The following is a 53,719-nucleotide window of genomic DNA, read 5'->3' on the forward strand; positions in this document are numbered from 1 at the left end:
TCTTCAGGGATTCCAGCCAGCGCTGGGACTCAGGGGTGGCGCCCTCGAGGCGATTGACGACCTCGAGGAGGAAGGTCTGGTGGCCGTGCTGCTCCATCTCGGTGAACACCTCGTCGCGGGTGCCGGTCTCGATGACGTGGAGCAGACGACGGTGCCGCTCGACGTTGCCCTCGAGGTCCTCGAGGGTGCGCCGGGCCTTGTTGTTCATCGCCATGCACAGCTGGAGCTGCATCGCCATCGCGCGGTAGGTGTCCTCCATCCGCCGGTGCCCGGCGAGGCCGACCACGGCGATGTGGAACTCAAAGCCCGCGAGCGCCATGGCCCCCTCGTCGTCCGTCGGGACGATGGCCTCCATGTCCAGGATCCGGGCGCGGCACCGGGCCAGCCGCTCCGGCTGCAGGTCGCGGCCGGCGAGGTCGATCGCCATCCGCTCCAGGTTGCCGCGGAGCGTGACGATCTCGTAGACGTCGTGCTGGGTCAGCGGCGTGACCCGGACGCCGCGCCGGGGCAGGCGCTCCACGAGGCCGGCCACCTCCAGGCTCTTGAGGGCCTCGCGAACGGGGGGACGGGAAACCCCCAGCTCGTCGCAGAGCCGCTCCTCGACCAGACGCTCCCCCGGGAGGTAGTCACCGGACAGGATGGCGCGCTCCAACTGCGCCCGGGCCAGGTCAGCCAGGGACGGCGGAGCCACGATGGCTGCTCCCACGCCCGTTCGTCGCACAGACTTCCTCGTCTCTGGTGGCCAATATCCTGTTTCGTATACAGTGTGCCGAGAAGAGTAACCCACGTCACACAGGGGCGCAACGGGCAACACCCCGCCGGCCCCGGAAACGTAGGAGCACACAGTGGACGACAACGCAGCCGCACCACTCGCCGGGATCACGGTGCTTGAGGTGGGTGTCTTCATGGCCGGGCCCTTCGCCACGATGCAGCTGGCCGACCTCGGCGCCCGGGTCCTGAAGATCGAGAACCCCGGGTCCGGCGACCAGACCCGCGCCACCGGGCCGCACATCGAGGGCGAGAGCTCCCCCTTCCTGCGCCTGAACCGCAACAAGGAGTCCATCGCGCTGGACCTGAAGTCCGCGGCGGGCAAGGCGGCCTTCCTCCGGCTCGCGGAGACGGCCGACGTGCTCGTGGAGAACCTCCGTCCGGGCGCCCTGAAGCGGCTCGGCCTGGGCTATGAGGATCTCGTGGCCAGCAACCCCCGGCTGATCTATGCCTCCGCCTCCGGATGGGGCCAGGACGGGCCGCTGAGCGAGCTGGCCGGGCTCGACATCATGGCGCAGGCCCGCAGCGGGCTGATGAGCATCACCGGCCACCCCGGGATGCCACCGGCCAAGGTCGGCGTGCCGATCTGCGACCTCACCGCCGGTCTCTACACGGCGCTGTCCATTACCTCGGCCCTGCACGAGCGCAGCCGCTCGGGGCGTGGCCAATACATCGACGTCTCGCTGCTGGAGAGCGGGGTGTCGTATGCCGTATGGGAGGCCGGGGCCTACTTCGTCGACGGCAGCGTGGGTGGGCCCAACGGGTCGGCCCACCAGAACCAGGCGCCCTACCAGGCGGTGCTGTCCCGGGACGGGTACGTCACCATCGGGGCCAACACCCCGCGGAACTGGCAGGCGTTCTGCGCCGCCCTGGGCCTGGAGCACCTGCTGGAGGACCCCCGCTACTCGGGGTCCTGGGAGCGCGTGCAGAACCGGGACACCCTCATCGCCACGATCGAGGAGAAGACCCAGCAGTTGAGCACCGAGGAGATCGTCGAGCTGCTCAACGGCGCAGGCGTCCCTTGCGCGCCGATCAGCGACTACGGGCAGGTCTTCACCGATGACCACCTGAACGCGCGGAACTTCTTCTGGGAGAGCGAGCACCCGACGGCGGGCACCATCGAGCAGATCGGCTCCCCCATGCGCTTCTCCCGCACGCAGACGGTCCGCGGGAGTGCCGGCCCGTCGCTGGGCGCCGACACCCGCCGGGTGCTGGCCGAGGCGGGCCTGACCGAGGACGAGCTGGACGAGGTGGCGCCCGCGACCGACGCCGGCGCCTGACCACCCCCACCCGACACAGAGGAGCATGAGATGGACGAACTACTGGTCGACCAGGCAGGCCCCGTCCTGCACGTGACCTTCAACCGGCCGGCCCAGCGCAACGCGATGACCTGGGGGATGTACGAGGGACTGGTGGAGGCCTGCGAGCGGGCCGACGCCGACGACTCGGTCCGGGTGATGGTGCTGCGCGGCGCCGGCGGCAGTGCCTTCGTGGCCGGGACGGACATCGCCCAGTTCAGCACCTTCGACGGTCCGCGCGGCGTCGAGTACGAGCAGCAGATCACCGCCGTGCTGACCCGGCTCGCGGCCGTCGACGTCCCGGTCGTCGCGGCGATCGAGGGCTTCTGCATCGGTGGCGGACTCGGGCTGGCGTGTGCCGCCGACATCCGCCTGTGCACCCCCGAAGCCACGTTCGGGGTGCCGATCGCCCGCACCCTGGGCAACTGCCTGTCGCTGGACACGATCGACGTGCTGTCACAGCTGCTGGGCCGCTCCCGCGTCGTGGACCTCCTGCTCACCGCTCGCTTCATGGAGGCGCAGGAGGCGCACGCCAGCGGCTTCGTGACCACCGTTGCCGACGACCTCGACGCGGCGCTGGAGAAGCTGACCACCAAGCTGGCCGGCCACGCCCCGCTGACCATGTGGGCCACCAAGGAGGTCGTCCGGCGACTGGCCTCCGGCACCAGGGACGACCACGACATCGTGGACCGGGTCTATGGCAGCGAGGACTTCGCGGGCGCCGTGCAGGCCTTCGCCGAGAAGCGCAAGCCGGAGTGGGCCGGGCGCTGACGACCACTAGTGCCCGGTCTGGCCGACTCGTGCCCGCCGTCAGAGCGGCTACCAGTCAGACACACCGGGTACGAGTGCGTCAGCAGCGCTGCTAGCGGCTGGCCGCCGGGCCGTAGACGTCGAGCAAGCCCTGGACGTAGTCGCGGTTGGTCGCGCACACCCCGAGGCTGTCGCCGCCGTACTGCTCCATGAGTAGCGGGCCCTGGTAGCCCGCACGCAGCGCCGTCCGCAGGACGGACCGGTAGTTGATGATGCCCAGCTCCAGGGTGGTGGGCGCCGTGGTGACCATGCCGTCGGGGCCCTCGTCACGGGTGTAGTTCTTCAGGTGCCAATAGGTGGTGTGCGGCAGCATCAGGGCGTACTCCTGCGCCCAGTCCACCATCGGCCGGTGCAGCCGCACCAGGTTGCCGACGTCCGGGTTGAGCCCGACGCTGGGCACGTCGATGTCGGCCAGCAGCCGCAGCGAGGACTCCGCGCTGCCCAGGTAGGTGTCCTCATACATCTCCAGGGCCGTGGTCAGACCGAGGGACCCGGCGTGCTCCCCCAGCTCCCGCAGCCGGCGCACGGCTGCCGCCCACACGTCCGGGTCATCCGGGTCGCTCCCACCCGGCTCGAGCCAGAACCAGAGCGCCTCCCGCTGCGCCGGGGTGAACGGCTGGTGCAGGCCGGTCGAGAAGATGCCGATCCCCATCTCGGCCGCAGCGTCGATGGACCGGTGCGCGTAGGCGAGGTTCTCCTCCTCGCGGCCGGGCTCGACCACGCTGCGCCGGGCGACGTGCAGCGCGACAATCGTCAGCCCCCGGGTTGCGGCGGCAGCGGCGATCTCGCGGCGCAGGCCGGGGTCGAGGTCACCGGGCCGCAGGTGGCTGTCGGCCAGCTCCAGGGCACCGAACCCGAGGGCCCGCACCTCGGCGAAGATGTCGTCCCACGCCTCGACCCCCGCCTCCTGGAGCGGCGTGCCGTCCTCCGTCGTGGTGGCGATCCCGTGCATGCAGACGGCGATCGGCCCCGGAGGGATCGTGTTCTCGGGCATCAGGACTCCTTGGTGGCTGAAGTGGTGGCGGCCGCGACCGAGCGGGCGGACACCTGCTGGATGTGCCGTCGCATGGCCTCGCTCGTCTCCTCACCGTCCCCCGTGCGGGCGGCGTCCCGGATGGCCTGGTGTTCACGGATCGCCTCGTGGACATCGGTGTCCGCGGTGAGGACTGCCTGTCGCAGGCGGTGCGTCAGGGCGCCGAGGGAGGTCGACATCATCTCCAGGTAGCGGTTCCCGGCGAACTCGAAGAAGACCGCGTGGAACTCATAGTCGCGGGTGAAGTACTCGTGCGCCGCGGTGACATCCGGGCCGCTCTCGGTGATCGTCTCCAGCAGGCGCTGCGCCGCCGCCTCGTGCGCGTCATGCGCGGAGTCGAGCCGGGCTACCAGGTCACTCAGGGTCCCGGACCGACGCATCGCCATGGTGGTGGCGGTCGTCTCGAGCATCACGCGGGCCTCGAATAGCTCCGCGAGCTGCTCCGCCTCCAGCGGTGGCGCGACGCGGTAGCCCCGCAGCGCCTCCCGCGTGACCAGGCCGGTGCGCTCCAGCTGGACGAGCGCCTCCCGCACCGGAGTCGGGGAGACGGCCAGGTCCCGTGCCAGGGTGTCGATGGACAGCCGTCCACCGGCCTCGACCTCGCCCCGGAGCAGGAGGTCCAGGATCCGGTCGTAGACCTCGTCCCGGAGGCCGCGCCGCGCGATGGGCACGCGACGTCCTCGGCTGCTCCCCGTGCCCTCACTCATCAGCATCCCCTCCGGTCGCGGCCAGCACCGCCTCGTCCAACACATCATGCACCGCAGCGGGGTCGTGGGCCCTCCGGCCGAGGAACAACCCGTCGACGTCCGGGGCAACCCGGGACAGCAGCCCCGGTCCGGCGCTGCCGCCGTAGACCACCCGGCCAATGGTGACCACGTCCGCCAGGTCCTGTCCCCCGGTGGACCCTGGCTGGCGCAGCACCTCCCGCAGGCCCCGGCAGACGGTGCGGATGTGCTCATCGGAGGCCGGGGACTCCGCGCCGATGGCCCACACCGGCTCGTAGGCCAGGACCACCTCCCCGGAGAGTCCTTCGGCGCCGGCGCGACCCAGTGCGGCGAGAGTCTGCATACGGCAGTATGCCGCGGCCTCCTCGGGCGATCCCGCATCCTGCTCCCCCACGCAGATCAGCGGCGTGAGTCCGTGCCGCAGCGCCTGGGCGACCTTGTCCGCCACCGTCTCGTCCGTCTCCCCGTGGTCCCGGCGTCGCTCCGCGTGCCCGACCGCGACCATCGTGCAGCCGACCTCGGCGAGCTCCGCCGCGGTCACCTCGCCCGTGTGGGCGCCCGGGTCGTGGGCCGAGACGTCCTGGGCCCCGACGACCAGCGGCCCCTCACCGGCGGCGGCGAGCACGGCGGGCACGGCGAGGTGGGTGGGCAGCACGAAGGGGCGGACCAGGCCCCTGGTCACCGCCGGGTGGGACCGACAGATCGCCGCCACGTCAGCGGCCCAGGTGACGGCCCGCTGTTGGGGGAAGTAGGTCTTGAGGCTGGCCCCGATGAGGAAGCGAGGACCGGTCATCTGGCCTCGTAGGCCACGATCTCTGCCACCTTGTCCTGCGAGGCGCTCGCAGGGTCGAACTGGTAACCCAACCACTCGCGCGCCAGCCGCCGCGCCAGCTCCAGGCCGACCACGCGCTGGCCCATGCACAGGACCTGGCAGTCGTTGGACAGGATGGATCGCTCCACGCTGTAGGAGTCGTGGGCGGTGACGGCGCGGATGCCGGAGACCTTGTTGGCCGCGATCGCCACGCCCAGGCCGGTGCCACAGATCAGGATGGCGCGATCGGCCTCGCCGGCGATGATCTTCTCGGCAGCGGCGATGGCCACGCTGGGGTAGTAGGCCCCGCCCGGGGCATCGACCCCGACGTCGATGACCTCACCGACGCGGTCGTCCGCGCCCAGGTCCTCCCGAAGTGCGTTCTTGTAGGTCAGTCCGGCGTCATCGGACCCGACGACCACTCGCAACAGGTCGGTGCTGGCGTTCTCCGTCATGACTGGTGCTCCTGTTCCGTTGACGGTGGGGACCCGGCCGGGCCGGTCAACCGGTCGAGCACCGCCCGGGCGACCATGCCCAGTGACACGGCACCCGGATCGGGCGTCCCCAGACTCTTGTCCCCGTGGCTGCGGGACCTCCCCTTGCGGGCCGTGAGGTCAGCGGTGCCGGCGGCCGCGTCCTCCGCCGCCCCGGTGGCCGCCGTGGCCGCCGCCACGAGGTCCTGGCCGTTGTCGACCTCGCGCTGCAGCGTGTCGGCGAGCGGCACGAGGGCATCGACCAGGGTCTTGTCGCCGGGCTCGGCCTTGCCGAAGGCGCGCACGCCCTCGCTGGCACGGGTGACGGCCTCACCCACGCGGGCGGCGTCGGGGGCGCTGTCGTCGCCGAGGGTCTCCCCGATGGTGCGGAGGATGACCCCCCAGATGGCGCCGGACGTGCCACCGCCGGCGTCGGCCCAGGCATCGCCGGCGCGCACCAGGACGGTGCCGGCTCCGGCTCCCTGCTCGGCCGCCTGTCCGCCCGCCTGCGCCGCTGCGCGACTGCCGCGCTGCATCCCCAGTCCGTGGTCGCCGTCGCCCGCGACCTGGTCGAGCTCGCCGAGCCGGGCGGCCGCCGCGTCGAGCGTGGCGGCCACCGCCGTCAGCGCGCCGGCGACTGCCGGCACGACGGCCAGCGACCCCTTGCCCGCGGGTGGGACCTCAGGCTCCTCCTGGGGGGCAGCGGTCGCGGCAGCACCGTCCCGCGGCGCCGGTGCGGCGCCCTGGGCGCTGACCTGACCACGCCGGTATGCCGGGGTGTCGGTCGGTGCCTGCCACAGCCGCTCCAGCTCGTCGTCCAGCCAGAGCAGGGTCAGGGAGCAGCCGGCCATGTCGAAGCTGGTGCAGAACTCCCCCACGTCCGGGTCCACCACGGTGAGGCCGGCCGCCTCCAACCTGGTGTGCACGGAGCGGTAGACGACGAAGAGCTCCTCGTACTTCACAGTCCCGAGGCCGTTGAGGATCGGGACGACCCTGCCCCCCTCGATCGACGCGCCGTCGGGCACCTCGCCGAGCAGCTGCTCGACGAACAGCTCGGCCAGCCCGTCGGCCGTCGGCATGTCCGTCTCCTCCAGGCCCGGCTCACCGTGGATCCCCAGGCCGACCGCCATCCGCCCCTCGGCGACCTCGAAGAGGGGCGCGTCGGCGCCCGGGAAGGTGCAGCCGGAGAAGGCGACCCCCATGCTGCGGGTGCGGTCGTTGGCGAGCGTGGCCAGCCGCTCCACCTCATCGAGCGAGGCACCCTCCTCGGCGGCAGCGCCCGCGACCTTGAACACGACGAGGTCGCCGGCGATGCCCCGCCGCTCGTGGCGGGACTCCGGCGGGGCGCTGAAGATGTCGTCGGTCACCGTCACGGTCCGCACGTCGACGCCGTCGGCCCGGAGCCGCTCCTGCGCCTGGTCGAAGTTGAGCACGTCGCCCGCGTAGTTGCCGTAGGAGAACAGGACGCCCCGGCCCTGGTCGGCGGCCTGCGCCACGGCATACGCCTGTTGGGCGGACGGGGAGGCGAACAGGTTGCCCATCACGGCACCGTGGGCCAACCCCGGGCCGACGAGCCCCGCGAACGCCGGGTAGTGGCCCGAGCCACCGCCGATCACCAGGGCCACGGTCGGCTCCTGTGACGCGGTCGACCGCACCACCCCGCCGGGCACCTGGCGCACCCACCGGCCCGCCGCCGCGGCGAAACCCTCCACCATCTCCGCCGCGAAGGCGTCTGGCTCGTTGAACAGTCGTGTCACTGGCTCACTCCGTCACTGCTCTGGGTCGAAGGACCATGCCCTTCGGATCCTATAGGAAATTTCGGGTCGAGTCGGTAGGTCCTGGTCGCCGTCCCGGCGAACGCCTGGAACTGCTCGGTGGCGCTCCACTCCTGCGAGATCTCCAGGAATCCGCCCATGATCTCCCCATACGTCCCGCACAGCGAGTCGACCGGGAAGTTGGAGGCGAACATGATCCGGTCGGCCCCGAAGGCATCGCCCAGGGTCTCGACGATGCGCCGGTTCCGGGCGACCGTCCAGTCGAGCCCCGGCTGCCCAATGCCGGAGACCTTCATCAGCACGTTTGGGTGTTGGGCCACCTGTCGCACGCTGTCCTCCCAGCCCCGCATCATCTCCTCGCTCCGGTCCGCCGGCAGACCGCCGTGATTCACGATGATCACGTGATCGGGGTAGGTCCGCGCAAGGTCACAGGCCTCGGACAGGTGCCACCAGGCGACCTGCAGGTCGAAGTGCAGCCCGAGGCGGGAGAGCAGCGCGTAGCCCCGCCGCCACTGGTCGTCCATCAGCAGCGTCGGCGAGCTGGCGGCCGCCGCGGGCGAGGCGGCCTGGCCGGGCTTGTTGCGGATCGACCGGACCAGGGGTCTGGCCGCCAGTTGCTCCAGGGTGCCCTCGACACCCGGATCACGGAGCACGGCGTGCGCGACGGCCGCGTTCGGCAGGCCATACCGCTCGACAAGGCCCTCGACATACGCCATCTCGCCGACCGGGTCGTCCATCTCCCACTCGGTCTCCATGTAGACCGTTCCCACCACGTTCAGGCCCGCGGCGTCGTGGAGCAGGTCGGGCGGCAGGTAGCGGCGTTTGATCTCCTCGTAGGACCCGTACCGGAAGTCGATGCGCGCCCCGGGGCGCAGCCACGGCTGTCGACCGAGCTCGGGCTCCCAGAAGTGCTGGTGCGCATCGATAATCGGGCCGGCGTACCTAGTCACGGGCGCTCCCGACCTGGTCCGACGGCGTGAGCTTGCGCTCCTTGGCCAGCTTCCGGGAGCGCAGCACCGACACCACGATCGAGAGCACGGACAACAGTCCCAGGGTGAGCGTCACGGGCTCGAGCAGCCAGGTGTAGCTTCCTTCGGCCAGGATCGTGGCCCGCCGGAATCCGGTCTCCGCGATCGGCCCGACCAGCAGCCCGATCACCAAGGGTGTCGTGGGGACCCCGTTGCGGTCGAAGGCATAGCCCAGCAGGCCAGCCCCGACCATGACGACCACGTCGAACAGGGAGTTGCGGATCGAGTAGGCCCCGATGACACAGATGGTGATGATCCCGGGCCAGAGCAGTCCGGCGGGAATGCGCAGCACCTGGCTCCAGACGCGGATGCCGAGCAGTCCGACGACGAGCAGGAGGACCGCCACCAGGATGAATCCCCACAGGATCCCGTAGACGAGCTCCACCTCGCCCTCGAACAGCGAGGGCCCGGGCCGCAGGCCGTGCACCGTGAGGGCGCCGATCATGATGGCGGCCACGGAGTTGCCCGGGATCCCCAGTGTCAGGGTGGGCGCCAGCGTCCCCGGCACCGCCGCGTTGTGCGCGGTCTCGGCGGCGCACAGCCCGACGGGGTTGCCCTTGCCGAAGGAGGCCCGGTCCTTGGCCCAGCGTCGCGACTCGTTGTAGGACACGAACGAGGCGACCTCGCCGCCGGTGCCGGGCAGCACGCCGATGGCGTAGCCGATGCCGGTGCCGCTGGCCCACGTGGGCAGCAACCGCCGCCAGGTCCCCTTGGGGAGCCGGAAGCTACCGGCACCCTGCTTGGTGCCTCCCGTGGTAGCGGAACCTGCGCTCCACGGTGAGTGTGCGACGGATAAGTAGTAGGTGAGCGAGTCCGCCTCGTCAGCCGGTCACTGGCGCAGGCCCTCGGCGAAGAGGTCGTATGCGGTCTGGTCGACTCCCGCGACGTCGTCGGGGGTGAGCAGGGTGCCAGCGGGCACGTCGCGGGCCAGGCGCGTCCGGTCCAGCAGGTAGAACGGGAGGATGCCCGGGGCGGTCGGCACGATGGCCGTGGTCACGCCCTCGATCTCGTGATAGTGCCCGGCCACCTGGAGCTCCGTGCCGGCCGGCAGGTCCTGGACCGCCCGGCCGGCCAACAACACGGTCGGCCGCGGGGCAGGGGTCCGGACACGGTCCATGGCAGCGTGCACGGTCAGCGGCGTCTCGACTCCCATGTAGTGGTACGGCCAGTAGATGCAGGCATACCGCCCGTCCTTGCTGATCACGTGCCCCTTCTGGCGCATCAACTCCCAGGTGACGGGGTCGCCGGTGCGGACGACGGCGAAGACGCCGCCGGCGAAGCTGGCCTCGCCGGGCAGCCGCAGCGAGGTGCAGACCTCGACGACGCCCTCGGCGCCGAGCAGTCCGCCGTGCTCGCGCAGGGCGTAGACGTCGGCCAAGCTCGTCGATCCGCACGACTGGGTAGTGCAGGGCCTCGGTGTCCGCCTGCAGGCCGGTGCGCTGGGCCACCACCGTCATCTCGCACGAGTCGGCTGCGGCGGCGCGCTTGAGCGCGGCCACCTGCTCTGCCCGTGCGGCGATGGAGGCTGCGACGTCGTCCCCGAGGGTCAGCAGGTCCGCGAACCCGGGTGCCTCGATGGTCTCCTCGGCCTGGGTGATCGTCCCGGCCTCGGGGTCGAAGAACAGCTCGTACTCCCCCGCCTTGCCCACGGCCACGATGTCCAGGCCGACGGCGCTGACCCAGGCCAGCAGTCTGAGCAGGTTGGCCGGCTGGTCGCCGTCGCCCGGCAGGTAGCTGACCCCGGCGGCGGCGGCGCGGGCGAACAGCCCCGGCCCCGCGACCGTGTCCACCTCCTTGCTGACCATGACCACGTGCGCGCCGTGGTCGATCGTTGCGGCGGCGTAGGCACATCCTGGCCCCACCTTCCCGGACGCCTCGACCAGGACGTCGAACTCGCCCCAGGGGACCGCACCCTGGTCCCGGACCAGCGCGGTCCGGCCGTCCGCCACGACCTCGGTGGCCTGCGCTGCGGTGTCTGCGACCTCCAGCCGGTCTGCGCCGAAGCCGAGGTCGGCCAGCATCGCCCGCACGCCATCGACGTCGGGGTCCACCAGGACGGAGGGGAGGATCTCGGGGGTGGCCGAGAGCTGGGCCATGAGGGTGCGGCCGTACTGGCCGTTCGCCCCGGTCAGGGCGAGCCGGATCGGAGCCCGGTCCCGGTCGGGGGTGGGAAGCAGGACCAAGATTTCCCTCACTTCGTCGTGGCGTCGGCCCGTCGGGCGTTGCGTCTGGATGCGCTCGTCATCTTTCCTATAGGATCTACTCCTGTCAAGACTTGTCACGGATATTCACACCGGGCACACTGCAGGCACGGAAGCCAACGACGACGACCGAGGAGACGGCAGTGCTGGGAGCGATCGCGGACGACTTCACGGGAGCGACGGACCTCGCCACCATGCTGCGCAGGTCGGGGCACCGGGTCGCCGTCGTCGTGGGGGACGCAGACCTGGATGCCCACCACCTCGACACCCGCGACCTCGATGCCATCGTCGTGGCCCTGAAGTCGCGCACCGCCCCCATCGAGGCAGCGGTGGGCCAAACCCGAGGGGCCGTCGATCGGTTGCGCGGCCTCGGTGCGGACCGGTTCTACGTGAAGTACTGCTCCACCTTCGACTCGACCCCACGCGGCAACATCGGCCCCACGCTGGACACGGTCCGCGAGGCGGTCGGCGCCCCCCGGTGCGTGGTGGTGCCGGCACTGCCCGCCAACGGCCGCACCGTCTACCAGGGCCACCTGTTCGTGGGCGCCGAGCTGCTGGAGCACTCCCCCATGCGGCACCATCCGTTGACCCCGATGACCGCCTCCCGGATCGCCGATCTCCTGCAGCCGCAGACACCCGAGTCCGTCGGTGAGGTCCTGCACGCCCAGGTGCGGGAGGGGGTCGACGCGTTGCGGGCCGCCCTCGATGCGGCGGACGGGACCTACGTCGTGGTCGACGCGATCGACGACAGCGACCTGCAGACCATCGGTGCGGCGACGGCGGACGACGTCCTGGTCTCCGGCGGGTCCGGACTCGCGCTGGGGTTCAGCGGCCCGGGTGGGGTAGACGCGGCCTGGTCGGCGCCGGCGCCGGGGCGGCGCGTGGTGCTGTGCGGTAGCGTCTCCGCCCGCAGCCTGGACCAGATCGCGCACGCCGCGCAGACGCAGCCGGTGCTCACCCTCGACGTCGCTGCGGCGGCGCAGGACCCTTCGGCCGCCGCCGCCCAGGTCGTGGCCTGGGTGCAGGCCCAGGATGAGGCAGCCGCACCCGTCGTGTGCGCCGCGCGCAGCCGCGACGAGGTGCTGGACCCGACAGCAGTCGGATTCGATCCGGCCGAGGTCGTCGAGACCGTGCTGTCCCTCACCGCGCGTCTCCTGGTGCAGGAGGGCACGAGCGCAGCCCTCGTGGTGGCCGGTGGGGAGACCAGCGGCGCGGTCGTCGGGGCGCTGGGTGCCACGACCCTGCTCATCGGCCCGGAGATCGCGCCCGGCGTGTGCTGGTCGCTCGCCGAGTCGTCCGGCCGACCGGTGGCGCTGGCGCTCAAGAGCGGCAACTTCGGCGCCGAGGACCTGTTCACGACGGCGTGGGGAGCCCTCTGATGACCCTGCTGGCCGACCTGATCCGGACCGGGCGCGAGGTGGTGGAGGCCGGGCTGAGCCCCGGATCCTCCGGCAACGTCTCGGTGCGGGACGGCGACCGGGTGCTGCTCTCGGGGACCGGCACCCAGCTCGGCAGGTTGACCGAGGCCGACATCGCCGTGGTGTCCCTCGACGGTGAGCACCTCGAGGGGGCGAAACCGTCCAAGGAGACGCCGCTGCACCTCGGCCTCTACCGTCGGGATGCCCGGTTCCGCGCGGTGATCCACCTGCACTCTCCCTGGGCCGCCGCCTTCTCCTGCACGGCTCCCTGGGCCGAGCACAGCGCGATCCCGCCGCTGACGCCCTACTTCGTGATGCGGGTGGGGCAGACCCCGCTGCTGCCCTACCGCCGGCCGGGGGACCCCGCCCTCGGGCAGGATATCGAGGCGGCACCGGGCCCGTTCCGCGCGGCGCTCCTGGCCAACCACGGCCCGGTCGTGGCGGGGGCGGACCTGGCCGAGGCGATGGAGCGGTACGTCGAGGTCGAGGAGGCCTGTCGCATCGCCCTGCTCACGGCGACCGCCGACCGCCGGATGCTGTCTGACGAGCAGGTCGCCGACCTGACTGCGACCTGGGACAGCCCCTGGACCCCGGACCGCGCGCGATAGGCAGGCATCCCATGGGCAGCGCACAAGTCATCCCCGAGCAGCGGCAGCGTCAGATCCTCGAGCTGCTGCACCACGAGCCCGTCCTCAGCTACCACCAGCTCGCCGGCACCCTCGGTGTCAGCCACATGACGGTGCGGCGGGACGCCGCGTCCCTGGCCGAGCACGGCCGGGTCCGCCTCACCCAGGGCGGCGTCGCCGCGACCCACAGCATGGGCACCGAGCCACCGCGCCGGGACAAGGCCGCGGTCAATACCGAGCGCCAAGTCGGCCATCGCGCAGGCGGCTGCCGAGCTGGTCGAGGACTCGACGGCCATCTACCTGGACGCGGGCACCACGATCTCCGCGCTCGCCCCCCTCCTGGTGGACCGGCGGGACCTCACCGTCGTCACCAACGACCTCAGCACGGCCATGGCGCTCCTGGACCATCCCGGGGTCGACCTCATCATGGTGGGCGGCCGGGTCGACCGGGCCAACCACTCGACCGTGGGGCGGTTGGCCGCCCAGGCCCTGGCCGAGCTCTCCCTCGACCTCGCCTTCCTGTCGTGCAGTTCGTGGGATGCCAAGCACGGCATCACCACCCCCGTCGAGGCCAAGGTCGACCCCAAGCGCGCCGCCATGGCCACCGCCAACGAGAACGTGCTCCTCGCGGACAGCGCCAAGTTCGGCAGCTTCGCCCGCCACCGGGTGGCACCGCTGCGCGACCTCGACCAGATCATCACCGACGACGGACTGGACCCCACCGACGCCGAGCGCGTGACCGCCCTCGGCGTCGAGCTCGTGCAAACCGCTCTCCCCACCGCCTGACCCAAGCCCACACCACCTGACCCCAGCCCACCCCCACCCAGGAGGATTCCATGACCACCACCCACGCACCCCGGATCGCCATGATCTTCGGCGACTTCTCCGGCATCGGCCCCGAGCTCGCCGTGCGGCTGCTCGCCAACCCCTCGACGCTGGAGCAGGCCCAGATCTCGGCCCTCGTCTCTGCGGAGGAGCTGCAGCGGGCAGCCGACGCCGCGGGCGTCACGGTCCCGGTCGGCGACCAGCCCGGCGTCGGCCATGTCCACCTGGTCGGCTCGCAGCTCCAGGACGTCGAGGTGCCGACTAAGCAGGTGTCGGTGGCCGCGGGCCGACGCGTGATCAGCGACCTGGAGCAGGCCCTGGGGATGTTCGAGGAGGGGACGGTCGACTCGATCATGTTCCTCCCCCTCAACAAGTCGGCCCTCCACGACGCGGGGATGCACGAGGAGGACGAACTGCGCTGGTTCGCCAAGAAGCTGGACTTCGACGGCTTCACCAGCGAGCTGAACTTCGCCCCCGGCCTCACCACGGCCCGGGTGACCTCGCACATCCCGCACTCCGAGGTCGCCCGGAACATCAGTGCCCGCGGCGTGCGCGACGCGACCATCCTGCTGAACGAGGTCATCAAGGGCACCGGGGTCGAGACCCCGCGGATCGCCGTGGCGGCACTCAACCCGCACGCCGGCGAGAACGGACAGTTCGGCCGCGAGGAGATCGACCACATCGCCCCCGGCGTGGAGCTGGCCCGGGAGGTCGACGGCATCGAGGCCAGTGGCCCGTTCCCGTGCGACACGGTCTTCCTCCGCGCCAAGGCAGGCGACTTCGACGGTGTCGTGACGATGTATCACGACCAGGGACAGATCGCGATGAAGCTCATGGGCTTCGACCAGGGCGTCACCGTCCAGGGGGGCCTGCCGGTGCCCATCGCCACCCCGGCCCACGGCACGGCATACGAGATCGTCGGGCAGAACAAGGCGCTGATGGGCCCCACCGAGCGGGCCTTCGAGATCGCGGTCGGCCTGGGCCGCCAGACGGCCGAGCGGCGCAGCGCCTAACCCGCTGGGCCGCCGAGCCGCGCCTCGCGCAACGCGAGGACGTCCTCGGCCATGAGGCGATGGTGGGAGCCGACCTTGTGGGCGGGGATCTGGCCGTCGCGGATCAGACCCATCAACGTGGGACGCGAGATGTCCAGCAGCGCTGCGGCGGAGGTGGTGGTGAGTTCGTCCGGGATGGCCGAGATCGTCAGGCTGCCACCGTCCGCCATGACGTCCAGGACGTACTGCAGGATGCGACCCAGCTCCGGCGGAATCTCCTCGGTCCGCCCGTCCCGCTGAACCGCCAGGCTGCCCTCCGGGCCGCGCAAGGACTCCAGGACTCCTCGGGCCATGCCCGCCGAGCGGGTCCCCGTCATGAGCCGGTCACCGGTGATCACCGTCGGACTCATGCGCCTCGCACCTCCCGGTCGCCCTCATCTCTACAGATATCACCGTAGGCAGTTACAGATATCACTGCAACTCCCACCGAACGGGGGGCCTCTGAGGTCACGAACCCCCGAGCAGTGCCTCGATATCGGCCTCGAGCGCCCGGAACGCGGTGCCCCGGTGCGAGATCGCGTGCTTCTCCTCCGGCGAGTGCTCGGCCAGCGTGCGACCGTCGGGCAGCACCAGCAGCGGGTCGTAGCCGAACCCGCCGTCGCCGCGCGGCGTCCGGCCCAGCACTCCCCGGACCGCCCCCTTGCGGACGACCTCCGTGCCGTCGGGAAGGACCAGTGCCGCCGCGCACACGAAGCCAGCACCGCGGTGCTCGTCGGGCACGTCGGAGACCTGGGCCAGCAGCAGTTCGTTGTTGGCCCGGTCCTTGGCCGCACCGTCGACCGCGTCCCGGGCGGCCGGGCCGGCCCAGCGGGCGCTGAACACGCCAGGGCTGCCACCCAGGACATCCACGGCCAGGCCCGAGTCGTCGGCGAGCGCCGGCAGACCGGTCGCGTCGGCGACCGCACGAGCCTTGAGCAGCGCGTTGGCCGCAAAGGTCACCCCCGACTCGACGACATCCTCGACGTCCGGGTACTCCTCGACACCCACCAGGTCGATACCGAGCCGCTCGAGCACCCCCGCCAGGATGTCCCGCAGCTCGCCGACCTTGTGGGCGTTCCGGGTGGCCAGGACCAGGCGACTATGCCCTGCCCCGCCAACCGGGGCACTGCATACGGATGCAGGACCCCCACCCACCGGCCCGGTCACAGGTCGTCCGAGGCGCCGGACTCGTGGGCGTCCGAGCCACCCATGTCGTCGGCCCCCAGGGCTGCGGCCTGGCGGGCGGTGAGCTCCGAGCACCCCTCGGTGGCCAGGTCCAGGAGGGTGTCCAGCAGGTCGCGGTCGAAGGCCTCACCCTCGGCGGTCCCCTGCACCTCGACGAACCGTCCGTCGCCGGTCATCACGACGTTCATGTCGGTGTCGGCGTCCACGTCCTCGACGTAGTCCAGGTCGAGCACCGGCTCGCCCTTGACGATGCCGACGCTCACTGCGGCGACGGAGCCGGTGATCGGCTCGGCGCCGCTGGGGATCAGGCCCTTGGCACGCCCCGTCTCGATGGCGTCGACGAGCGCGACATAGGCGCCGGTGATCGCGGCCGTGCGGGTCCCGCCATCAGCCTGCAGCACGTCGCAGTCCAGCTGGATGGTGTTTTCGCCCAGCGCGGACAGGTCGACGACCGCGCGCAGGCTGCGCCCGATCAGCCGGGAGATCTCGTGGGTCCGCCCGCCGAGTCGGCCCTTCACCGATTCGCGGTCGCTGCGGGTGTGGGTGGAACGCGGGAGCATCGCGTACTCCGCCGTGGTCCAGCCCAGCCCGCTGCCCTTGCGCCAGCGCGGCACTCCCGGGCTGAAGGAGGCCGCACACAGCACCCGGGTGCGGCCGAACTCGACCAGCACGCTGCCTTCGGCGTGGTCCAGCCATCCTCGGGTGATCGTGATCTCGCGCAACTGGTCGGGAAGTCGGCCATCGTGGCGGGGTCCGCCGGGAGTCGAGGTCATGCCCCTAGCGTATGCGGACCCGCCCTCCGCCTCGTGCGAGATGCCCCTGTCCCGGCACCTCCGGGCGTAGCCTGGGCAGGTGCGGGAGTCCCAGCTCCTCCCCGTCGGCGACGCCGACCTGGAGGTCCGCGTGCACGGCAAGGGTGCGCCCCTGCTGCTGATCCAGACCGCGCTCGACCCCGACGCGCTGGTGCCCCTCGCCGAGCAACCAGGAGTTCGCGACACCTATCGCATGATCGACCTGCGACGCCGCGGGTATGGCGCGAGCAGTCCGGACCCTGACGGTCCTGGAACCACCGCCAACCGACGTCGCCGCGGGGGCGGAGTTCCGCGCCGCGAACGCTCACCTGGTCCGTACCTTCGCCGAGCAGGGAGTTACGGCGGCTCTGGAGGAGTTCACCCGCATGCTCGGCACGCCGAGTTGGGTGGCCGAACGCACGTCCGCCGACGCGGACCACGTGGCGCAGGTCGAGCGAGACGCCGCCACCTTCTTCGCCTCCGATGTCCCCGCCCTGCTGACCTGGCGGTTCGACTCCACCCGGGCTGGACCGGTCAGCGCACCCCTGCTGTACGTCGGCGGCACTGACAGCGGGTCGTGGTTCACCCAGGTGCACGCGTGGGTACGCGCGTTGTTCCCCACGTGCGAGCACCACGTCATACCGGGGGCCGGTCACTCGCTGGCCACCACACACGCAGGAGCGGTGGCGAGCCTGCTGACCGACTTCCTGGCCAGACACCCGTAGGCGGCACGATGGGGGCATGTTCACCGGCTTCCCCGAGACCGCCCCCGACTTCTACGCCCAGCTCGAGCTCGACAACAGCAAGGAGTTCTGGGCGAGCCACCAGGACACCTACCGGCGCGAGGTCCGCGAGCCGATGGAGGCGTTGCTTGCCGAGCTGGCCGAGGAGTTCGGGGAGGGCAAGGCGTTCCGCCCCCACCGCGACGTGCGGTTCTCCGCGGACAAGAGTCCGTACAAGACGCACCAGGGCGGTTACGTCCAGGTCGCCCCGGCGACGGGCTGGTATGCCGAGGTGTCGGCGGAGGGGTTCCGGCTCGGAGGCGGGTGCTACCGGATGGACAGTGGCACGCTCACGGCATACCGGAAGGCGGTGCACGAGGACAGAACGGGCGCGGCGCTCACCCGCATCGTGCAGGACCTCCGTGCGGCGGGGTGGGAGGTCGCGGGTGACCAGCTCAAGACCGCGCCACGCGGCTACCCGCGGGATCACGCGCGGATCGAGCTGCTGCGACACCGCAGCCTGGCGGTCATGCGCTGGTGCAACGAGCTCGACGTCGTCAGCTCCCCCGCCCTCGTCGACCGGGTCCGGGCCGACTGGGGCCAAGTGCGTCCCCTCGTGGACTGGCTGCGGGCGCTCCACCCATAGCGGAGGAAATAGTCGACGACGAACTCCGGTTGAAATCTGTATCACCTTTGCAGACCGAACAGGAGCTCACCCATGGCACGCATCGTCATCTTCGGAGGAACCGGGTACTCGGGCGGCAACATCGCCGCCGAGTCAGTCAAGCGGGGGCACGAGGTGATCTCCTACACCCGCAGCGCGGCCGACCGGCCCCTCGACGGTGTGGACTACCGCACCGGATCGCTGGCCGACCCGGCGACCGTGGAGGAGGCCGCCGCCGCGGCGGACCAACTCGTCGTCGCCGTCCACGGGGTGGACCCCGACGGCCCCAACCTGGTGGAGCACGTCCCGCACCTGGTCGACTCCTCGGTCAGGCACGGCGCCCGGCTCTCCTTCGTGGGCGGGGCCGGAAGCAGCCTGGTGGCCGAGGGCGGGCCGAGGCTGGTGGACACCCCCGAGTTCCACGACGACTGGAAGGCCGAGGCACTGGCCCACGCCGACGTGCTCGAGGCAGTGCGCCAGGCACCCGAGGAACTCGACTGGTTCTACGTCAGCCCCGCCGCCCTCTACGGCTCGTACGCCCCCGGTGAGACCACCGGCGCCTACCGCACCGGTGGGGATGTGCTCGTTACTCAGGAGGACGGCTCGTCCGAGATCTCCGGCACGGACCTGGCACTGGCCTACGTCGACGAGATCGAGTCCGGCGCCCACCCGCGCCAGAGGTTCACGGTCGGTCACTGACCAGCGGCACCGGGCCGTCGCGGATTGGATCTTTCGTTGGCCATACAGCAGAATGTACGTACCGCATCGTGGAACTATCAGAGGAGTGTTGAGCGATGACCGCACGCGTCACGGTTGGATCCCTCCAGGTCGCCGAAACCCTGCATACGTTCGTTACCGAGGAGGCCCTGCCTGGCTCCGGCGTCGACGCTGAACAGTTCTGGGCGGGCCTGGAGTCGGCCGTCACCGACCTGTCGCCGCGGATCAAGGAACTGCTGGCCAAGCGCGAGGAGCTGCAGCAGACGATCGACGCCTACCACCGGGACAACCCGGGCCCCGTCGACCCCGCCCCCTACGAGGAGTTCCTGCGGTCCATCGGCTACCTCGTCGAGCAGCCCGAGGACTTCTCCATCACCACTGAGAACGTGGACGAGGAGGTCAGCACCCAGTGCGGCCCCCAGCTGGTGGTGCCGCTGCTGAACGCCCGGTTCGCGATCAACGCGGCCAACGCGCGTTGGGGCTCGCTCTACGACGCGCTCTACGGCACCGACGTCATCGACGAGGACGGCGGCAAGGAGAAGGGCTCCTCCTACAACCCGACCCGCGGTGACGAGGTGATCCGCCGCGGCCGTGAGTTCCTCGACCAGTACTTCCCGCTGGCGACGGGCTCGCACGCGGACGCCACGGCATACGGCATCGACGACGCGGGCCTGGCCGTCACGCTCGGCGAGGAGACCGTCCGGCTGGCCGACCCCGCCCAGTTCGTCGGCTACCGCGGCGACAAGGCCGCGCCGGAGGCCGTCGTGCTGGTGCACCACGAGCTGCACGCCGAGATCCAGGTCGACCCAAGCGACACCATCGGCTCCACCGACAAGGCCGGCGTCAAGGACATCGTCCTGGAGGCCGCCGTCTCCACGATCATGGACCTGGAGGACTCCGTCGCGGCCGTGGACGCCGAGGACAAGGTGCTCGGCTACCACAACTGGCTCGGCCTGATGCGCGGCACGCTCCAGGAGGAGGTCAGCAAGGGCGGGTCCAGTTTCACCCGCACCATGAACGCCGACCGCACCGCCACCACCCTCGCCGGCGACGAGGTCACGCTGCACGGCCGCTCGCTGCTGTTCATCCGCCAGGTGGGCCACCTGATGACCACCGACGCGGTGCTCGACGCCGACGGCAACGAGATCAGCGAGGGGCTGCTCGACGCGTTCATGACCGCGCTCGGCAGCGCCCACGACCTGCGCGGCAACACCGAGCGCAACAACACCCGCACCGGCTCGATGTATGTCGTGAAGCCCAAGATGCACGGGCCCGACGAGGTGGCGCTGACCTGTGAGATCTTCCGCCGGGTCGAGGACGCCCTCGGGCTGCCGGCGCTGACCATCAAGGTCGGCATCATGGACGAGGAGCGCCGCACCTCCGCCAACCTCAAGGCCTGCATCAAGGCCGCCAGCGACCGCCTGGCGTTCATCAACACCGGCTTCCTGGACCGCACCGGCGACGAGATGCACACCTCGATGGAGGCCGGCCCGATGATCCGCAAGGGCGACATGAAGTCCGAGTCCTGGATCCAGGCCTACGAGAACCGCAACGTCGACATCGGCCTCGCCACCGGGCTGCAGGGCCGCGCCCAGATCGGCAAGGGCATGTGGGCGGCACCGGACAACATGCGCGAGATGCTCGAGCAGAAGTCGAACCACCCCGAGGCCGGCGCCAACACCGCCTGGGTGCCCTCCCCCACCGCCGCGACGCTGCACGCGCTGCACTACCACCAGGTGGACGTCAAGGCCGCGTCAGGACGAGCTGCTCGGCGGCAACCGGTCCTCGCTCGCCGACCTGCTCACCATCCCGGTCGCCGCGTCGCGTCGACTGGTCCGACCAGGAGAAGCAGGACGAGGTCGACAACAACGTCCAGGGCGTCCTCGGGTATGTCGTCCGCTGGGTCGACCAGGGCGTGGGCTGCTCGAAGGTCCCCGACTTGGGCGGGACCGCGCTGATGGAGGACCGCGCCACGTGCCGGATCTCCTCCCAGCACCTGGCGAACTGGATCAAGCACGAGGTGGTCAGCACCGAGCAGGTCGAGGAGAGCCTGCGCCGGGTGGCCGCGATCGTCGACGAGCAGAACGCCGGCGACGCGACCTACACCCCGATGGCCCCCTCCTTCGACGGGCAGGCGTTCAACGCCGCCCGCGACCTGATCATGGAGGGCACCACGCAGCCGGCCGGCTACACCGAGCCGATCCTGCACCGCCGCCGCGCCGCCAAGAAGGCCGAGATCGCTGGGAGCAACGCATGAGTCTGAACCTGGACGCCGCCCGCACCATCATCGCCGGCGCCCGCGCCGCGGGCCGGGAGTCCGGCCTGAAGCCGCTGACCGTCGTCGTGCTCGACGCCGGCGGGCACGTCGTCGCCGTCGAGCGTGAGGACGGCGCGTCGAACAAGCGCTTCGAGATCGCCTTCGGCAAGGCGCACGGCGCGCTGTCCCTCGGGCTGGGCTCGCGGGCGCTGATGGAGCGGGCCGAGCAGCAGCCCTACTTCATCGCCGCGGTGACCAACGCCGTCGGCGGCTCCCTGGTCCCCGTCCCCGGCGGCGTCCTGGTCAAGGACGCCGAGGGCGCCCTGCTCGGGGCCGTCGGGATCACCGGCGACTCCTCCGACAACGACGAGGTCGCGGCCGTCTCCGGAATCGAGGGCGCGGGCCTGGTGGCCCAGCCCGGCGCCTGAGCCGCTCCACTCCACCGCCTGCCCCTGCGACGTCTGGGTAGACGCCGCTCCCCTACGCCTCCTAGGTGGGTGACCTGTCAGACGCGGGCTATGGCACCCGCTTTGACAGGTCACCCTGTCCGTGCGCCGCGCTATCATGCCGCGCAACGTCGGATGGGAGGGACGTCGAGATGTCCGGAGTTGCGAAGTGGCAACGGCCCGAAGTCGGCACACGCACTGCGTCGGTGTCCGGATCAGGCGGCTACCTGGGCGCCCGTCGGGGGAGGTGACTGGACCGGCACCGTTCTCGAGCTGGAGGATCACGCGGTCGACATCCCCGACCTTGGTGGCCCGGTCATCGCCAGTGCTCTCGTCGCGATGCGTGGGGTGGTCCGGTCGGGTGGGGCGGTGTACCGGCTGCGCCGCGGCTGGCGTGCCCAGCCCGGCGGCGTCGTCGTGATCGACTTCCGCCAACCGCTGGCCCCGCGACCCGACGGTTCCTTCGCTCCCGCCGGGCCGTGGGGACCGGGTGAGTGGACGGCATACCGGGCAGTCAGCACCCCGACCCGGCGGGTCGGCGACATCCATGAGTCGGGCGAGGAAGCGGCGGCCGGGGCTGCGCCAGCTGCCGCAGGCGGGCCGCTGCACCTGCACGACTCCGCGGCTCTGGAGCAGTTGCGCTACTTGCCGGTCTCTGTCCAGCGCAGCGTCCAGACCGGCGTCCCCCACCACAGCGTGTTCGTCGCCGAGGCGGTGCAGTACACCCGCGGCGATGGCTCCGTCTATCACCGCGTCTGCGGACTCCGCCTGTCCGACGCCGAGGCCGTCGTCGTGTCGGCCGCGCGGCAGCAGAACACCCCGACCTGGCAGGTCGAGCTGGTGCGCTACACCTTCGTCGTCGACCGCACCGCCCTGCCGGACCAGGATGCGGCGCAGCGCCGGCGGCTGTCGTGACCGAGTCGCACTACGACACCCTGGGGGTCGACCGGTCAGCCACGGCTGAGGAGATCACCAGGGCGTTCCGGCGCAAGGCCCGCGAGCACCCGGATCTCGGCACTGCCGCTGACGGGGTGGACATGGATCGGCTCGACCGCGCCCGGCGCGTCCTGCTCGATCCCGATCGGCGAGCAGCGCACGACGCCGAGCTGGACTCCCGGCGGACGCACCGAGCTGCGGAGGAGGACGTCGTCGAGGTGGACGTCGTCGACGACTGGGGCCAGGAGGCGTCCTGGGCACCGACTCCTGACCCACCGCCACGTCCGGGCCCCACTCCTGGGCCGACCACCGGGCCAACGCAGCAGCCTCCACCGTCGTGGGGACCCCCTGACGGACCGGCCTACCCCACCCCCGGGCAGCCGTACAACGGTCCGCAGTATCCCCCGTCGATGCAGATCCCGACCTACCAACCTGGCACCGGACGGCCAGGGAGCAGCGGATTCGACGGCCGCCCCTTCGGGACGCCCGATTCGTGGTGGCAGGTCGTCAAGGGGCACACGCTCACCCAGCGGATCTCCGGGATCGTGTGGGTCCTGCTGTGGGTGCCCCTCATCGTCCTGGGCCTGGCCCAGGGGTCACTGGCCAACCTGGAGTCCCTGGGGATCGCCAACGCCGTGGCACTGTTCCTCGGTGTGCGGCGCATCCGGAGGGGGAAGTGGTTCCTCTACGGGTTGCTGCTCTTCGCGGTGTTCTCGTTCTTGGGCTTCGTGCTGCGGGATTCACCCGGGGGCTGGCAGGTCGGCAGTGCGGCGATCGCGCTGTGGCTGGTCTCGTATGTCGTGGCCGTGGAGTCCCGCGCCCTCTACTACCGCAGGGGTGGGCGATGACGAGCCCGCTGTCGTCGCACGACGTGGCCATCTGGCAGACCTGCCACATCAACGAGCTCGTGGACTCGGCGCAGCTCGGAAGTTGGCAGGGGCCATCGGTGCACTTCGCGCTGAGCCGGCCTGCCGAGCGGGTGTTGGCCACTGGGCCCTTCACGCTCAGCAGCTTTCAGGCCGTGGGGGACGGCACCTACGCCCACAACAGCGGCTTCTTCTTCGCCACCGGCAAGTACGGCACCGCCCTCACGATCGGCGCCCTGGCCGGGCGGGCCATCGGCAACAGCCGCCGTCGGCAGCAGGCGGCACGGGACGCCCAGCCCCGCTGGGTGCCCATCGCCGCCGGGCAGATCTGGGTCAGCCAGTTCGGGTTCTACTGCCAGGAGCAGGCCCAGTTCTACTCCTGGGACTACGGCTCGATCGACGCGGCGCAACTGCTGGGGCCCGGCCACCTGCAGATCATGGGGACCTCGCAGAACGGCCCGATCAACTGGGTGCTCAGCTCGGACTGGGCGGAGCTGGTCTTCACCATGTGGGCCCGCCAGCGGCAGCCCGGTCATCCCCAGTTCCCCCACGGGGGTTGGATCCCGCCGGGTTGGCGCGACCGCGTCCTCGCCGCCGGCCAGGCGTTGCCGAGGGCGCTGACAGACCAGTCGTCGCTGCGGCGGGTGCTCGAACCCTGACGACGTTCGTCGTTCCCTCTGGGTGGTGACCTGTCAGACGCGGGCTATGGCACCCGCTTTGACAGGTCACCCCCGCCCGGAAGCCGCCGCGGTGAGGTCGGACGGGACGATGTCCACGGAGAACGGGAGTCGGCAGTGCGCCACGGCGTCCCCGGCGGCGCTCGCTCCCGTGACGTAGCGGCCGTCGATCAGGTCCAGGGCGAGCAGCGAGGGCTCCTTCGGGTCCACGATCCAGTAGGACTGGACCCCCGAGTCCCCGTACTTGGAACGCTTGAGCACCTGGTCCTTGCGGCGGGTCGAGGGCGAGAGCACCTCGACGGCCAGGACCAGTGGCCCGGTGATGTTCTTGACCTCGACGTCCTCGGTCCGCACCACGAGCAGGTCGGGTTGCAGGGAGGTCCGGTAATCCGGCCGCCAGTCCACCGGGGCGAAGAAGACCTCGAAACCCGGCGGGCAGGCCGCTCGGAGCGGCAGGTAGAGGTTGCCCAACACCCGCTGGTGCACCGGCACGGGTGCCGGCGTCACCAGGAGCAACCCGTCGAGCAGTTCGTACTGCAGCCCGTCGTCGGGCAGCCGGTCGAGGTCATCGACCGTCCAGGCCTCGCCCGAGCGCGGCATCACCGTCATGACACTCATCGTCCACCTCCGCCCCCTCCGCTGTCACCTGCCCCCGTTCCTCCTGCCCGCCGTGGCACCCACCCGGGGACGCGCTCCGCAGGCTTGCGGTGAGTTCCGGGCGGTCGCACAGTCAGACTGGACGCAACACCCGTCCAGCACCCCGACCGAGAGGCATACCCGTGACCGCGAGCGCCATCAGCCGCGACGACCTGTGGGCGATGATCCACGCCGAGCGCGCCGCGTTGGCCGACGACCTGGCCACCCTCGAGGAGGCCCAGTGGACGCAGCCCACGCTGTGCGGCGACTGGACGGTGCGGGAGGTGGTGGCGCACCTGACGGCCGCGGCAAGCACCGGCCGGCTCCGCTGGATCACCAGCATCGTCGGGGCGCGATTCGACGCGGGGCGACACAACCGGCGACGCCTCGCGGAGCACCTCGGGAGCTCGCCGACCGAGACACTGGAGCGGTTCCGCGCTGCCGTCGGGAGCACGACGGCCGCGTCCGGGCACACGCCCGCCTGGTTGGGCGAGGTGGTCGTGCACGGCCAGGACCTCCGCCGGCCGCTGCGGATCAGCACGGAGCCGGACGTCGCGGCGGCGGTGCAGGTGGCAACGTTCTTTGCCGCCCGAGACTTCACGGTCAACAGCAAGACCGCGGCCAAGGGGCTGCGGCTGGTCGCGACGGACTCCTCGTTCAGCAGCGGCGACGGCCCGGTTGCGGAGGGCAGCACGCTGGCGCTGGTGATGGCGATGGCCGGCCGCTCCGCATACTGCGACGACCTCACGGGGCCGGGTTCCGACATCCTCCGCGAGCGCTGCCCCGACGCCTAGAGAGGCGTCGACCCGCGACAGGGGTGACCTGTCAGACGCGGGCTACGGCACCCGGTTCTACAGGTCACCCCGTCACCGGGAAGCTTCAGGCCCGGCGCCTTGCGCCACCGTCGGCGTCCTCGGGCGGGTCGATGAAGACGGTGGTCTGACTGCCCACCAGCTCATATCCCAGGACCTGCGCCATCCGCTTCGACGGCTCGTTGTCCCAGCGGGCCCGCCACTGCGGGACCAGGCCGGCATCGAGGGCCGCGTTGGTGCCGACCGCAGCAGCCAGCACCCCGTAGCCGCGGCCACGGGCGTGCGGACTCGTCAACACCCCCATGTGGGCGAGCACCTGCGCCCACACGACATAGCCAGCACCGGCGAGCGGGAGCGGGCTGCCCTCGCCGGCCGCATCCCCCTCGCCAGCCGCGTCACCCACCCCGGCCACATCGCTCCCGGCACGATCCAGCAGCACCCAGCGGTGCGGCATACCGTGCAGTCCGACCTCGTCGACGTCCTCGTGCGGGCACGCCGCCTCCAGCGCGGCGACCGCGGCCTCGTCCTGGGTCATCGCCAGGTCGGCGTGCTCGACCCTGCTGTCGGTGAAGGAGAGCTCGGCGGCACCGAGCGGTCGCGCGCCGTGGTCGGAGGCGAGGCGCAGCAGCACCGCCAGCCGGGACAACTCGTCGTCGGACAGGTTGCCCGCGCGGTCCAGCGCCCACTGCGGCCCCTTGAGGACGCCCCGGCCGAAGATGCGGACGAACGTCACGGCGTCGGCGGCGTCGTCCCGTCGCAGCACGCGCGGACCGTCCCCCAGGTCGTCGACGCCGAGCACCTCGGCCCACGCCTGGCGGATGGTCTGCTCGGTCTCTGCCCGCACGACTCGACCCTACTGACCGGCGAGCCGACGCGCTCGGCCAGCCGGGCCCACCCGACGCGGGCGTCAGCCGGCGGGTGCCTCCAGCTTGTCCGCCAGCACGTCCAGGCCCTGCCGGGCCGCGGCCTCGGCGGCCTGCACCCGCCCCTGCATGGCCTGGGCCTCCTCGAGCGCGGAGATCGCACGCTGCTCGGCGTCGCGGCTCGCCTGCACGCCCTGCTCGCGCTCCTGCTGCTCCCGCGCCCGGTCGTCGTGGTAGCCCTGCACCTCACCGGCGGCCAGCTCCACGGCCCGGTCGAGCAGGTACCGGTAGGAGGTGCGCAGCTTCTTCGGCGTCGTCTTGCGGACCAGGCCCTCGACCTCCTCGGTCACCCCGTCGCGCATGAAGACCAGCGGGTCGGAGCGGTAGCGCGCCCGCTCCTCCTCCTCGATCGCCGCGGCCAGCTGCTCACGCACCTCGGCGAGCTGCCGCTCGGCCTCGCGCACCGCCGATGCGGCCGCGTCCAGGTGGGCGGCGAAGCGCCCCTCCAGGGCGTAGACCAGCTGGGCCTTCTCGTCCGCGTCGAGCTGGTCGGCCGGGTCGAGCGTCCGCGGACCGGCGCTGCCGTCGTGTTGCGTCATACCTGCACCTCATCCTGCACCTACGTGACCCCCCACTCTCTCATCCGCAGGCCCCGGGCGGACGCTCGGGCTACGCCTCGAGCAGGGTCAACGCGACGACTTCCATGACCGATCCGGGCCGTTCGATCCGCACCGGCATCCCCGGGTGGTCGACCGCGAACCACAGGGTGGTCGTGCCGGTCGCGCCGCGCACGGCATACCGCAGACACCGTCGTATGCCGAGGGGCCCGTCGGTCGTCTCCTCCCCCACCTCCGTGGTCGCCTCGGGGAAGGAGGCGTGCCCCTGCAGCTCGAGCCAGGTGGCGCGGCTGCGGGACACCTCACCTCTGGGCGCCCCCTCCGGGTCGCAGGGCGCCGTCTCGAGGGTCACCCCGTCGGCGTCCCCCTCGCGGAACGTCGTGCTGTGCCAGGTGCGCCCGTCGCCGTCCTCGACCGCCACGACCACCCGCAGCCCGTCCACGCAGTGCGCCCGGATCTGCGCCGCCGTGAAGGGGGTGGGCGCGTGCCCCTCCGTCAGGATCCGCTCGTCAGTCACGGGCCCATCGTGCCACCGGTGTCAGCTGGTGCCGGGACGGAACCAGGTGATCGCGGGAAACCTCGCGAAGTCGCTGTCGAAGGAGCAGACGGCCACGCCGTGCTCCTCGGCCAGCGCGGCCAGATGCGCGTCCGTGACCAGGTTGGCGCGGAGGTCCCCCTCCGCCACGATGCGTCCGAGGATGTCGGAGTGCCGCGGCCCAGCCTGGGGGATCCAGGTCGGCTCGGCCGCGAGCCAGTCGGTCACGAACGACCACGCGTCCACCGGGTCCAGCGGGGCAGCGGAGGCCCGGGGGTGCGTGGCGATCCGCTGGAACGCGATCAGCGAGACCCAGGGGAGCCCGACCCTGGACGGACCACTCAACGCCTCCTCCAACCACTCGCGGGCTGGCTCGTGGAACGTCGACGTCGAGTCCACCGCGTAGAGGAGGACGTTGGCGTCCACGATCATCCGGAGGTCCTGTGGTCCGCCTCGTCCAACAACTCCAGGGCCTCGGCGACGTTCGAGACATCGATCTGCAGGCCCATCGATGCGGTGCGCTGGCGGTAGGGGCGCCGCTCCGGCGCACCTCGTTCCAGACCGGCCCTGGCCAGCTGGTTGACCGCCTCAGCCAGGCCGATCCGCTTCTCTCGTCGCAGCCGCTCGGCAGCGCTGGCGACGTCCGGATCGAGACGTATCGTGGTCCGCATCGCTCCTCCGCGCATCAGTGATGCACCTAGTCTACATCGCCGATGCACGACGACGTCCGGCGTGGAAGTCCCACCGGGGCAGCCAGGCGGTGGACCGCGGCATCACGGAACGGGACGGACTCGGCGAGATCAGCAGGACCGTCCGGCACACCGCGAGCAGGACCCGCAATCGCGGCGGCCCGTCCATCCGCCAGGCTATTCCTCAGCCGTCCTGGGCCCCGGCGGACCAGTCCGGCAGCTCCTGCAGCGCCCAGCGATTGCCGTCCGGGTCGGCGAAGTAGACGAATCGCCCCCACGGCTGCTCGTCGACCTCGCTGGCCTCGATACCGCGGTCCAGCAGGTCCGCGCGGGCGGCGTCCGCGTCGCCGATCACCATCTGCATGTTGTCCAGCGACCCGGGTGCCATGTCGGTCAGCCCCTTGCCCAGCGCGATCGAGCACGCCGAGCCCGGCGGGGTGAGCTGCACGAACCGCACGTCGTCGCTCACCGTGTGGTCGTGGTCGGCGTTGAACCCGGCCTGCACGTAGAACTCCTTGGCCCGGTCGACATCGGTCACGGGCACGGCCACCAGCTCCAGTTTCATCTCCATAGGCTTCAGGCTACGAAGGATTCCGGCCAGATCACGGCCGCAATATGGCGGGCCGAGCCCTCCGCCTACAGTGAACTCCGTGCCGCAGACCTCCCCCGCCGACGGCGTTGTCCGCTTCGAGCGCACCCACCTGGGCGACACGCTCGTGCTGGACCGCCCGGAGCGGCGCAATGCGCTCACCCTGCCGATGTGGCAGCAGCTCGCCGCCCTGGTGCGGGAGCACGGGGACGACACCGACACCCCGCTGTATGTCGTGGGCTCAGGCGGCTACTTCTGCTCCGGGGCCGACCTGGGTGCCCTCGCGCACGCCCGGTCCGACGCGCAGCGGTCCCGCACCTTCGTGCACGCCGTCGTGGAGTGCCTGCTGACGATCCACACCGTCCCCCGGGAGGTGGTCGCGGTCGTCGAGAACGGCGCGGCCGGCGGCGGGGTGGAGATCATGGCCGCCTGCGACCGGCGGGTGGCGATCGGCGCCCCGACGCTGGTCTTCCCGTTCGGCCACCACGGCATGACGCTGGACGACTTCACCCGGTGGGGGCTGCACCGACTCGTGGGCGACGCCGCGGCCGAGCGGCTGGTCGACGGTCGTCACGTCGTGGACTTCGCGCGGGCCCAGGGCCTGGGGCTGTTCGACGAGCAGCACGAGTCCCTCGAGGAGCTCGCGCGGGCGCGACGAGGGTGCGGGGCGATGAGGTGCGGGGCGAGCGGGGCGCCACGGAGGGCTACGTCCACGACGGCGAGCCGTTCACCGCGGCGGTCGAGCGGGCCGCGGCCCCGATGCTGGCGGCGTTCCTCCAGCCGGGGTAGCCGGTCGAGATCTTCCGGCTCCTCACCACTCGTCGACGGGCGCGACGGGCTCCGCCGGCCAGGTCGAGCCGTCGAGCAGGGTGCGCTCCCCCAGGTCCGCCTCCAACTGCACGGTCCGCTCCACCCAGGGGTTGCCGGGGCAGGTCGCACCCCCGACGACGCGCTCGGTGGTCCAGTAGACGGTGACGTCCTCCTCGGTCTCCACGACGAGGGGCTCGGCCGCCAGGTGCGGCTCGGGGTCCCGCGCGCCGGCGCACTGGATCTCCGAGACAACGACCTCGAGGCTGGACCCGGTCTGCTCCGTCGCGCCCTCCGGCCAGGCGATCTGGGCCCACTCGCTCGTGGCATCCAGCGCGAGCTGCGCCCGGCACCCGCCGCCCCAGCCCTCGACCCGCCAGGCGCCCTCGTGCACGCCGAGCGAGAGGTACTCATCCCGCTCCAGGGAGAAGTCGCTGGTGTCGGGCTCCGCCAGCAGGATCCCCATCTCCTCGCCGTCCGGACCCTCGGCCCGCCAGAGCACGCGCCACCGCACGTCCTCGGCCGACGATTCCAGCAGCGGCCCCGGCGCGTCGATGCCGGCCTCCTCCCCGATCTCGGACAGGGCCGCCACGACCTCGGCCGACTCCTCGGGCCCGATCTCGACGCCCGAGCTCGACCACCGACGCCGGGAACGACGGCTCACCGTGACAGGTCAGCAACACGTCGCCGTCGGAGGTGAGCCACGTCCCTCCCTCGTCGGGCTGCGTCTCGTCGGGCTCTGCCGTGGTGGCTGACGCGCTGTCGGTGTCCGCCGACCCCGGCGACCCGGAGGGCTCCCCCGCGCCCGATCCGCACGCGGCGAGCGGCAGGGCGAGCGCCAGCGCTGCCACAGACTTCACGACTGACCTGGTCATCGCATGCTCCATCCCGTGCGGACGTCTCCGACACCACCTGGGACGCCGGGGCGGGGCGGGCGGTTCCGCGGAACCGCCGGGTAGTCCGGCACGATGGGTCCATGACCGCACCCGCCACCTCCATCGCCGCCGTCGTCTTCGACATGGACGGCGTGCTGACCGACACCGAGACGATCTGGGACGAGGTGCGGCGCGGGCTGGCCGCCGAGGACGGCGTGCCCTGGCCGGACGGTGCCACCGAGGCGATGATGGGTATGTCGACACCCGAGTGGTCGGAGTACCTCGCCTCGACCGTCGGCATCCAGGGCGACGCCGCCGAGGTGGCCGACCGGACCATCGGCCAGATGGCGGCGCGCTACCGGGATCACCTGCCCACGATGCCCGGTGCCGTCGAGGCCGTGCGAACGGCTGGCCGAGCGCTGGCCGCTGGCGGTCGCCTCGTCCTCGCCCCGCCTGCTGATCGACGCCTCGCTCGGCGCCCTGGGCATCGCCCGGCACTTCCGGGTGACGGTCTCGACCGAGGAGGTGGCCGCGGGCAAGCCGGCGCCCGACGGCTACCTGCGGGCCTGTGAGCTGCTCGGGGTGGAGCCCGCCCGGGCCGCGGCCCTGGAGGACTCCAGCAACGGGCTGCGCTCGGCGGCCGCCGCCGGGATGCAGGTGATCGCGGTGCCCCACGAGGCCTTCCCTCCCGCGCAGGACGCCCTCGACCTGGCCGCGGTCCGCGTCGCCAGCCTGGACGAGGTCACCGTCGACCTGGTGGAGGGCCTGGGCCGGTAGCCCGTCTGCCTCCTCAACCGCGACATAGCAGCGACGGTCAGCGGACACAATGCCCGCATGCGCGGGTGGTGGTCACGTCCGATGGTGGGGATCTGGTTGGTGAGCCTGGTCCTGGTGGCCGGGTGCGGCGGGGCGGCCCCGGCGACCGACGAGGCCGCCACCGGTCAGGTGACGGACACCGCTAACCAGGGCCAGGAGAGCGACGCCGCAACGACGACCCCAGATCAGGAGGAGACGGCACCCGCGACAGTCACTGAGGCGGAGGCGACCGTGACCGGGGAGGGTTTCATGGTGGAGCTGCCCGACGTGGTGGTGAGCGCCCCCGACGGGGTCGCCCCGGCCGGAACGACGGTCAGGGTGCGGCTCCTGGAACCGGAGCTGGAGATCGATGACGCCGAGATCGTCCAGACCGTGGACGTCCGGCTCGGGGATGGCCTTCAGCCGCAGGCACCGATCACGCTGACCTTTGCGACCACCGCGCCGCCGAGCGAGACCAACGCCTACGTCGTGATGCGCTCGGACACCGGCCGGGGCAACTACGTCAACATCGCCCACGAGGACGCTCTCGAGGCGGTGGTCGTGAACACCTTGCACCTGTCCACGTTCACCCTGTTCCGGTTCGACCCCATGGCCTGGCTGCGGGATCTACAGGAGCAGATAGAGCTCGCGCTCGGGCTGCAGTACCCCGCACCCGGCTGCACCAAGGAGAACCTCGGCCGCGCCGCCGACCTCGGCGACTTCGACTTCCTCGCCGAGGGCCCGGGCCTCGGCGCCGTGTGGTTGTGCGCCGGGCGTGCCCCTACCGGCGACCTGTCGATGCAGGTGTACTCCAACGCACCGGCCGCCTTCGAGATCACGGCCGACACGCGGCCCACCGGCATCGTGCAGATCGCCAAGCTGAGCCTGGCCGAACTGCTGACCACGTCGCTCTACAACGTCTCCCAGGGCCATCCCCGAGACCGCTCCATCCTCGCGCCGGGCGGCTCCCTGTCCTTCCGCGCGAGCGAGGGTGATGTGCCGGTGGGCTATGACGCGGTCTACCAACCTGTGTGGTCCGCCGCGGCCCTCGGGTTCGAAGCCGCGCTGAACGTCGTGTCCTTCGGCCGCAACGACCCGGTGTCCGCGACGATCCAGGCCGCCCTCAGTGCCGACGATCTCGCCGAGTGCTTCGGCGGCACCCTCGAGCACGCCGTCGACCCCCAGCCAGGCCCCCTTGTCTCCACGGGTCTGTCCTGCTTCCAGATGCTGGCTGGTCAGTCCGGTGTGCTGTCGCCGCTGCAACAGTTGGGCCTTGCCAAGCTCGGGCTGATCAGCGCCGCGCTCACGCTATGGCCCCAGTCGCTCCTCTCGGCCCTGATCGAGCGCGACGCCAACGAGTTCTCCCTGGAGCTCTATGGCACCAGGGTGTCCTCGCCACCGGCCGGGGACAGCTCGGGCGTGCTCAACGCCACGCTGCCGGTGGGCTCCTGCACCGACGGCACCTTCGGGTGGGAGCACACCACGCCGATCCCCCTCGTCGACGGCACCGGCGAGGCCTGGACCCCGAGCGGGGAGTATGCCGGGGCGGGTGTGATCTGGACGGAGGTGCTCGGCGAGGCGGACCTGGACGGCGATGGGGGCCGAGAAGTGGTCCTGGCCCTCCGGTGCACGGGCTCGGTGCTGGAGTACTGCTGCGCCGGGCGCACGAGCAGCGCCACGTTCGTCGCCGCCTACTCCCGCGACCCCTCGGGGGAGCTGACCCTGCTCGCCCCGCCTCTCACGGGTGGCTACTCCCTCCCCGGGAATGAGTACGGACCCATGCACCGCACGATCAGGGGGGCTCAGCTGGAGGGGCTCTCGGTGGTCACCACCGAATACCTGCCCTATCCCGAGGACGTGACCGAAGCACAGGCAGGTCACGATCCCCTAGCCGACGTCACCGCCCGGTACCTGCTGCAGGGGGGTGCGTGGGTCGAGGCACCGTGATTGTCCTCCCTGTCACTTGGGAGGACCATGGTGGAGGTGAGGACGGACACCCCCGATGCGCTTTGAGTTCACCACGAAGGCATCGCCCGACCAGGTCCGTGAGGCGCTGACGGACTTCTCCGAGCGGCGCCTGCGCACCTGGAGCCGCACCCTGGACCCCAAGACCTACCAGGTGCGCGGGCAGGGCCAGGACTGGGCCGAGGCCCGGGAGAGCAGCCCGGGCTCGCCGTTCTGGGTGGTCTGCCGCTACGACTGGTCCGACCCGGACGTGGTCCGGTGGACGGTGACCGAGAGCAGCTACGGCGGGGGCGGCGACGGGACAGTGCGGGTCGCCCCTGACGGCTCGGGCGGCAGTCGTGTGCAGGCCGAGTGGGACGCAAGGGACGCCCGCCCGCGGCTGCGGCCGGTGTTGTTCCTCCTCCACCACGGGCCGATGCCCAGGGTCATCGCCCGGATGTGGCGAGCGGCGCTGGACCGGTATGCCGAGGAGCAGGGCCAGCCGGACGGCTGAGGTGACCGACGGTCAGGTCAGGTGATCGACGGCGTTGAGCGTCGCGACCTGCCGGTTGTGGAAGTAGCCGTCCTCGCGCAAGTGCGTGATGCCGCCGCTGGTGGCGCGGAAAGCCACGTGCCCGGCCGCATCGGGATCGCTCAGCCCCCGAGGTCACGGCGACGCCGTTCGCGCCGTCCCGCACCGGCTCGTCGGTGAGCGGCAGCGTCGTGGCCACGGCACGGCCGCCGGCGTCCAGGTAGGCCTGCGTGTAGGCGAACTCCACGCCACCGTCTACCCGGGTCAGGGTCGCTGCGGGCCGGCCGTCCTTGAGGACGTGGGCTACGTGGACCTCGCGCGGATCGGGCTCTCCGGGATGGACGCTCGCGGTGGTCACGGCGTCTCCACCGGCACCAGCTCCAGCCGGAGGCCGAGGACCTCCAACACCGGGCCGACCTTGTCCAGACGGACGCTCGCCTTGCCCGACTCCAGCAGCCGGACGAAGCGTTCGGATACTCCGGCCAACTCGGCGAGGTCGACCTGGCGGAGCCCCAAACTCCCGACGACGCGCCGCGATCTGGTCATGCCATGACTGCATCATCAGACCTCCTTCACCAGCACGATCGTGCCGGTCTCCCCAGTGTGCCGCAGTCGGGACCAGGCAGTCCAGTCCGATCGGCACGATCGTGCCTGGGCCGCCTGGTCAGGCAGGCTCGGGGTCGTCCCCGCGCTCCCAGGCGATCGCGATGAGGCGGCGCAGCACGTCCAGGTCGACGTCGTCGAGACGCTTGACGTAGACGCAGCCAGCGCCCTCGGTGTAGCTGCCCAGCTGCGGCAGCAGCGCCGCACCCTCCGGCAGGTCCTTGAGCCCGTAGAGCGAGAGGCTGGCCCTGCGCGGCGAGAACCCGGCCCGCGGCCAGGTGCCACGCGTGCGGGGATTGGCCGGGGAGACATAGCGATAGCTCCCGTAGCCGACGATCGAGGGACCCCACAGCACCGGGTCGGCGCCGGTCACCTCGCGGAAGATCTCGGCCAGGGCCAGCCCGTCCTGGCGACGGCGCGCGGGCTGCGCCGCCTCCAGGAAAGCCTGCACGTCGGCGTCCGTCGGGACGGTCTTCGGCTCGCTCACCCCTGCAGTATGCCGTGGGTCAGGGAGTCTCGTACCTCGCCTCGACCACGGCCTGGTCGGCACCCTCGGACGCGGTGGCGTTGTCCACGCGCAGGGTGAGGACGTCACCACTCTCGCTGTCCGCGTAGGTCACGATGGTGGAGCCGGCGGCCCCCTCGGATCCGGTCTGCTGCCAGTCGGGCCCGCCACCGTCGCCCAGGATGTGCACCGCCTCCGGTGTGGCCATCCGCTCGACCACGGCCTGCTCACCGGCGCCCCAGGCGACCACGAGCGCGTCGGCGTAGGCGACCGGCTCGGTCGGCAGGTCGGCGTCGTCGCCGGCGACGGTGTAGGTCGCCTGGATGACGGCCTGCTCACCGCCCTCGGTCAGGATCCCGTGGTCCACGCGCAGCATGAGCTGGTCGCCGCTCTCACTGTTCTCGTAGGTCACCTCGGTCGACGCGGCATACTCCACGGCGTCGGTCTGCTCCCAGTTCGGGCCGCCACCGTCGCCCAGGATGTGCACGACCTCGGCGGTGCCGAGGCGCTCCATCGTGGCGTGGTCGCCCGCGCCCCATGCGACGACCAGCGCGTCGGCATACTCCGTCGGCACGGTGGGCATGTCGCCGGTCTCGTCGCCCCCGGTCTCGTCGCCAGCCTCCTCCGAGGTGGCCTCCTCCGAGTCCGTCTCCGCTGGCTCGGTCTCCTCGGCGCTGTCCTCCGGCGCGGCCTGCTGGCTGGAGGGCGCTGGCTCGAGCACCTCGGGCTCGTCGGCGTCACCGCCACAGCCGCTCAGCAGGGCGGCGAGGGCGACTGCAGCGATGGTCGTGCTGGTCCGGCGGGTCATGGTGTGCTCCTCCGTCTCGTCGACTTCACGCATCCGGGATGAGACGCGTCGGGGAGCGGCCCACGTTGCATCCGGTGATGGCTACCCGCGCTCGTCCAGTGACGCGGCACGTCGCAGGAGGTAGCGCTGCTCGGGCGTGCTGGCCGTGAGTTGCGCGGCACGCAGGTATGCCGCATGGGCCTCGGAATCCCGCCCCGCCATCTCGAGCAGGTGGGCGCGGACTGCGTGGGTGCGGTGGTGTCGGGCCATCTCGGGCACCGCCACCAACGGCTCGAGCACGGCCAACCCCTCCACCGGACCATGCTGCATACCGACAGCCACCGCCAGATTCAGGGTCACCGCGTGACTGCTGTCCAACTGCTGCAGCATCCGGTAGAGCACGCAGATCTGGGCCCAGTCGGTGGCGTCCGCGGTCGGTGCCTCGGCGTGCACCGCGGCGATGGCGGCACGGACCTGGAACGGCCCGGTCGGCCCCCGCGGCAGGGTGTGCTCGAGGATCCGCACGCCCTCGGCGATCTGCTCCCGGTCCCACCGGGCGCGGTCCTGCTCCCCGAGCGGGATGAGGTCACCCCCGGGCGTGGTGCGCCCGTCGCGCCGGGCGTCGGTGAGCAGCATCAGCGCGAGCAGGCCGGCGGCCTCCCGGTGGTCGGGCACCTGCCGGCACAGGTGCCGGGTGAGCCGGATCGCCTCGTCGGTCAGCCGCCGGTCGGTGACCTGGTCACCGACGCTGGCGGCGTGGCCCTCGGTGAAGACCAGGTTGAGGACGTGCAGCACGCTCCCCAGCCGGTCCGGCAGCTGCTCATCCGGCACCTGGTCGAGCCGGGCGCCCTGCGCCCGCAGGGTCGCCTTGGCCCGGCTGATCCGCTGGGCCATCGTCGCCTCGGTGACGAAGAAGCCCGCCGCGATCTGCCGGGTCGTCAGGCCGGCGACCGCGCGCAGGGTCAGCGCGACCTGGGACGGCACGGACACCGCGGGGTGGCAGCACAGCAGGAGCAGCCCCAGGGTGTCGTCGCCGCCCGCAGTCGTCGGTATGCCGTCCTCCTCCAGTGCGCGCTGCTCGGCCGAGACGGCCGCCGCGTCGACACTCGGCACCCGCGCGGCCTCCCGCAGCTCACGCTGCTGCGCGCGAGCTCTCAGACTGCCACCGGTCGATGAGCCGCCGGGAGGCGACCCGCACCAGCCACGCCTTCGGGTCTGTCGGCACGCCCTCCTGCGGCCACTGGTCCGTGGCCGCCAGGAGTGCCTCCTGCGCGGCGTCCTCACAGTCGTCGAAGCCGCCGAAGCGTCGCGCCAGCGCGGCCAGGACGTGCGGCGCCTCCCGGCGCCATACGTCCTCGATGGCCTGCTGGGCCCCGGTCACGGCGGCGTCAGGACTCCTCACCGCCGGGCCACATGGCCGGACGCAGCTCGATCGTCTCGCCCGGCCCGGCGAACTGGGCCGCGATCTCCTCGGCACGATCCGGCCCCTCGACGTCGATCAGGAAGAACCCGGCCAGCTGCTCCTTCGCCTCCGAGTACGGCCCGTCGGTGGCGACCGAGTTCCCCGTCTCCCAGCGGTAGAGCCGGGAGGACGCCGGGTCGCCGAGCGCCTCGCCTCCCACGAGCTCGCCCCGCTCCTGCAGTTGGCCCAGAAACTGCTCGAAGTCGGCGTTAATCTGCTCGCGCTGCTCGGGTGGCAGCCCCTTGTTCTCGGCGACGAAGTCACCCGTCGGGTGCCCCCACGGCTGCGGGCTCGAGTGAATCAAGATGACGTACTTCACGGCGTTCTCCTTACCTCTCCGGCGACCCCGGTGGGCCGCTCACCCCGAACGTCGGAGTCACCACTCGGTTCTCGACATCCTGCCGCAGATTCGTGCGATCCGGGCGCGATGAGAGGCAGTCCGGCCTAGGTCCGAGCAGGCACCGGGCTTCTACCGAGCACGCTAGAGTCGCGCTATGGCCATGACGAACCGCCCAGAGCGGTCCGGGATCGCCGACCGCCTCATGGAGATCGCGGCGCGGAGCCAGGCGGTCGAGACGCCAATGCTGACTGACGAGGACCTCTACGACGAGCAGGGTCTCCCGCGCTGATCCAAGAAGATGACCTCACCGACCCGTTCTAGTCCAGGTCATCGGCCTTCTTGAAGTCTTCGCCAAAGTCCGCCGCCCGGAACTCCGCGGCCTGGACCGTCTTGCGCCCGTAGTAGACGTCGTCGTCGATCTCGTCGGTCGACTTGGCCACCAGCATGGACACGAAGGTGTCGCCGTTGACATTGAGGAAGGTGCGGAAGATGCCGGTGAACCAGTCGACCGCGATGAGCAGGCCGACGGCCTCGAGTGGCAAGCCGAGCGCGGTGGCCAGGAAGGTCGCCACGACGGGGAACCCGCCCGGGACGGTGATGGTGCCCATGTTGAGCAAGATCGCCAGGCCCATCCTTGATTCTGCGGCATTCGTGACGAGGATCAACGCACCGGAGTGATCTTGATCCGTTCTTCGATGGGTCCGCGTCCGGGCAGAGCGTCGATCTGTTGGATCACGCGGCGCAAGTAGTTCCGGCGTTCCTTGATTCCTTTGCTCTCCAAGGAACGAATCACGTCCGGACCGTCGGAAATCATCAACTCGTCCGACTCGACCGCATCAACCCGGCGTTCTCGTGGAGGACACTGGCCTGGCGGTCGTGCTTGGCGCAGTTTCACTCGGGCTAGGGCGCTGAACTCCGGCAGTTGGTGTCTGCTTGGCGTTTAGGGTAGGCTGGCCTGCGATGTGGGCATGGAGCGTGCCTGGGAGAATGAACATATGGAGCGTATTTCATCTCTGGCCAGGGCATATCCGCTCGTGTTCGCGACGCTCTTCATTGCTGTGGTCGGGTTGATTCTATTGGCGACTCCTGCAAGGCAAGCAGCGGGGTTGCTGGTGGGCGGGTACGCGCTCGTGATCGCGGCTTGGGAAGCGGTCGGAATGATTCGGCAACTCATCAAGGGGCATGCCGGGCTCGATGTTCTTGCCGTGACGGCTATCACTGCGGCAGTGCTTGTCGGGGAGTCATGGGCGGCGCTCGTGGTCGTGTTGATGCTTACCGGCGGTGTGGCGCTTGAGGACTACGCAGAGAATCGTTCCAAGCGAGAACTCACCGCGTTGCTGCGCAAAGCTCCGCAGCAGGCGACACGCATTCTCGACACCGGCGCGGCCGACCATGCCCCTGATACGGTCACCGAGGAAGTGCCCGTCGAAGAAGTTCGGGTAGGTGATCTGCTGCTGGTAAGGCCGGGCGCACTTGTGCCCGTGGACTCGGTCGTCGTCTCTGAGCACGCCGTGTTTGACGAGTCTTCTCTGACTGGCGAGAGCCTACCTGTGGAGCGGGTCGCCGGAGAGAAAGTGTCTAGCGGTGCGGTGAACGGTCAAGCCGCAGTGACCTTGCGCGCTGCAGCGCTGGCCTCAGAGAGCGAGTATCAGCACATTGTGCGTCTTGTCGAGCAAGCTGCGGGCAGCAAGGCGAAAGTTGTGCGGCTCGCTGATCGGTACGCGGTGCCCTTCACGGTGCTCGCGCTCGCTATCGCCGGGATCGCCTGGGCGGTTAGCGGGAATGCCGTCAGGTTCGCAGAGGTGCTGGTCGTGGCAACTCCTTGCCCGCTGCTGATCGCCGCCCCGGTCGCGTTTCTCGGTGGCATGAGCCGTGCCGCGAGGTACGGGCTGATCGTGAAAGGCGGCGGCACCCTGGAACAGCTCTCTCGGGCACGCTCCGCAGCGTTCGACAAGACCGGCACTCTCACGACCGGTAGACCGGTACTCGAACGTATCCTGCCTGCCGACGGCACCAATGCGGATGAACTGCTGCGCTTCGCAGCCTCAGCGGAAGTGTATTCCTCGCATGTGCTCGCAGAGTCCGTCGTTCAGTTCGCGAAACAGCATGGTCTGTTGCTCCTCGAAGCCGAAAAGGCCGAAGAGATCGCCACCAATGGCGTCGCAGCCACCCTGCGCAGGCGCGGTGCGCCGAAGGCGGTGATTGTCCGGGTCGGTAAGCCTTCCTGGGTGCGCACTTATGCGTCTGACCTTGTGCTGACCGCCCTCGCGCCGGGTGAACTCGCGATCTACGTCGCGGTCGGCGACCGATTCGCTGGGGCGATTGTAATGCGAGACCAGGTGCGTGAAGAAACCCGCCAAGCACTCCAAGATCTGAACGAACTCGGCATCGAGCGCGCCCTGATCGTCACCGGAGACGTCGCAGCGACCGCCGAACCAATCGCCAAGAGCATCGGAATCAGCGAGGTGCACGCGGAGTGCCGCCCTGGCGACAAGGTGCGTATCGTCAGTGCCGTTCAGCCCCGCCCGCTCATTATGGTCGGCGACGGACTCAATGACGCGCCGGTGCTCGCCGCCGCAGATATCGGTTTTGCGATGGGAGCACGCGGTGCAACCGCTGCCTCCGAGTCCGCGGACATAGTGAACCGATATGACACCCTCGCCACACTGCCGCGCGCGGTAAGAATCGGAAAAGACACCGTGCGCATCGCACTGCAGAGCATCTGGCTCGGCATCGTCATCAGCGTCGGACTCATGCTCATCGCCGCCTTCGGATTTCTCCCCGCGCTCCTCGGCGCCTGGTTACAGGAAGTCGTCGACCTCGTGGCCATCCTCGGAGCGCTCCGCGCAATCGGCCCACGAACCGAACGCAACACTAAACCATCACCAACCGAAGCAACCAAGGAGTTTCGGTCGCACGCCACCCAAGAAGGAAACTGAAGAATGGCATCCCGCCCAACCAAGAATCCGCATCCCGGAGAGACCCACACGCAGAATATAGGGCTCTTCGCATTCAAGGGTGTAGTTGGGGTCTGAATCCGGCTCTTCGCATTCAAGGGTGTAGTTGGGGTCTGAATCCGCCGGCCTCGAGGAGTGCGCGTGCGATGTAGTTGGTGAGGTTGCGGAACCCGAGGGCGGAGCCCCTCAGGTGCTCGAGGCGGCCATTGATCGCTTCTGTAGGCCCATTCGATGTGCGGGGACGGTCGAAGTAGGCCAGGACGTCCTCGGCGCGGCGGGTCAGGGTGCGTCCGAGCCTGCGCAGCTCGCTCAGACCGGCCGGGACGCCCTGGCGGACGGCATCGATCACCGACTGCATCTGCTCGCGGCCCTGGCTGCGGTCGGGTTCGCGGTAGGCGGCGACCATTCGCTGGTAGATGCCCCAGGTCGCCTCGACCGCGACGTGCTGCTCGACCGCGAAGAGCGCCTCAAGGCGGGCTTGCTGCTTGTCGGTGAGCAGGTCAGCGCCGGTGTGCAGGGTCCGCCGGGCCGAGTACAGCGGGTCGCCCTTGCGGCCTCGGTGCCCGCAGGTCTCCTGCTGGACTCGGCGACGACAGTCGTCCATCGCCTCCCCGGCCAGCTGGACTACGTGAAACGGATCCATCACGCTGACCGCCTCGGGCAGCTCTTCGGTGGTGGCGGTCTTGAAGCCACTGAAACCATCCATGGCCACCACCTGCACCCCGTCGCGCCAGGTCTGGTCCCGCTCGTCCAGCCAGGTCTTGAACGCTTTCTTCGAGCGGCCCTCGACCATGTCCAGCAGCCGCGCCGGCCCAGTCCCGTCACGGACCGGGGTCAGGTCGATGATCACCGTGATGAACTTGTCCCCGCGACGGGTGTGACGCCAACAATGCTCATCGACCCCGAGGACCTCGACCCCGTCCAGACGGGCCGGATCGTCGATCAGCAGCCGGTGTCCTTCGGCCAGGACAGCATCGTTGGCGGTGTGCCACGCCACGCCCAGCCCCTCGGCGACGCGAGCCATGGACAGGTGCTGGACCACGATGCCGACCAGGGCCCAGGCCAGCCCGCCCCGGGAGATCTTCGCCCGTGGCTCGGCCGCGGCGGTGGTGTCCTGGCGCCACACGTGACCGCACTCGGAGCACCGGTACCGGCGCACCGTGACCAGCAGGGTGGTGGGACGCCACCCGAACGGCGCGTGCGCGAGCCGACGGACGACGGTGTCCCTGGCCACGCCCTGGCAGCCGCACCGGCGGCACCAGTCGTCGGGGTCCACGACCCGACACTTCAAGACGGCGCGGTCGGGCTCGAGCAGCTGGCCGGTCGCCTCCAGGCCGAGCTCGTCCAGGCGGGTGAAGGTGGTCAGGTCAGGGCAGGCGAAGGTAGTAGCGTCAGGCACGTCGAGGTCTTTCGGATGGGCGGTGTGAGAACTCCCATCATCGGAAGACCTCGACCCTCATCCAGCGAGCGACGCGCGGACGACCGTTACACCCTCAACTGCGAAGAGCCCCTTTCCGGTCAACTCGGTAAATACTGCTGTCAGGTGTGACGTCTGCAGTTGTCGAGACCCGCGGGCAGGGCGGTCTCCACGTCGCTAGGGGCGACTCCCCTCCTCGAAGTGCTCCCCATCCGGGCGACTCACAAGTCCGTTGGCGAGGGCGAAGGAGAGGGCTTGCTCCATCCGGGCGGTGACGCGAGGCGTCATCCGGGTGAAGCCGAAAACGCCGAGCGCCTCGCGGAGGAGCTCGTCCTGGGTGAGGCCGCCGGTGGCCCGTGCCAGGGCACGCATCGCGTTGCCGATCTCACGCAGCGGCACCTGCTCGATGTCTCTGGTGCCTGACTCGTCGCTCCGGAAGTTGGCCCAGCTGGCGAAGTCGACCCGACCGTCCCAGATGACGCCCTTCTCCTCGGCTACCCGCCATCCCGAGGGGACGCACCGCAGGATCTGGGTGGACCGCTGCGGGCTGACCCGGGTCAGGTCGAAGGCCGCCGCGACCAGTCGCACCAGGCGGGTCTCGTGGATCGGCCCTTCGGCGGCGACGGCCTCCTCGATCGCGGCGGCTACCCGCTGTCGACTGCCCGGTGAGGGCAGTCCGTCCAACACGCTGCGGGGTCCCAGCGCCCCGGGCTCCCATCCGGTGAAGCCCTGCTCGCCAGACATCCGAGGAGAGCCCTCGCCCGGCGCGGCCTGCCCCTCCGGTGCCGGGAGGTCGACAGGCGACGAGGCGCCTCCTCCACGTGCGATCTCGCGATCCCCGAGAGGGGCTCCGACACCAGCGGGGAGGACCGAACTGCCCGGGGAAGTGCTGGCCTCGGACTCCGATGGCTCGGCCGCAAGCTCCTGCTCAGGGTTGTCCGGCTCAGACAGCTCGGCCCTGGCCTCGGCGGGACCGGACTCCTCGCGGTCGGGTCCGTCGACGGCACGCTCCACCGTCGTCACGAGCTGGTCGAGGACGGAGTCCGGATCGGCGAGCCAGGCGGGCAGCCAGACACGCGCGACCGCGGGCCAGCCGAGCATGTCCCCGAGCACCTGGACGGGGAGGCCGTCCCGGTCTCCGACCGTGAGCCGCTCGGCCCAACCGGGGCCATCCAGCACCACAGCGACCAGACGACGGTCGGGTTCGTCGCTGGACGCGAGCGCCAAGTCCACCTTGAAGTCGGACAGGCCCAGGTCGGTCGTCACCACCAGGTCGCGGTCGCGGAGGGCAGCGGCGAGGTGCTCCCGGTGCCGGTCCACCTCGCCCGAGCGACGGACCTCGTCGGCGAAGTTCGCCGTTCCTGCCGCCGCCAGGTCCAGGTAGGCCCGCAGGTGCCCGATGCCGGTGGAGGACGTCTCGTCGGCGCGCAGCTGCACCGGGTCGAAGGAGGAGTAGATGACAACCTGGCGACGGGCCCGGGTGATGGCCACGTTGAGACGGCGCTCACCACCGTCGCGGTTAAGCGGGCCGAAGTTCAGCGGTAGGACACCCTTGTCATTGACGCTGAACGCCGTGGAGAAGAGGATCACGTCGCGCTCGTCGCCCTGGACGTTCTCCAGGTTCTTCACGAACAACCCCTCGCCGTCGTCGGCGTCGAGGGCTCCGGCGATCCGGGGGTCGTCGTGATCGCGGATCAGCGCCTCGATGTAGGTGCGCTGCTGCTGGTTGAAGGTGACGATGCCGACCGAGGGGAAGCCGTCGCCGGTGTGGGCGTCACACCGGCGGACCAGGTCGGCGACGATCGCCTCCGCCTCGACCGGGTTGGTGCGCAGCAACTTGCCCTTGCCGTCCCGGTGGAAGGTGCCGTTCACCCGGACCAGGCTGATCCCGTAGCCGTGCACCCCCGGGTCCGCGGAGCCGGTGGTCGGCGAGGGGAAGGAGCTGAGCTTGCCCTGGTAGTAGTGCCGGTTACTGAACGCGATCAGCGACTCGTCCTGGCTGCGGTAGTGCCAGGACAGCCAGTGCCGGTCCACCCGCGCCTGGACGGCCTCGGACAGGATGCTCTCCTGGTCCTCCACCAGGGTGGCCCCGACGATCTCCTCCTCGTGGTCGTCCGGCACGATCGTGGACTCGGCGAACGAGGTCGGCGGCATCTGCTTGCTGTCGCCGACCACGACCACGGAGCTGGCCCGGCCGATGGCGCCGATCGCGTCGGCCACCCTGATCTGCGAGGCCTCGTCGAAGATCACCAGGTCGAAGAGCTCCTCCCGGACCGGGAAGAAGCGGGCCAGGGAGTCCGGCAGCAGGCCACAGACGACATCGCCGGCGCGGGCAAATCGTCGGATCGTCTGCTCGTGGCTGGTCGGGTCGAAGCCGTCCAGCGCCGATGCCGTATGCCGTTCGCGCACCGATGCCGCCGCCACGCCTCGGTCGAACGCGCGGGGTGCCTCGTCCGCACTCACCGCCCCCGACAGCAGCGCCTCGCGCGCCTCACCCATCCCGACCGGGACCAGCGGCGCCAGGTGCGAGCGCAGCGCGAGCCAGCGCCGCAACGGTGCCAGCCGCGCATCGCCGGTGCCACGGCCCGCCTCGGTCTGAGACCACCGGACCAGCAGACCCAGGTCCCCTGCCCAGGCCTGCCATCCCTCGTCGGTGACGCCGAGCGCCCGGGTGAGTTGCTGCATACCGCCCACCAGGGTCCCGAGGGTCTGCGCCGTCTCCGGGCGGACCGCCTCGCCCGAGGCGACGAACTCACGCAGCGCACCGACGAACCCGGAGTCGGCCCGCTGCCCCACGGACCGGCCGGCCCAGTCCAGCCACTCCACCTGGCGGTCGAGGACCTGCCGGCCCTCGTCGGTGAGCGGGTTCCACGACTCGGGCACCTGCACGCCCGGGATCACCTGGGCGCGGCCGGCGAGCGCGCGGACCGCGGACTGCACCTGGACCAGGGCGCCGGTCAGCTCGAGCACCTGCTTGTGGTGCACCTCCGCGCCGTCCCGCAGCCCTGGCCGCAACTGCTCGACCACGGCCCGCAGCCGCTTCTTGCGACCGAACCAGGAGGACTGTGCCGCGGCCTGAGCCCGCGCGTGGAGGTCGCCGAGCGGCAGGTCGAGCGCGGCCGGGGTCGCCAGGTCGAGCCCGGGGTGGGCCGCCGCGGCGAAGGTGCGCACCTCAGCACGCAGCGCGGCGGTGGCGTCCTGCCAGCGGGCCGTGCGGGTCTCGTCCAGCAACCCCAGCGGCGGACGTGCGGCACCAGCGAGGCGGGACAGCGCCACGAGGTCGGAGACAGTCCTGGCCGCCCCGAGCGCCGCGCCAAGGCGGCCATCGCGCGGCACGGCACGCACCGCCCGGTCCACGTCCTGCGCAGCCGCCGCCACCCGCGGCCAGTCGTCCTCCGCGAGGGCGTCGACGCCGACGAACCCCCACGGGTGGTGTGCCTGCGGCCGTGCCGGCCCGGCCACGTCGGAGAGCTCGACCAGCAGGCTGCGCAGCTCGCGGATCCGCTGCTCGTTGCCCTGCCCGAGCAGGCTCTCCGGGACCGGCAGCTCGGCGGCGCCGGCCAGGGCCAGCCCTCGGGTGTGCGCGCTGTAGAGCGAGAGTCCCGCGGCATTCGTCTCGTGCAGCCGGTCGCGATAGCGGGTCAACGCCCGGGAGGCGGACCGCAACTCCTCCCCGGCCACCGACAGCCCCTCGGCGTCGACGACGGCCCGGTGCTCGATCGCCGCCTTGAGCTGGGCCCGCACGGTGGCTGGCTTGCTGGCCTTGTCGTGCAGGTCCAGCCGGAAGGCATCGAGCCCGATGGCGTCCAGCCGGTCCTTCACCACGTCGAGCGCGGCCCGCTTCTCGGCGACGAAGAGCACCCGCTTGCCCTCGGCCAGGCTGCGCGCCAGCAGGTTGGTGATGGTCTGCGACTTGCCGGTGCCGGGCGGTCCCTCGATGACGAAGGTGCGCCCGGCCACGGCCTCGGCGATAGCGCGCAGCTGGGAGCCGTCGGCCGGGATGGGGCACTGCGCGGCCAGCTCGTCCAGGTCGGCCTCGAGGGCCTGCTGCGCGGCAGGGTCGGCGAAGTGCTCGGTCGGCGTGTGCGCCAGGTGGGCGGCGAGCGGGTTGCGCAACAGCGTCTCCCAGTGCTCGTCCAGGTCCTTCCACAGCCGGAACTTGGCGAACTGCAGGATCGCCAGGTGCGCGGTGTTCTCGACGTGGAACGGCAGCCCCTTGCTCGCCAGCGCGACCCGCACCCGGTCCAGGGTCTGCTCCAGGTCGATGCCGGACAGGTCCTCCTGGGGCTCGCTGAGCTCGGGGATGTGCAGCCCGTGGGTCTGCTTAAGCTTCTCCAGCAGGCAGTAGTTGGGGGTGCTGCCCCCGGAGTCGTCCAGCCGGAGACGGTATGTCGTGCGCTCGCCTCTCCCGGTCGCGACCAGTTTGACGGGGACCAGGATGAGCGGGCTGCGCAGCGGACGGCCGTCCAGCTCCCAGACCAGCGACCCGAGGCCCAGGTAGAGGTTGTTGGCGCCGGTCTCCTCCTCGATGGTGCGCGCCTTGTAGCCGAGCCCGCGCAGCCGGGTGGTGTAGGTCTCGGACGAGAGATCCGTATGCAGTGCCGCCCGGTTGGAGAGCAGCTCGGCCAATTGCTCTTGCGGCAGGTCGCGACCCCAGCGGATGCCACGGGCGGCCTGGACCGAGTCCACCTGGTCCGAGGGGAGCAGGGTGAGGGCCTTGCCGGCGTGCACCAGGTCCTCCGCCGCGCCCAGGTGACCGTCGGGGACGACCAGCTCCACGGCATACCGGGTGCTGAAGTTGATCAACCGATTGCGCAGGCTCAGGTCGAGCAGCGCGTTCTTCCACTGCTGCACCCGCCGCGGGAACGGCTTCCCGGCGACCTTGGGCGTCTCCCCGCTCGGAGCCCTGCGGCCCTCGTGGCGTGGCGTGGGGGTGCTGTGCTGGGCCGGGTGGTACTCGACGATCTGCACGTCGCCGCTGGGCAGACGGCGGCGTGACGGGAGGGCGACGATGTCCTGGCGTCGGGCGACGTGCACGTCCAGGATGCCCACGACCTCGGCGGTCCGGCGGGCGGCCGCCAGCGAGGCGCGGACGGCCTGCTCGAAGCTCTCTGGATGGCCTTCCGTGACGTGGGTCGACTCGACGGTGCGCAGCAGGCCGAGGTCGATGAGGTTCACCGCCGGGGAGGCGTCGGAGGTGGCGATCGCGTCCAGGGGACTGCTGCACGGATAGGTGACATCTGAGCTGCCTAGTCCGAGAGGCTGGGCTGGAAGGATGTTCACCGTGCCCAAGCCCTACCCCAAGGAGTTCCGCGACGACGTGGTTCGCGTCGCTCGGAACCGTGAGCCGGATGTCGACGCTGGCGCAGATCGCGAAGGACTTCGGCGATCCACGTCGACCACGCTGTACAAGTGGATGAAGCAAGGCCGATGTCGATGACGGCGAGCAGCCCGGTGGTGACCGCAGTCGAGTCGCGCCGAGCTGCGTGAGGCTGCGGAAGCGGATCCGGCTGCTGGAGCAGGAGAACGAGGTCCTGCGCCGCGCCGCGGCCTACCTGTCGCAGGCGAACCTGCCGGGAAAATGATGTACCCGCTCGTCCGCGAGCTGGCCGTCGACGGGATCCCCGTCACGGTGACGTGCCGGGTGCTCAAGATCGCTCGCCAGCCCTACTACCGGTGGCTGGCCCACCCGGTCACCGACAGCGAACTCGAGGAGGCCTACCGCGCCAACGCGCTGTTCGACGCCCACCAGCGACGACCCCGAGTTCGGGTACCGGTTCCTGGCCGACGAGGCCCGCCGACGCCGGCGAGCCGATGGCGGATCGGACCGCGTGGCGGATCTGCGCCGAGCAACGGCTGGTGGAGCGGCGTTCGGCAAGCAGCAGGCACGCGGCGAAGCCCGGCCAGCGGTCCACGACGACCTCCGCCGGTCGCACGCACGACCTGGTCCGGCACGAGCTTCACCGCCGACGGCCCGAACGAGCTGTGGCTGACGGACATCACCGAGCACCGGACCGGCGAGGGCAAGCTCTACCTGTGCGCGATCAAGGACGTCTACTCCAACCGGATCGTGGGCTACTCCATCGACTCCCGGATGAAGTCCCGGCTCGGCGGTCGCGCGCGCTCGAACAACGCCGTCGCCCGGCGCGGCGACGTGGCCGGCTGCGTGGTTCACACCGACCGAGGGTCGCAATTTCGAAGCCGGAAGTTCGTGCGCGCGCTGAACCGCCACGGCATGGTCGGATCCATGGGCAGGGTCGGCGCGGCCGGTGACAACGCAGCCATGGAGTCGCTTCTTCGCGCTGCTCCAGAAGAACGTCCTCGACCGCCGCTCCTGGACCACCCGCGAGGAGCTGCGGATCGCGATCGTCACCTGGATCGAACGGACCTACCACCGCCGCCGACGACAGGCCGCGCCTCGGCCGGTTGACCCCCATCGAGTACGAGACCATCATGACCACACCAGCCACTCTGGCTGCGTGACTAACAACTGTCACCTATCCGTGCAGCAGTCCCCTCCGCGTCTCCCTCCTCGTCCCAGGACACGGGCGACTGCCTCGACGAACTGTTGCTCGTCGGAGAGTTAGTCCGATCGAGCGACTAGCCCGCCTGCCGGCGCGCATCCTGCGCAAACCACTCGCTTCGCACGTCGGGCACCCAGATCTGCACCGACCGATGACCGCGCTCACGCATCCTGCGCCGCTACGCATTCACCCGGCGGATCACTGTCATGCTTCCTCGCTACATGTAACGCGTCGCGGGGGAACGACGATCCCATTGCCCTATCTTCGGGGACTCTCGGCGTCCTACCCGGCCGACTCCTCGACAACACCCCGCAGGCCCCTCAGTGCTCGCTGCTGAAGAACCGCAGCAGCAGCGGGCCGACGGTCTGTGGGTCGACGACGTGATCCGGCCCCTCGAGGGTCTCCCGTTGAGCGTGGGGTAGTAGGTCTGCAAGCTCGTCGGCTGCGCGGTCGAAGAAGTCCGAGGGCAGGCCTGCCATGTAGGGGACCGTGATCGGTCCTCCGGTGGTGACCAGGACCGGTTGGGTGACCGTTGCCAGTCGATCGGCCGGCAATTGGTAGCGGTTGAGGAAGACGCTGTCGTGGACCAGCGTGGGCGCGAGGGCGACCGAATCCGCCCAATGCGCCGTCTGCTTGCCTGCCGCTTTCCTGGCCGCGATGTTGTCGTCGGAGGCGCCGGTCATGCGCATGAACAGTTCGAGAACCTCCTCGTCTCGCCCGGCGTCGAAGGCGCGTCGGGTGTCTGCGATGTACTCCTCGAATCGCGGGCGTAAGTCGTCCCCGACCGCGTAGGGCACCTCCCACACGGCGATCGTGTCGATGGCTGACCCGGCCGCGGCGGCCTCCATCGCCAGCGCGCCGCCTGAGGATGCCCCGAACAGGTGTGCCGAGCCGCCCGCCTCCGCGATCAACGCATCCAGGTCCTCGATCTCCCTTTCCACGGCGTAAGGCTCGGTGAAGCCGCTCGCGCCGCGTCCCCGACGGGCATAGTTGTAGACCGTGAAGTGCTCGGCGAGAGCCGGCGCCAAGGGAGCGTTCTCGGCCCCGTCGTCGAGTCCCCCGCCCACCAGAATGACGGCCGGACCGCTTCCTTCCCTGTCGTAGGCGATGGTGGTGCCATCGTTTGATGTCACGCGAAAGGCCATCTCATTCATCTCACATCTCCGTTCGAGAGGTTGGTCTCAGCGCCCGAGCAGCGTGCCGACGACGGCCTCGGTGCGCGACCACCGCGCCCTTGCGATCACGGCCGCCACGACGAGAAGGGCGAGCGGCAGCCAAGGGCTCTGCTCGAGCACGAACTGATCGGTGATGACAGCACCGGTCAGCAATGCCGCCAACCCGAGACTGGCCAGGCCCGCCAGAGCCGGGATCAGAAGTCCAACCCCTCCCGCGACCTCCAGCGCTCCGACCAGGTACCGGAGCCACTGGCCAGCTCCGATGTCGGCGAACATGTCCACCATGACCGGGTCGCCGGCGAGCTTCGAGATTCCGCCGCCGGCGATTATCGCCGCCAGCACGACTTGCAGAATCCAGACCCCGATGCTGCTCGCCCGCCCGGGCGTGTGCGCAACCGTTTCCGAGTTGTTCTTGGGGATGGTGCTCATTCGGCTCTCCTTGTCGTGTCCGAGCCTCGTACCGGTGATGGCGTTGACCGAGTGGGCCAGGTTGTCGGAGTTGATGTCGACGAAGTGCTCGCGGTAGCGGCATCTACTTCTTGTTGCGGTAGAGGACCATGGTGATGGGACCGAAGACCGCGACGAGAAGTACGGACGAGACGAGCACCCAGCCGATTTCCCCGGCGGGCACCGAGCCGTCCATCAGGCCGCGTACCACGGTCGCCAGGTGGGTGATCGGGTTGACCTCGACGACCGCCTGAAGCCATCCGGGCATCGTCTTCGGGTCCACGAAGATGTTGCTCACGAACGTCAGCGGGAACATCAGCATCATGCTGACTCCCGCCACCGAGTTCGGCGAGCGCAGGATCAGGCTGAGCATCGTCCACAGCCACGACAGGCAGAACGAGAACACCAGCAGCAGCACCACCGAGAGCACCACGCCGACGGCGCCACCCTCCGGCCGGAACCCTAGGACCAGGCCGAGCATGATGACGATCGCCGACCCGATCGAGTAGCGCACCAGTATCGCCGAGCAGGGCGCCGACCAGCGGGGACGGTCGCCACACCGGGAGCGACCTGAACCTGTCGAACACGCCCTTTTGAATGTCGGTGTTCAGCGTAATAGCCAGTGTTCATGGTGATCATGACGTTCGCCTGCACCAGGATGCCCGGCAGCAGGAACTGCAAGTATTCCTGAGTCGACCCGGCGAGCGCGCCACCGAACAGGTAGGTGAACATCAACGTGAACATGATCGGGAACATGGTCACGTCGACGAGCTGCTCGGGCACGTGCTTGATCTTCAGGAGGGCGCGCCAGCGCGAATGTCGAACGAGGTCGCTCACCGGACCGGGTCGCGGGCGGGCGCTCACCGGCCAAGAGCACACCGCGCAGCGCGTTGACCTCGGTGACGCGCGCACCGACGCCTGCTCCGCGGACGTGGCATTCATGCGGCATCCTCCTTGAGTCGTCTCCTCGGACGGGCTGACCGGTCAGGGCGAGAAACACCTCGTCCAGGCTCGGCTGGCCGAGCGCGAACTCGGTGACGTCGTATGCCGCCGCGGGATAGCTCGGCCAGGGCGCGGGCGACCCGCTCGGGGTCGGAGATCCCCGCGGACAGTGCGACCGGGTCGGCGGAGAGCTCGATCGGCACGTCGAGAGCGGCGGCGAGGACCCGCTCGGCCTCGGCCCGCCGCTCGGGGCCACGGAGGCGTACGTGCAGCGAGCCGGCGCCGACCGATGCCTTGAGCTGGCCGCTGGTGCCCTCGGCGATGACCTTGCCGTGGTCGATCACCGCGATGCGGTCGGCCAACTGGTCGGCCTCGTCGAGGTACTGCGTGGTCAGCAACACGGTCGTGCCTTCGGCGACCAAACCGCCTGACGATCTCCCAGACCTGGTTCTTACTGCGCGGGTCGAGCCCGGTGGTCGGCTCGTCGAGGAAGATCAGTTCGGGGGGGACGACCAGGCTACGCTGCGATGTCGATGCGCCGGCGCATCCCGCCGGAGTACTTCTTCACCTGCCGGTCGGCGGCATCGGCGAGGCCGAATGCGTCGAGCAGGTCGGCCGCTCGCGCGCCTGGCCCGCGGGCGCGAGTAGCCGTAGCAGCCTGGCGAGCAGCAGCAGGTTCTCCACCCCGGTGAGGTCCTCATCGACCGACGCGAACTGCCCGGTAAGGCTCACCCGGCTCCGTACCGAACGGCGTCAGTCACGCACGACGTCGTAGCCGAGCACTTGCGCCTCTCCGGCGTCGGGGCGCAGGAGCGTGGCGAGCATGCGGATCGTGGTGGTCTTGCCCGCCCCGTTCGGGCCGAGCACGCCGTACACGCCCCCGGCGCTCACGGCCAGGTCCACACCGGCGACCGCGTGGGTCTTGCCGAAGCTCTTCTTCAACCCTCTCGTCTCGATCGCGAGCTTTCCCATGGGTTCGAGTCCTTCTCTCGGTGGTGCGAACGGATTGGTTGCGCTAGTCAAGTTTGATTACTTGGCCAAAGTACATGAGGAGGAAGCATCTAGTCAAGTTTGATTAGAAGGTGATCTTGAGGTGATCGGAGACCGTTCGCCACGAACCCGGATCATCGGCCATGGTGTAGGCGCCCTCAGACAGTCGTTTGCTCAGCCTCTTCGCCCACTCCAGTTCGGTGCGTGCGTGTCCCGCCCACAATTCGGCCTGATCGCGGACGTGCTCGGGTGTGTCCCGATTGGGGTGCTCCCGCCACTTGGCCTGCGCTACGAGCTCCGCTTCCAGGCGCGCGACCCGCTCGCTAACGTGCGCGATGGCATCTGTCCTGGTCAGCATGGGCAACAGGGCGATGGACGCGTTGAGCATGGCCGGGTCGTGGGTGCGCCGCAGACCGTCGCGGACCATTGCGACTATCTCGTCACGTCCCCGAGCTGTCGCGCGGTACAGAACGCGCTCCGGCCCGGCGTTGCCCGGCTCGGTGTGTTCGGTGAGGAGGCCATCAGCCGCCGCCTTCTTCAGCGCGTGATAAATCGAGCCGGGCTTGATCTTGGCCCAACTCTCCACACCCCAGCTCTGCAGTTCGGACCGCACCTGGTAGCCATGCGCGCCGCCGGAGAGGTGCACGACACCGAGTACCAGGAGCTTCGTCGCCGACATGCGCCCACCTCCGCTCAATCTGCTCGGACTCGCTCCGCTTGCGCGCCCGCCAGGGTGTGTGTCAACTCCCACCAACACTAGGGTGCCCTCGACCAGGATCCCCCACACCACCCCGCTCCCGCGGCGCCGCTTCTGCCGTGGGGTCCGTGCCGATCAGCTCCAGGCGAGGCATGCCCGGCGTCGTCTCAGCCGACTCACGGGTGAGCGGCTGCATACGGCGTAGTCAGGACTCGTGGCGGTGCGTATCGTCGTTCGTATGGCGAAGGTCACCGTCACGCTGCCGTCGGATGCCGTAGTGGCGATCAGGGCACTGGTCTCCGAGGGCAGGGCCGATAGCGTTTCGGGGTTCGTGCAGCACGCCGTGCAGGTGTCGCTCGATGACGTCAGCGGAGCCTGGCCAGATGAGGTGCTCGAGAATGCGAAAGCCAAGGGCGTCGACTGACACAAGGCCTCACGCTCCATCCCGGCAGTGTCACACCAGTCCGACACACTGGCAGACATGGAGGAAGAGAACGACCGGGGTGCATGGAGTCCCGTGGACCACGGGATACCTCGGCATCTCGCCACCGCCCTACGGATGGCCAGCTTGCCGAAGCGTTCGCTGCGCATGGCCGATCGCTCGCTGCAGCGGGCCCGCCGAGGTTGGTCGGCCGACGACGCGTGGAACCTCGATGCCTACATCTCCGGCGTCCTTGGCGGCGGCCTACTCCACCTCGCGGATGACGCACACGGCTATCCGGGGACCGGTCCCTACGCCGACCACGCGTCGTGGACTCGAGACCTTCGCACGCACGGCGAGGCTCTCAGCCTCTGGAGCGACCTCGTCCAGGAGGGAGTCCACGACGGCAGGGACGCTGAGTACGCCGCGGCCCAGGCAGCGCTGCATTGGGTGGCCGAGAACCTCCGTCATCTCTGGGATTGAGGGTCCGCTGCGCCGCGGCGCGGCTCAGTCCAACGGATAGTCCGGCGGCGATGAGCCGAGGCCACTGCCCCGCACCAGAGCCAACGCCTGCTCCAGGGAGATCGCCACCGGTGGCCACACGCTCACCGGTCCCGGGGTCTCGGCCCCGTGGTGCACGGTGGCCAGGGCGGTCCCATCGGTCGGCTGCCTGTA

At 70.5% G+C, this 53,719-nt stretch carries 61 protein-coding genes and 7 pseudogenes (2 of these 68 cut by a window edge); 27 read left to right on the top strand and 41 right to left on the bottom strand.

Features of this window, described 5'->3' with window-relative positions:
- Window positions 1-691, bottom strand: the 5' portion of a protein-coding gene (locus tag AC1QRC_RS15425) for a GntR family transcriptional regulator (protein ID WP_484204149.1). The gene continues 20 nt to the left of window position 1, outside the view; only the first 691 of its 711 coding nucleotides appear in the window; the start codon lies at window positions 689-691; the stop codon falls past the left edge of the window.
- A gap of 154 nt (window positions 692-845) precedes the next feature.
- On the opposite strand from AC1QRC_RS15425, the gene AC1QRC_RS15430 reads away from it, so the two are divergent.
- Window positions 846-2,048: a CaiB/BaiF CoA transferase family protein gene (locus tag AC1QRC_RS15430; RefSeq protein ID WP_484204150.1), complete on the top strand. Its 1,203-nt coding sequence runs from the start codon at window positions 846-848 to the stop codon at window positions 2,046-2,048.
- A gap of 30 nt (window positions 2,049-2,078) precedes the next feature.
- The gene (locus AC1QRC_RS15435) at window positions 2,079-2,837 is read left to right on the top strand and encodes an enoyl-CoA hydratase (RefSeq protein WP_484204151.1); all 759 of its coding nucleotides are present in this window, start codon (window positions 2,079-2,081) and stop codon (window positions 2,835-2,837) included.
- 91 nt (window positions 2,838-2,928) lie between these two features.
- On the opposite strand, the gene AC1QRC_RS15440 is transcribed toward AC1QRC_RS15435, so the two are convergent.
- From AC1QRC_RS15440 to AC1QRC_RS15480, 9 genes and pseudogenes are all read right to left on the bottom strand, one after another.
- Window positions 2,929-3,870, bottom strand: coding sequence for a sugar phosphate isomerase/epimerase family protein (locus tag AC1QRC_RS15440; protein WP_484204152.1), 942 nt, complete (start codon window positions 3,868-3,870; stop codon window positions 2,929-2,931).
- A complete protein-coding gene (locus AC1QRC_RS15445; RefSeq protein WP_484204153.1) occupies window positions 3,870-4,616 on the bottom strand; it encodes a GntR family transcriptional regulator in 747 nt (248 codons plus the stop codon). Before AC1QRC_RS15445 ends, AC1QRC_RS15440 begins: the two co-directional genes overlap by 1 nt.
- The gene (locus AC1QRC_RS15450) at window positions 4,609-5,427 is read right to left on the bottom strand and encodes a triose-phosphate isomerase family protein (RefSeq protein ID WP_484204154.1); all 819 of its coding nucleotides are present in this window, start codon (window positions 5,425-5,427) and stop codon (window positions 4,609-4,611) included. Before AC1QRC_RS15450 ends, AC1QRC_RS15445 begins: the two co-directional genes overlap by 8 nt.
- Window positions 5,424-5,900 carry a ribose-5-phosphate isomerase gene (locus AC1QRC_RS15455; protein ID WP_484204155.1) on the bottom strand — a complete coding sequence of 159 codons (477 nt, stop codon included), beginning with the start codon at window positions 5,898-5,900 and terminating at the stop codon, window positions 5,424-5,426. The genes AC1QRC_RS15450 and AC1QRC_RS15455 overlap by 4 nt, the downstream gene beginning before the upstream one ends.
- Window positions 5,897-7,675 carry a dihydroxyacetone kinase family protein gene (locus tag AC1QRC_RS15460; RefSeq protein WP_484204156.1) on the bottom strand — a complete coding sequence of 593 codons (1,779 nt, stop codon included), beginning with the start codon at window positions 7,673-7,675 and terminating at the stop codon, window positions 5,897-5,899. The genes AC1QRC_RS15455 and AC1QRC_RS15460 overlap by 4 nt, the downstream gene beginning before the upstream one ends.
- Entirely contained in the window at window positions 7,672-8,643 is a 972-nt protein-coding gene (locus AC1QRC_RS15465; RefSeq protein ID WP_484204157.1) for an amidohydrolase family protein, read from the bottom strand. The genes AC1QRC_RS15460 and AC1QRC_RS15465 overlap by 4 nt, the downstream gene beginning before the upstream one ends.
- Window positions 8,636-9,436 (bottom strand): annotated as a pseudogene (locus AC1QRC_RS15470) (tripartite tricarboxylate transporter permease); the annotation flags it as partial. The pseudogene AC1QRC_RS15470 and the gene AC1QRC_RS15465, both read right to left, overlap by 8 nt.
- A 114-nt stretch (window positions 9,437-9,550) precedes the next feature.
- Window positions 9,551-10,099 (bottom strand): hypothetical protein, encoded by a 549-nt coding sequence (locus tag AC1QRC_RS15475; protein ID WP_484204158.1) that lies wholly within the window; start codon window positions 10,097-10,099, stop codon window positions 9,551-9,553.
- 22 nt (window positions 10,100-10,121) lie between these two features.
- Window positions 10,122-10,817 (bottom strand): annotated as a pseudogene (locus tag AC1QRC_RS15480) (homoserine dehydrogenase); the annotation flags it as partial.
- Window positions 10,818-11,065: 248 nt separating this feature from the next.
- Here AC1QRC_RS15480 and otnK point away from each other — a divergent pair.
- From otnK to AC1QRC_RS15505, 5 genes and pseudogenes are all read left to right on the top strand, one after another.
- Entirely contained in the window at window positions 11,066-12,301 is a 1,236-nt protein-coding gene (gene otnK / locus AC1QRC_RS15485) for a 3-oxo-tetronate kinase (protein ID WP_484204159.1), read from the top strand.
- On the top strand, window positions 12,301-12,948 hold the full coding sequence (locus AC1QRC_RS15490) for a class II aldolase/adducin family protein (RefSeq protein WP_484204160.1): 648 nt from the start codon (window positions 12,301-12,303) through the stop codon (window positions 12,946-12,948). The genes otnK and AC1QRC_RS15490 overlap by 1 nt, the downstream gene beginning before the upstream one ends.
- 11 nt (window positions 12,949-12,959) lie before the next feature.
- Window positions 12,960-13,097 (top strand): annotated as a pseudogene (locus tag AC1QRC_RS15495) (DeoR family transcriptional regulator); the annotation flags it as partial.
- A gap of 169 nt (window positions 13,098-13,266) precedes the next feature.
- A complete protein-coding gene (locus AC1QRC_RS15500) occupies window positions 13,267-13,752 on the top strand; it encodes a DeoR/GlpR family DNA-binding transcription regulator (RefSeq protein WP_484206663.1) in 486 nt (161 codons plus the stop codon).
- A 50-nt stretch (window positions 13,753-13,802) separates the two neighbouring features.
- Complete coding sequence (locus AC1QRC_RS15505; RefSeq protein ID WP_484204161.1) at window positions 13,803-14,804, top strand: 4-hydroxythreonine-4-phosphate dehydrogenase PdxA; 1,002 nt, start codon at window positions 13,803-13,805, stop codon at window positions 14,802-14,804.
- Here AC1QRC_RS15505 and AC1QRC_RS15510 read toward each other — a convergent pair.
- From AC1QRC_RS15510 to rph, 3 genes are all read right to left on the bottom strand, one after another.
- The gene (locus AC1QRC_RS15510; protein WP_484204162.1) at window positions 14,801-15,193 is read right to left on the bottom strand and encodes a helix-turn-helix domain-containing protein; all 393 of its coding nucleotides are present in this window, start codon (window positions 15,191-15,193) and stop codon (window positions 14,801-14,803) included. The two genes, AC1QRC_RS15505 and AC1QRC_RS15510, sit on opposite strands and share 4 nt — an antisense overlap.
- Before the next feature lie 97 nt (window positions 15,194-15,290).
- The gene (locus AC1QRC_RS15515) at window positions 15,291-15,977 is read right to left on the bottom strand and encodes a non-canonical purine NTP pyrophosphatase (protein WP_484206664.1); all 687 of its coding nucleotides are present in this window, start codon (window positions 15,975-15,977) and stop codon (window positions 15,291-15,293) included.
- A gap of 8 nt (window positions 15,978-15,985) precedes the next feature.
- The gene (rph, locus tag AC1QRC_RS15520; protein WP_484204163.1) at window positions 15,986-16,780 is read right to left on the bottom strand and encodes a ribonuclease PH; all 795 of its coding nucleotides are present in this window, start codon (window positions 16,778-16,780) and stop codon (window positions 15,986-15,988) included.
- 257 nt (window positions 16,781-17,037) lie between these two features.
- Between rph and AC1QRC_RS15525 the strand changes: the two genes are divergently transcribed.
- The 9 genes and pseudogenes from AC1QRC_RS15525 to AC1QRC_RS15565 all read left to right on the top strand — a co-directional run bounded on the left by AC1QRC_RS15525 (window position 17,038) and on the right by AC1QRC_RS15565 (window position 24,065).
- The gene (locus AC1QRC_RS15525) at window positions 17,038-17,523 is read left to right on the top strand and encodes an alpha/beta fold hydrolase (protein ID WP_484204164.1); all 486 of its coding nucleotides are present in this window, start codon (window positions 17,038-17,040) and stop codon (window positions 17,521-17,523) included.
- Window positions 17,524-17,539: 16 nt separating this feature from the next.
- Window positions 17,540-18,166, top strand: a complete 627-nt coding sequence (locus AC1QRC_RS15530) for a DUF2461 domain-containing protein (RefSeq protein ID WP_484204165.1) — start codon at window positions 17,540-17,542, stop codon at window positions 18,164-18,166.
- Window positions 18,167-18,238: 72 nt separating this feature from the next.
- A complete protein-coding gene (locus AC1QRC_RS15535) occupies window positions 18,239-18,883 on the top strand; it encodes an NAD(P)-dependent oxidoreductase (protein WP_484204166.1) in 645 nt (214 codons plus the stop codon).
- Window positions 18,884-18,978: 95 nt separating this feature from the next.
- Window positions 18,979-20,604: pseudogene (locus AC1QRC_RS15540) on the top strand (malate synthase G); the annotation flags it as partial.
- Window positions 20,511-21,158, top strand: a complete 648-nt coding sequence (locus AC1QRC_RS15545; RefSeq protein WP_484204167.1) for a hypothetical protein — start codon at window positions 20,511-20,513, stop codon at window positions 21,156-21,158. The pseudogene AC1QRC_RS15540 and the gene AC1QRC_RS15545, both read left to right, overlap by 94 nt.
- Window positions 21,155-21,586, top strand: coding sequence for a GlcG/HbpS family heme-binding protein (locus tag AC1QRC_RS15550; protein WP_484204168.1), 432 nt, complete (start codon window positions 21,155-21,157; stop codon window positions 21,584-21,586). The genes AC1QRC_RS15545 and AC1QRC_RS15550 overlap by 4 nt, the downstream gene beginning before the upstream one ends.
- Before the next feature lie 357 nt (window positions 21,587-21,943).
- Entirely contained in the window at window positions 21,944-22,519 is a 576-nt protein-coding gene (locus AC1QRC_RS15555; RefSeq protein ID WP_484204169.1) for a hypothetical protein, read from the top strand.
- Window positions 22,516-23,388, top strand: a complete 873-nt coding sequence (locus AC1QRC_RS15560; RefSeq protein WP_484204170.1) for a J domain-containing protein — start codon at window positions 22,516-22,518, stop codon at window positions 23,386-23,388. The genes AC1QRC_RS15555 and AC1QRC_RS15560 overlap by 4 nt, the downstream gene beginning before the upstream one ends.
- The gene (locus AC1QRC_RS15565) at window positions 23,385-24,065 is read left to right on the top strand and encodes a hypothetical protein (protein ID WP_484204171.1); all 681 of its coding nucleotides are present in this window, start codon (window positions 23,385-23,387) and stop codon (window positions 24,063-24,065) included. The genes AC1QRC_RS15560 and AC1QRC_RS15565 overlap by 4 nt, the downstream gene beginning before the upstream one ends.
- Window positions 24,066-24,131: 66 nt before the next feature.
- On the opposite strand, the gene AC1QRC_RS15570 is transcribed toward AC1QRC_RS15565, so the two are convergent.
- The gene (locus AC1QRC_RS15570; protein WP_484204172.1) at window positions 24,132-24,701 is read right to left on the bottom strand and encodes a Uma2 family endonuclease; all 570 of its coding nucleotides are present in this window, start codon (window positions 24,699-24,701) and stop codon (window positions 24,132-24,134) included.
- Window positions 24,702-24,862: 161 nt separating this feature from the next.
- On the opposite strand from AC1QRC_RS15570, the gene AC1QRC_RS15575 reads away from it, so the two are divergent.
- Entirely contained in the window at window positions 24,863-25,513 is a 651-nt protein-coding gene (locus AC1QRC_RS15575; protein ID WP_484204173.1) for a maleylpyruvate isomerase family mycothiol-dependent enzyme, read from the top strand.
- Window positions 25,514-25,598: 85 nt separating this feature from the next.
- Here AC1QRC_RS15575 and AC1QRC_RS15580 read toward each other — a convergent pair whose 3' ends face one another.
- The 6 genes from AC1QRC_RS15580 to AC1QRC_RS15605 all read right to left on the bottom strand — a co-directional run bounded on the left by AC1QRC_RS15580 (window position 25,599) and on the right by AC1QRC_RS15605 (window position 28,806).
- Window positions 25,599-26,375, bottom strand: coding sequence for a GNAT family N-acetyltransferase (locus AC1QRC_RS15580; RefSeq protein WP_484204174.1), 777 nt, complete (start codon window positions 26,373-26,375; stop codon window positions 25,599-25,601).
- 63 nt (window positions 26,376-26,438) lie between these two features.
- Entirely contained in the window at window positions 26,439-26,993 is a 555-nt protein-coding gene (locus tag AC1QRC_RS15585) for a hypothetical protein (protein WP_484204175.1), read from the bottom strand.
- Window positions 26,994-27,063: 70 nt separating this feature from the next.
- Window positions 27,064-27,528, bottom strand: a complete 465-nt coding sequence (locus tag AC1QRC_RS15590; RefSeq protein ID WP_484204176.1) for a hypothetical protein — start codon at window positions 27,526-27,528, stop codon at window positions 27,064-27,066.
- A gap of 21 nt (window positions 27,529-27,549) precedes the next feature.
- Entirely contained in the window at window positions 27,550-27,978 is a 429-nt protein-coding gene (locus tag AC1QRC_RS15595) for a TA system VapC family ribonuclease toxin (protein ID WP_484204177.1), read from the bottom strand.
- Window positions 27,975-28,217 carry a CopG family transcriptional regulator gene (locus AC1QRC_RS15600; RefSeq protein WP_484204178.1) on the bottom strand — a complete coding sequence of 81 codons (243 nt, stop codon included), beginning with the start codon at window positions 28,215-28,217 and terminating at the stop codon, window positions 27,975-27,977. Before AC1QRC_RS15600 ends, AC1QRC_RS15595 begins: the two co-directional genes overlap by 4 nt.
- A 202-nt stretch (window positions 28,218-28,419) precedes the next feature.
- The gene (locus AC1QRC_RS15605) at window positions 28,420-28,806 is read right to left on the bottom strand and encodes a glyoxalase superfamily protein (protein ID WP_484204179.1); all 387 of its coding nucleotides are present in this window, start codon (window positions 28,804-28,806) and stop codon (window positions 28,420-28,422) included.
- A 187-nt stretch (window positions 28,807-28,993) separates the two neighbouring features.
- On the opposite strand from AC1QRC_RS15605, the pseudogene AC1QRC_RS15610 reads away from it, so the two are divergent.
- Window positions 28,994-29,383 (top strand): annotated as a pseudogene (locus tag AC1QRC_RS15610) (enoyl-CoA hydratase/isomerase family protein); the annotation flags it as partial.
- A gap of 252 nt (window positions 29,384-29,635) precedes the next feature.
- Here AC1QRC_RS15610 and AC1QRC_RS15615 read toward each other — a convergent pair.
- Window positions 29,636-30,295 carry a hypothetical protein gene (locus tag AC1QRC_RS15615; protein ID WP_484206723.1) on the bottom strand — a complete coding sequence of 220 codons (660 nt, stop codon included), beginning with the start codon at window positions 30,293-30,295 and terminating at the stop codon, window positions 29,636-29,638.
- A 312-nt stretch (window positions 30,296-30,607) separates the two neighbouring features.
- Between AC1QRC_RS15615 and AC1QRC_RS15620 the strand changes: the two genes are divergently transcribed.
- The 4 genes from AC1QRC_RS15620 to AC1QRC_RS15635 are packed head-to-tail and all read left to right on the top strand — an operon-like array spanning window position 30,608 to window position 33,759.
- Window positions 30,608-31,078 (top strand): HAD family hydrolase, encoded by a 471-nt coding sequence (locus AC1QRC_RS15620; RefSeq protein WP_484204180.1) that lies wholly within the window; start codon window positions 30,608-30,610, stop codon window positions 31,076-31,078.
- A complete protein-coding gene (locus AC1QRC_RS15625) occupies window positions 30,966-31,283 on the top strand; it encodes an HAD family hydrolase (protein WP_484206665.1) in 318 nt (105 codons plus the stop codon). Before AC1QRC_RS15620 ends, AC1QRC_RS15625 begins: the two co-directional genes overlap by 113 nt.
- Window positions 31,284-31,340: 57 nt before the next feature.
- On the top strand, window positions 31,341-33,248 hold the full coding sequence (locus tag AC1QRC_RS15630; protein ID WP_484204181.1) for a hypothetical protein: 1,908 nt from the start codon (window positions 31,341-31,343) through the stop codon (window positions 33,246-33,248).
- 55 nt (window positions 33,249-33,303) lie between these two features.
- Entirely contained in the window at window positions 33,304-33,759 is a 456-nt protein-coding gene (locus AC1QRC_RS15635; protein ID WP_484204182.1) for an SRPBCC family protein, read from the top strand.
- A gap of 184 nt (window positions 33,760-33,943) precedes the next feature.
- Here AC1QRC_RS15635 and AC1QRC_RS15640 read toward each other — a convergent pair.
- From AC1QRC_RS15640 to AC1QRC_RS15670, 7 genes and pseudogenes are all read right to left on the bottom strand, one after another.
- Window positions 33,944-34,135: pseudogene (locus tag AC1QRC_RS15640) on the bottom strand (HipA N-terminal domain-containing protein); the annotation flags it as partial.
- A complete protein-coding gene (locus tag AC1QRC_RS15645) occupies window positions 34,132-34,323 on the bottom strand; it encodes a helix-turn-helix domain-containing protein (RefSeq protein ID WP_484204183.1) in 192 nt (63 codons plus the stop codon). The gene AC1QRC_RS15645 and the pseudogene AC1QRC_RS15640, both read right to left, overlap by 4 nt.
- A 118-nt stretch (window positions 34,324-34,441) precedes the next feature.
- Window positions 34,442-34,867, bottom strand: a complete 426-nt coding sequence (locus tag AC1QRC_RS15650; RefSeq protein ID WP_484204184.1) for a DUF1801 domain-containing protein — start codon at window positions 34,865-34,867, stop codon at window positions 34,442-34,444.
- Between the two features lie 19 nt (window positions 34,868-34,886).
- Window positions 34,887-35,693, bottom strand: a complete 807-nt coding sequence (locus tag AC1QRC_RS15655; RefSeq protein WP_484204185.1) for a hypothetical protein — start codon at window positions 35,691-35,693, stop codon at window positions 34,887-34,889.
- Window positions 35,694-35,774: 81 nt separating this feature from the next.
- Window positions 35,775-36,785, bottom strand: a complete 1,011-nt coding sequence (locus AC1QRC_RS15660) for an RNA polymerase sigma factor (RefSeq protein ID WP_484204186.1) — start codon at window positions 36,783-36,785, stop codon at window positions 35,775-35,777.
- 19 nt (window positions 36,786-36,804) lie between these two features.
- Window positions 36,805-37,053, bottom strand: a complete 249-nt coding sequence (locus tag AC1QRC_RS15665) for a sigma factor (protein ID WP_484204187.1) — start codon at window positions 37,051-37,053, stop codon at window positions 36,805-36,807.
- A 7-nt stretch (window positions 37,054-37,060) separates the two neighbouring features.
- On the bottom strand, window positions 37,061-37,453 hold the full coding sequence (locus tag AC1QRC_RS15670) for a YciI family protein (protein WP_484204188.1): 393 nt from the start codon (window positions 37,451-37,453) through the stop codon (window positions 37,061-37,063).
- Window positions 37,454-37,628: 175 nt separating this feature from the next.
- Here AC1QRC_RS15670 and AC1QRC_RS15675 point away from each other — a divergent pair, with 175 nt between their 5' ends.
- Window positions 37,629-37,763 (top strand): hypothetical protein, encoded by a 135-nt coding sequence (locus tag AC1QRC_RS15675; RefSeq protein ID WP_484204189.1) that lies wholly within the window; start codon window positions 37,629-37,631, stop codon window positions 37,761-37,763.
- A gap of 28 nt (window positions 37,764-37,791) precedes the next feature.
- Here the strand turns inward: AC1QRC_RS15675 and AC1QRC_RS15680 are convergent, their stop codons facing one another.
- Entirely contained in the window at window positions 37,792-38,106 is a 315-nt protein-coding gene (locus AC1QRC_RS15680) for a cation:dicarboxylate symporter family transporter (RefSeq protein WP_484204190.1), read from the bottom strand.
- A gap of 363 nt (window positions 38,107-38,469) precedes the next feature.
- Between AC1QRC_RS15680 and AC1QRC_RS15685 the strand changes: the two genes are divergently transcribed.
- Window positions 38,470-40,413, top strand: coding sequence for a heavy metal translocating P-type ATPase (locus AC1QRC_RS15685; protein WP_484206666.1), 1,944 nt, complete (start codon window positions 38,470-38,472; stop codon window positions 40,411-40,413).
- A gap of 112 nt (window positions 40,414-40,525) precedes the next feature.
- Here AC1QRC_RS15685 and AC1QRC_RS15690 read toward each other — a convergent pair whose 3' ends face one another.
- Together AC1QRC_RS15690 and AC1QRC_RS15695 are read right to left on the bottom strand one after the other, a co-directional pair.
- Complete coding sequence (locus AC1QRC_RS15690) at window positions 40,526-41,830, bottom strand: ISL3 family transposase (protein ID WP_484204191.1); 1,305 nt, start codon at window positions 41,828-41,830, stop codon at window positions 40,526-40,528.
- A gap of 195 nt (window positions 41,831-42,025) precedes the next feature.
- Window positions 42,026-47,026, bottom strand: a complete 5,001-nt coding sequence (locus AC1QRC_RS15695) for a DUF3320 domain-containing protein (RefSeq protein ID WP_484204192.1) — start codon at window positions 47,024-47,026, stop codon at window positions 42,026-42,028.
- Window positions 47,027-47,132: 106 nt separating this feature from the next.
- Between AC1QRC_RS15695 and AC1QRC_RS15700 the strand changes: the two are divergent.
- Window positions 47,133-48,331 (top strand): annotated as a pseudogene (locus tag AC1QRC_RS15700) (IS3 family transposase).
- A gap of 117 nt (window positions 48,332-48,448) precedes the next feature.
- Here the strand turns inward: AC1QRC_RS15700 and AC1QRC_RS15705 are convergent.
- The 9 genes from AC1QRC_RS15705 to AC1QRC_RS15745 all read right to left on the bottom strand — a co-directional run bounded on the left by AC1QRC_RS15705 (window position 48,449) and on the right by AC1QRC_RS15745 (window position 52,605).
- Entirely contained in the window at window positions 48,449-48,541 is a 93-nt protein-coding gene (locus AC1QRC_RS15705; protein ID WP_484204193.1) for an antitoxin MazE-like protein, read from the bottom strand.
- A 151-nt stretch (window positions 48,542-48,692) separates the two neighbouring features.
- Complete coding sequence (locus AC1QRC_RS15710; RefSeq protein ID WP_484204194.1) at window positions 48,693-49,526, bottom strand: alpha/beta fold hydrolase; 834 nt, start codon at window positions 49,524-49,526, stop codon at window positions 48,693-48,695.
- A 27-nt stretch (window positions 49,527-49,553) separates the two neighbouring features.
- A complete protein-coding gene (locus tag AC1QRC_RS15715; RefSeq protein WP_484204195.1) occupies window positions 49,554-49,976 on the bottom strand; it encodes a DoxX family protein in 423 nt (140 codons plus the stop codon).
- Window positions 49,977-50,079: 103 nt separating this feature from the next.
- Window positions 50,080-50,475, bottom strand: coding sequence for an ABC transporter permease (locus tag AC1QRC_RS15720; protein WP_484204196.1), 396 nt, complete (start codon window positions 50,473-50,475; stop codon window positions 50,080-50,082).
- Window positions 50,457-50,858, bottom strand: a complete 402-nt coding sequence (locus AC1QRC_RS15725; RefSeq protein ID WP_484204197.1) for a hypothetical protein — start codon at window positions 50,856-50,858, stop codon at window positions 50,457-50,459. The genes AC1QRC_RS15720 and AC1QRC_RS15725 overlap by 19 nt, the downstream gene beginning before the upstream one ends.
- Before the next feature lie 74 nt (window positions 50,859-50,932).
- Window positions 50,933-51,337: a hypothetical protein gene (locus tag AC1QRC_RS15730; protein ID WP_484204198.1), complete on the bottom strand. Its 405-nt coding sequence runs from the start codon at window positions 51,335-51,337 to the stop codon at window positions 50,933-50,935.
- A 163-nt stretch (window positions 51,338-51,500) separates the two neighbouring features.
- Window positions 51,501-51,668 carry a hypothetical protein gene (locus AC1QRC_RS15735; RefSeq protein WP_484204199.1) on the bottom strand — a complete coding sequence of 56 codons (168 nt, stop codon included), beginning with the start codon at window positions 51,666-51,668 and terminating at the stop codon, window positions 51,501-51,503.
- A 21-nt stretch (window positions 51,669-51,689) separates the two neighbouring features.
- Window positions 51,690-51,908 carry an ATP-binding cassette domain-containing protein gene (locus tag AC1QRC_RS15740; protein WP_484204200.1) on the bottom strand — a complete coding sequence of 73 codons (219 nt, stop codon included), beginning with the start codon at window positions 51,906-51,908 and terminating at the stop codon, window positions 51,690-51,692.
- Between the two features lie 103 nt (window positions 51,909-52,011).
- A complete protein-coding gene (locus AC1QRC_RS15745; RefSeq protein WP_484204201.1) occupies window positions 52,012-52,605 on the bottom strand; it encodes a PadR family transcriptional regulator in 594 nt (197 codons plus the stop codon).
- 256 nt (window positions 52,606-52,861) lie between these two features.
- Between AC1QRC_RS15745 and AC1QRC_RS15750 the strand changes: the two genes are divergently transcribed.
- Window positions 52,862-53,047, top strand: coding sequence for a hypothetical protein (locus AC1QRC_RS15750; RefSeq protein WP_484204202.1), 186 nt, complete (start codon window positions 52,862-52,864; stop codon window positions 53,045-53,047).
- Window positions 53,048-53,104: 57 nt separating this feature from the next.
- On the top strand, window positions 53,105-53,527 hold the full coding sequence (locus AC1QRC_RS15755; protein WP_484204203.1) for a hypothetical protein: 423 nt from the start codon (window positions 53,105-53,107) through the stop codon (window positions 53,525-53,527).
- 24 nt (window positions 53,528-53,551) lie between these two features.
- Here AC1QRC_RS15755 and AC1QRC_RS15760 read toward each other — a convergent pair whose 3' ends face one another.
- Window positions 53,552-53,719: the 3' portion of a hypothetical protein gene (locus tag AC1QRC_RS15760; protein ID WP_484204204.1), read on the bottom strand. It continues 498 nt past the right edge of the window; the window shows 168 of its 666 coding nt (coding positions 499-666); its start codon lies beyond the right edge, outside the window; it ends in the stop codon at window positions 53,552-53,554.

The sequence above is a fragment of the Ornithinicoccus sp. genome (genome assembly GCF_057176825.1).

Bases quoted from the DNA above. Each gene is read 5' to 3' on its own strand.
- AC1QRC_RS15605 (WP_484204179.1), bottom strand. From the start codon at position 28,806: ATGGAGATGAAACTGGAGCTGGTGGCCGTGCCCGTGACCGATGTCGAC.
- AC1QRC_RS15595 (WP_484204177.1), bottom strand. From the start codon at position 27,978: ATGATCGTGGACGCCAACGTCCTCCTCTACGCGGTGGACTCGACGTCG.
- AC1QRC_RS15440 (WP_484204152.1), bottom strand. From the start codon at position 3,870: ATGCCCGAGAACACGATCCCTCCGGGGCCGATCGCCGTCTGCATGCAC.
- AC1QRC_RS15450 (WP_484204154.1), bottom strand. From the start codon at position 5,427: ATGACCGGTCCTCGCTTCCTCATCGGGGCCAGCCTCAAGACCTACTTC.
- AC1QRC_RS15705 (WP_484204193.1), bottom strand. From the start codon at position 48,541: ATGCGTGAGCGCGGTCATCGGTCGGTGCAGATCTGGGTGCCCGACGTG.
- AC1QRC_RS15510 (WP_484204162.1), bottom strand. From the start codon at position 15,193: ATGAGTCCGACGGTGATCACCGGTGACCGGCTCATGACGGGGACCCGC.
- AC1QRC_RS15745 (WP_484204201.1), bottom strand. From the start codon at position 52,605: ATGTCGGCGACGAAGCTCCTGGTACTCGGTGTCGTGCACCTCTCCGGC.
- AC1QRC_RS15630 (WP_484204181.1), top strand. From the start codon at position 31,341: ATGCGCGGGTGGTGGTCACGTCCGATGGTGGGGATCTGGTTGGTGAGC.
- AC1QRC_RS15565 (WP_484204171.1), top strand. From the start codon at position 23,385: ATGACGAGCCCGCTGTCGTCGCACGACGTGGCCATCTGGCAGACCTGC.
- AC1QRC_RS15490 (WP_484204160.1), top strand. From the start codon at position 12,301: ATGACCCTGCTGGCCGACCTGATCCGGACCGGGCGCGAGGTGGTGGAG.
- AC1QRC_RS15755 (WP_484204203.1), top strand. From the start codon at position 53,105: ATGGAGGAAGAGAACGACCGGGGTGCATGGAGTCCCGTGGACCACGGG.
- AC1QRC_RS15620 (WP_484204180.1), top strand. From the start codon at position 30,608: ATGACCGCACCCGCCACCTCCATCGCCGCCGTCGTCTTCGACATGGAC.
- AC1QRC_RS15435 (WP_484204151.1), top strand. From the start codon at position 2,079: ATGGACGAACTACTGGTCGACCAGGCAGGCCCCGTCCTGCACGTGACC.
- AC1QRC_RS15570 (WP_484204172.1), bottom strand. From the start codon at position 24,701: ATGAGTGTCATGACGGTGATGCCGCGCTCGGGCGAGGCCTGGACGGTC.
- AC1QRC_RS15740 (WP_484204200.1), bottom strand. From the start codon at position 51,908: ATGGGAAAGCTCGCGATCGAGACGAGAGGGTTGAAGAAGAGCTTCGGC.
- AC1QRC_RS15530 (WP_484204165.1), top strand. From the start codon at position 17,540: ATGTTCACCGGCTTCCCCGAGACCGCCCCCGACTTCTACGCCCAGCTC.
- AC1QRC_RS15675 (WP_484204189.1), top strand. From the start codon at position 37,629: ATGGCCATGACGAACCGCCCAGAGCGGTCCGGGATCGCCGACCGCCTC.
- AC1QRC_RS15525 (WP_484204164.1), top strand. From the start codon at position 17,038: ATGGCGCGAGCAGTCCGGACCCTGACGGTCCTGGAACCACCGCCAACC.
- AC1QRC_RS15505 (WP_484204161.1), top strand. From the start codon at position 13,803: ATGACCACCACCCACGCACCCCGGATCGCCATGATCTTCGGCGACTTC.
- AC1QRC_RS15455 (WP_484204155.1), bottom strand. From the start codon at position 5,900: ATGACGGAGAACGCCAGCACCGACCTGTTGCGAGTGGTCGTCGGGTCC.
- AC1QRC_RS15680 (WP_484204190.1), bottom strand. From the start codon at position 38,106: ATGGGCCTGGCGATCTTGCTCAACATGGGCACCATCACCGTCCCGGGC.
- AC1QRC_RS15600 (WP_484204178.1), bottom strand. From the start codon at position 28,217: ATGCGGACCACGATACGTCTCGATCCGGACGTCGCCAGCGCTGCCGAG.
- AC1QRC_RS15585 (WP_484204175.1), bottom strand. From the start codon at position 26,993: ATGACGCAACACGACGGCAGCGCCGGTCCGCGGACGCTCGACCCGGCC.
- AC1QRC_RS15550 (WP_484204168.1), top strand. From the start codon at position 21,155: ATGAGTCTGAACCTGGACGCCGCCCGCACCATCATCGCCGGCGCCCGC.
- AC1QRC_RS15655 (WP_484204185.1), bottom strand. From the start codon at position 35,693: ATGACCCGCCGGACCAGCACGACCATCGCTGCAGTCGCCCTCGCCGCC.
- AC1QRC_RS15535 (WP_484204166.1), top strand. From the start codon at position 18,239: ATGGCACGCATCGTCATCTTCGGAGGAACCGGGTACTCGGGCGGCAAC.
- AC1QRC_RS15445 (WP_484204153.1), bottom strand. From the start codon at position 4,616: ATGAGTGAGGGCACGGGGAGCAGCCGAGGACGTCGCGTGCCCATCGCG.
- AC1QRC_RS15720 (WP_484204196.1), bottom strand. From the start codon at position 50,475: ATGCTCGGCCTGGTCCTAGGGTTCCGGCCGGAGGGTGGCGCCGTCGGC.
- AC1QRC_RS15645 (WP_484204183.1), bottom strand. From the start codon at position 34,323: ATGACCAGATCGCGGCGCGTCGTCGGGAGTTTGGGGCTCCGCCAGGTC.
- AC1QRC_RS15715 (WP_484204195.1), bottom strand. From the start codon at position 49,976: ATGAGCACCATCCCCAAGAACAACTCGGAAACGGTTGCGCACACGCCC.
- AC1QRC_RS15635 (WP_484204182.1), top strand. From the start codon at position 33,304: ATGCGCTTTGAGTTCACCACGAAGGCATCGCCCGACCAGGTCCGTGAG.
- rph (WP_484204163.1), bottom strand. From the start codon at position 16,780: ATGACCTCGACTCCCGGCGGACCCCGCCACGATGGCCGACTTCCCGAC.
- AC1QRC_RS15685 (WP_484206666.1), top strand. From the start codon at position 38,470: ATGGAGCGTATTTCATCTCTGGCCAGGGCATATCCGCTCGTGTTCGCG.
- AC1QRC_RS15750 (WP_484204202.1), top strand. From the start codon at position 52,862: ATGGCGAAGGTCACCGTCACGCTGCCGTCGGATGCCGTAGTGGCGATC.
- AC1QRC_RS15555 (WP_484204169.1), top strand. From the start codon at position 21,944: ATGCGTGGGGTGGTCCGGTCGGGTGGGGCGGTGTACCGGCTGCGCCGC.
- AC1QRC_RS15710 (WP_484204194.1), bottom strand. From the start codon at position 49,526: ATGAATGAGATGGCCTTTCGCGTGACATCAAACGATGGCACCACCATC.